Here is a 57,671-nt window from a genome sequence, read left to right on the forward strand (position 1 = left end):
GGCCGAGGCGGTGGAGCCCGGCTCGCCGGCCGTGGCTGCCGCCGCCGGCTTCGCCGCCGCCCCCTGCCGCGCCAACGCGGCGTCGAGCGTGCGCGCCGCGCGCCAGCGCAACCACCACTGCTGCAACAGCGGCAGCGCGAGCGCCGCCACGCCGAGCGCGGCGATCAGCAGGCTGAGGGCGATCAAGCTGTCACGATTCATCACGCCGCCCCTATACCGAACGCGCCAGCCGATACAGCAGCAGCGCGCCGACGATCTCCAGCCCGAACGCCGCCATCAGCAGCAGGCGGCCCGACGGATCGTTCCACATCATCAGCAGGTAGCCGGCGTTGAAGACGAACATCAAGCCGGCCACGACCACCGGCAGCAAACCCAGGATCCACGCCGACATCCGCGTTTCCGCCGACAGCGCCGACAGCTCGCGCTGCGCCTGCTCGCGGTCGCGCATATACGCGGCGGTACGCTCCATCACGATGTCGGCCCGGCCGCCGTAGCGCGTGGCGAGCCTGAGCACCGAAGCGAGCAGGATCAGTTCGTCGAAGCGATAGCTGCGCGCGACCTGCATCACCGCCTGGTCCAGCTCCTTGCCGGCGCGCTGCAGATGGACGGCCTGCACCAGGCATTGGCGCAGCGGCAGTTCGGTATTGCCGATCGCATGCTGGAACGCCGCCGGCACCGCGCTGCCGATCGTCATCAGCCGCACCACGCCGTCGAGAAATCCAGGCAGCTGCTCGCACAGGCGTTGATGAAAACGCGTGGTCCGGCGCCACAACAGGCCGGCGCAGATCGCCAGGCAGACCACCGCCATCGCGGCAGCGGCCACCAGGCCGCCGCCGATCAGGGCCGCGGCGCACAGCAGCAACGGCGGCCCGCCCCACAGCAGATAGGTGCGGCGCGTCGGCTCGAGGTCCGCCCGCCGAAGCAGATCGGCCCAGCGCCGCTTCAGGTCGCGTGCGCCGGTGACGGGCGGCAACTCGGCTGCAGATGCATAGCGCGAGCGCACCTGCTCGGTCTGCGCCTGCACGAAGGCCCGCGCCGCCTCGCGCTCGGCGCGTGTGCCGGCCTGCGCCAGCAGCAACAGGCCGGCGCCGAGCAGCAGCAAGGCGATCGCGGCGATGGCCAGTCCGACGCTAGACATCGAAGCGGCCCAACGGATCTTCCATGCCGAAACTGGCCTGGCGCAGGCGCGCCAGCTTGGGCGAATGCGGCAGGATGCCGAGCGACTGCCAGCGGTCGACCTCGACGCCGTCCGGCCCGATATACGGATCGTGGCGATACAGCTCCTGCGTGGTGACGATGTTGTCGCCCATGCCGGTCACTTCGGTGATCGACAGGATGCGGCGCTTGCCGTTCGACAGCCGGCCGATCTGCACGATGAAGTCGATTGCATTGGCAATCTGCCGGCGCAGGCTGACCTCGCTGCCCTGAAAGCCGGCAAAACCGGCCAGCATCTCGAGCCGGTACAGGCATTCGCGCGGGCTGCTCGCGTGGATCGTCCCCATCGAGCCGTCGTGACCGGTGCTCATCGCCTGCAGCATCTCCAGCACTTCGCCGCCGCGCACTTCGCCGACGATGATCCGGTCCGGCCGCATGCGCAGGCTGTTGCGCAGCAGGTCGCGGATCGACACCACGCCGGTTCCTTCGAATCCGCCGGGCCGGCTTTCGAGGCGGACCACGTGCGGGTGATTCAGCGCGAGCTCGGCGGTGTCCTCGATCGTGATCACGCGCTCGCTGTCCGGCACGAAGATCGCCAGCGCGTTCAGCAGCGAGGTCTTGCCCGAGCTGGTGCCGCCGCTGACCAGGATATTGCAGCGCGCCTTGACCGCGGCCTCCAGCAGGTCGGCGATCTCCTGGTTCATGGTGCCGAGCCCCAGCAGCGCGTCGGGCGTCAGCGGATCCTTGCGGAACTTGCGGATCGACACCACCGGACCTTGCAGCGCCAACGGCGGAATCACGACGTTGATGCGGCCGCCGTCGGGCAGCCGGGCATCGACCATCGGGTTCGATTCATCGAGCCGCCGGCCGATCGGCGCCAGGATCCGGCGCACGATGCGCAGCAGATGGCCGGCATCGGCAAAGCGTACCGGGATGCGTTCGAGCATGCCGTGGCGCGACACATACACGTCGAGATGGCCGTTGACCAGGATGTCCTCGACGGCGGGATCGTTCAGCAAGTCCTCGATGGGACCAAAGCCGGCCAGTTCCTTGGTCAGCGCCTCGGCGATCTGATGCAGCTCGGCCTCGTTGATCGGAATCCGGCGCAGCCGGGTGAAGCTCTCCAGCTCGAGATCGACAAAGCGCTGGATGGCCGTGCGCGACCAGCGGCCGAACTCCGCGCCCAGTTCTTCGATGCGCGTCAGCAGATGCTCGTGCGCCGCTTCCTTGATCGTGTGGAATTCCTGCGAGGTCGGAAACGGCGCGGCGGCGTTGTCCGAGAATTCGATGGGTTGCGTCATCTCGTCATCTCAATGGTCTGCCTTGTTCTTGCCTGCTGCATGGCTCGTGCGCAGCCGCTGCACGGCCTGCGCGATCGGTTCCAGCCACCCGGGACCCGACGCGCGCGCTTCGCAGCGATAGCCGACGCGCTCGAGCATCGGCGCCAGCGCGCGCACATAGGGCGCGGTGGGCTGCCGGTCGGCCAGCACCGCGCCGCTGTTCATCGCCGCCAGCATCGTCTCGCGGCAATCGGGCAGCGTGCCGGCCAGCGGCAGCTCCAGCCGCTGCGCGATCTGCTCGGCTTCGAGACCGAGACGCGCCTGATAGCGCGACACCACCAGCCGCATCGACTCGCGGCCGGCCTCGCGGCGGCCCAGCTCTTCCAGCAGCTCGGCCGCCGACACGATTGCCGCGACGCTCTGCTCGGCCACGACCAGCACCTCGTCGGCGACCTTGACCAGCTGCGCCATGAAATCGAGATTGCTGAATCCGCCCAGGTCGATCACTTGCAGATCGAAGTGGCTGCGCAGCGTGCCGAGCAGCGCCAGTGCTTCCGAGAACGAGATGTCGCGCAGCTCCGCCAGCGTCTGCGGCAACGGCAGCACCGCCACGCCGCCGGCATGCCGGGTCAGCGCGGTCTGCACGAAGACCTGATCGAAGCGGCGCAGATTGCGCACGGCCTCGACGAAGTGGAAGCCCGGCGCGACGTTGGTGTACAGCGCGCCATCGCGCGCAGGCAGGCCGAGGTCCAGCAGCAGCACCTCGCCGTTCTGCCGCCGCCGCGCCGCCACCGCCAGATTGGTGGCCAGCGTGGTCGCGCCGACGCCGGGGCGCGCGCCGAGCACCGCCAGCACCTTGCCGCGGCGCGCCGGCTGCAAGACCTCCCGCGTGGCCAGCAGCCGCTGCACCGTCGCGATCGCGTTGGCGGCGGGCGAACGCATGTCGACGAAGTCCTTCACGCCGGCACGCAGCGCCGCCAGCATCAGCTCGGGCTCCTGCGCCTCGCCCAGGGCGACCAGCGGCAGGTTCGGAAACAGCCGGGCCAGCTGCTGGCCGAGCCGGGTCGATGCCTGCGCATGTTCCGCGCTGAAATGCAGGAACACGATGCCAGGATTGGCGGTGCCGATCCGCTCGACGATGCCGTCGCGCGCAGGGTCGGCGCCATCGACCGCATGCACCTGGCCGAGCGGCGCCAGCGCGCGCTCGAGCCAGCGCCGCGGCGCCTCGCCGGTGGTGTTCAACAGGAAGGTCGCATTGCTGGCCACGGGGGCCGCATCGATGGGGGGCAGCGTCATGTCCATGCCTTCCTCTACCTCGAAAAGCCCGGCAAGGCCGGATCGACCAGATCGCCGCCGAGGAACTTGCCCCAGACCGGTGGATTGGCGGAGGTGCGGCCGTCGGCCCCGACCCGCGCCGCCGCGCTCGACCCCTTGGCCAGCGGACGCACCAGATGCGGCGTGACGATGATCACCAGCTCGCGGTCTTCCTGGTGGAAATTCAGGTTCTTGAAGAAGGCGCCGATCAGCGGCAGGTCGCCGAGCACCGGCACCTTGTCGACATTGCTGACCGTATTGCGGCTGACCAGGCCGCCGATCACGAAGCTCTCGCCATCGCCCAGTTCCACCGTCGTGTCGGCCCGGCGCGTGACGATGGCCGGGATCGTCGCGCCGTTCATCACGATGCCGCGCGAGGGATCCAGATCGCTGGCCTCGGGCGCGACCTTCAGCGCGATGCGCTCCGGCGACAGCACGGTCGGCGTGACGGTCAGGCCGATACCGAACTGCTTGTAGTGGATGGTCGTGGTGCCCAGCGCCTGGGGCACCGGGATCGGGATCTCGCCGCCGGCGAGGAAGCTGGCGCTCTGACCGGACAGCGCCACGAGGCTCGGCTCGGCCAGGATGCGGGCCATGCCATTGCCTTCGAGCAGGCTCAGGTTGGCGAAGATGCCATGGCTCATCGAGGCCGCGACCAGGTTGAACGCGCTGCTGATCGGCGCGGTCGATTCCGTGGCGAGGCCCCCGCCGGTATTGCTGCCGCCGGGCCGCGGCGTGAACGTGGCCCGGGTCAGCGTGGACGGCGAGAAGCTGCCGAACGCGAAACCCGAGCGGTTGCGATAGAAGTTGAAGCCGGCCTGCTTCAGCACGTTCTTGCTGATCTCGACCACACGCACATCGACCTGCACGGTGCCAGTGACGGGCACGGTGGAGCGGTCGATCACCGGACCGTTGCCCACCGTCGCGCGCGCCGCCTGTTGCGCGCCCGCGGCGGCCGCGGCATCGGCGGACTGGCCGCGGATGATCGCGCCCTGCCCCGCCACGTCGATCTGCGCGCTCTGGCCATCGGAGGCCATCGCGTCGACCTGCACCGTGTACCGGATCGGGGCCTCGCCGGACGGCCACACCATCAGATCGGTATTGCCGGGCTTGCGCGCGACCAGCAGCACGGCGGTGCTGGCGCCGCGCGATTTGAGCAGCAACGCATCGGCGACCTCTGGGTTGCCGATCGCGATGCGTTCGAGCTGCCGGCCGATGCGGATCTCGCGCTGCGCGCCGACGGCAAGCGTGACGCGCTGCGATGGCCGTTGCGCCGACGGCTCGGCCTGATCGCGGATCGGGTCGCGGATCGGATCGCGGGCGGGCGCAGGCTGCGCGCCCAGCGGCGCGGTGCCGAGCAGGCTCGCCGTCAACAACATTGCGGTCAGCGCGCGCAGCCGACGCGGCCGGTGGAATGACGTCATGGATAAAGCCAAGGCAGGAAGGGCTGGAAAGCGGGATCGGGGCGCCATCGGCAGCGGGAGAGTCATCGTCGTGTCCCTATTCGATGGCGCGCTTGCCGGCGCGGATCACTTCGACGCCGGCCGGCGACGGCGCGGCAGCGGGCCTGGCCTGCGCGATCTGCGACGGCTCCGTTCGCACGGCGGGCGCGCGCGGCTTGTTCGAAGCGCCGGCCAGGCCGGCCAGCGCGACGCCTGCCGCGGCACGGTCGGCCGGCTCCAGTGCATCCGCGCTGGCCAGTCCGCCGCCGCGTGTAGCGACAGCGGGTGCAGGCTCGGCGAACAGCGTCTCGCTCGGCATGCCGTCGTCGTGCGGATTGCGCAGTGCCAGCACCAGACGGCCCGCCTGCTGCGCCATCGTCAGCTTGCTGACCTGCGCCAGCGGCACCGTCAGCACCGCGGTCTTGGCGCCTTCGCGCCGGTTCATCATCTGTTCCGGCGCGCCTTCGCGCGAGTCGTTGACCGCATTGACGCCATAGGCCAGCACGCGCAGCCGGGACAGCAGCAAGCGGGCCTGGCTGCCATCGATCTCCTGGTTGTCGCGCCGCAGGACCAGGAACACATCGACCAGATCGCCGGGCTGCACCCGATGCCCGACCCCGATGACCTCGTCGACGGCAATGGCCACAGCCCGCTCGCCTTCGGGCACTTGCGAGGCCAACCCTCCGGCGAGCTGGCTCTCCAGCACCGGCACATTGGCGCCGAGCGCCACCAGCGGAATCTGCCCGACCACCGCATCCAGCGACCGGTAGCCTCCGGCCGGATCGATCGGCAGCATCTCGACCTTCAATGCATCGGCGCTCAGCGGCTTGCCGGCCTCGACGGCCTTGGTGGTGATCACGACGGGATGCAGCGCGGTGGGCGACGATGATGGATGCGCGGCCGGACTGGCGGGGCCGCGCCCCACCTGCCAGGCGAGCAGCGCTAGCAAGGCTGCCAGGGCCAGCAGCACGATGGCAACGATTCGGATTTGTTTGCTGGTCATGAGAGATGCCCGCGCATGGCCGGAACGACAACCACTGCGTACCAGGGATGGAAAAGGGACTTGGACATGAGGGAACTCAGATATCCGGGGCCAACTGGGCGACCGCACTGCCCACCAGCATTTCGGGGACCGGTACGAACGGTACGCGCGGCAGGATATTGGCGGCAGGCAGGCGCAGCGTCACGCTGACGCAAATGGCGTCGGCCGGCGCGCTGCAGGGTGCGGCGGTTGCGAGCTTGTCGGCGGAAGCCAGATTCGATTTGATGCTCGACGGCAGCGCGGCAAGCGCCGTGTCGGCGGCCGCTGCCACGCGCAAGTCCTTGGAGGCAGCAATACTGCCGTCGACTGCTCCGCTGGGATAGCGCACTGCCGCACGCGCCCCTTCGGCCGCGGCCAGCGTCAATACCTGTTCGAGAGCCAGGATCAGCCCGTAATAGACGATGGCCAGCACCAATGCGAGCAGCACTGGCAGGACGACGGCGAATTCCAGCGCAGCGATGCCTTGTGCGCGGTGTCGCGGTCCAATCGATCCCCTTCTCCCCAATTTCATGCTTCGATCCGGTTCATTTCTTGTTGGCGCCAACCGGTGGCGCATTTCGCCCTTCAGGAACTGCCTTGCCCAACCGATAGCCATAGCAGCACCCCGACGGCAAGGTACGCAGCATAAGGAATGCCACGGGTCTGATCGGCTGCATCCGACGCCGGTATGGTCGACATGCCAAAGCGGCGCTGCCACTGGTCAACTGCAATCGAGAGCCAACCGCCGACTGCCGAATGACGAAGCGCAAGAACGCCACAGGCATGAACGAACGCGAGCAATGTGCCGATCAGCCAGACCGGCAGCAGACCAGACGGCCCGATGAACAAACCCACTACCGCGAAGAACTTCACGTCGCCGGCCCCCATGCGGCCGAGCAAGTAAGCCGGCAGCATGACGGCAAAGCCAAGCGCGAATCCGAGCGCGCGCGTTCCCAACGGCAACGACGAGCCGTAGCCGAGAGACAGCACGAGACCAGCCGCAATCAGCGCAAACGCCAATGCGAGGTTCGGTACTTTGCGGTAGTGAAGGTCAGTCCAAAGGGTCGTCACGCAGAGCAGCGTGACAAGAAGCGCCATGTAACCAGCGCGGCGTCCTTAAGTTGGCGCCTTGACGTTATTCGTGACCCAAGTAGCCAGGTTGGTAAAGGCACTGCTGAGATTGGTGCCGAGAGACCGCGCGCCGGCGGCAACGGCCAATGCGATAAGACCTGCGATCAAGCCATATTCAATGGCCGTCGCCCCCCGTTCGTCCCGAATGAAACGCAGAAATGCGTGCTTCATGATGACCGCTCCTTCTTGTATTGCTCGTTATCCCTAAACTCCGGATGCGTGCGACCGCGCGTGTCCCCTACTCTTTGGAGGGTTGACCCGAGCAAGCACCCGTGTTCTTTTTATAAAGGATTTTTTAATTTTCAGCTACATCCGGATGCAATGTTCACGAATTTTTTCGATTGCACGGATTGACAAGCTGCGCTCAGCGGTTGACCAAACCACCGAGTGAAATAGATCGATCCTTTCCTCCGATTCCCCCCGAAGATAAAAAAAGATGCGCAGCCGCGGGGATCGTCCGGCTGCGCACCATCAAGCTGCCTGGCATGGCCCCCGGACTGGTGCCATGGCAGCAGTCAGCGTCGCGTTAGCGCCCAAGCGCTCCCAGCGAGCCGACCAGGCCGGTCACAGGTGCCAATAGCCCGCCGACCGGTGCCAACACACCACCGGTCTTGCCGCTGCCGGCACCCTTGTCAGAACCACCACCACTGCCCGCCTGCCCACCCGTTTGGGTGAGAGGCAGACCGCCAAGCAGGCCACCGAGCGGATTGCCGCTGCCGCCTGCCGAATTGCCTTCGCCATGGACCAGCCCGCCTGCCGCGGCGACCGTCCTGCCCACTTCCGTCACGACGCCACCAACCGGACCGACTACCGGCGCCTTGGTGGCGCTCAGATGCGTGCCGGTGTGCGCGACCACGCCGCCGACCTTGGTCAGCAGGTTGTCGACCGGCGCACCGAGGCGCGTGGTCGCACCCAGCGCCTGCGTGGTGTCCGTCAGCTTGCTGGTCAGCGGCACGATTACCTTGCTGGTCTGGCCCGTCAGCTGCGCGACCGGGCCCGTCGACAGCTTGTCGCCCAGCTTCTCGCCCAGCTGCTGCACGCCGCCGGCCACGTGATTGACCACTGCGCCCACCGGCGTGGTCACCGGCGACAGCACCTTCAGTTGATCCTTGCCCAGCGAGGTCACCAGATCGCCCGTGCTCGACAAGGTATGGCCGGTCTGCGTGACGACATTGCCGGTGCTGGCCACGGTCACGCCGACCGGGTTGTCCACCGCGCCCATCTTGCCCAGGCCATCGCGCACGCCGGCACCCAGTGCGGCCACCGTGTTGCCGGCATCGATCACCACCTGGCCGGTGGCGTTGCGCGTCGCTTCGGTGACGATCGGCAGATTGGCGCCCTGCACCTGCTTGCCGATTTCCGTAATGGCATTGCCGGTCGCCGTCACCGTATTGCCAGCGCCTTCGGCCACCTGTCCTGTCGGCGTGGTCGGCTTCGACGTAGTCGGCGGGGGCGTACCGCCACCACCGTCATCGCCGCCGCCACCGTTGCTCGGCGGGGGCGTCGTAGCGGGCGGCCGCGTGCCGCTGCCCGAACCGCTCGACGAGCAGCCCGCCATCATCCCCAGTACGCATGCGCACGCCAGCGCCATCATCGCCGGCGCGCGTCGCGTCGAATTCGTCCGCTTCATTGTGTTTCTCCTTGTGGATCGGACCGGCGCGGAACTCTGACCTGTCCCGTGGTGCCGGCGGTCCCCGTGCAGCGGGGACTCGGCCCCTTCGTCCGCAAGGCCCATGCCATCGGCGGAAACGATGGCGATCGCACCGCTTGCGCAACCATGCGTATCGTCCGCAAAGCCTTGCGCCACGCGGATTTGCGGACGATGCCCCGGCACGGGAACGAGGCGGTGCGAGCTCGCGTTGCGCGGCTTTGCGACGTTACGTGCTACGTAACGTGTTACGGCGCCCATCGCCACACGCCGGCGTTCGCGAATACCGCGCCGGCCGCATCGCACGCGATCTCCGGCGCCCCTCCGATGTTCCGTTCGCGCCGTAGCGCGTTACGTAACGCGTAACGCCGCCACACGCTGCGCGCATGGCATTGAAGGGCCTTCCCGCAGTGCATCCCGTTCCCCGCAAACCGTTGCCACACAAGGCTTTGCGGCGAGCGACAGCGCTTTGCCATGCGCGTGGCGCACAACCCCTGCATCAGTGGCACACCGCTTGCGCTTGTGACGTCAGCACGATGGCGCAATGCGTCCAGTGCCTTTCAACTCGGGAACGTCCAAACACGAGAACACTTGTTGACCAGGGGATCAATGATGAAAAAGACCAAGACAACCTTGACCGCCACGGCGCTGCTCAGCGCATTGCTGCTGCTTGGCGGTTGCGCGAGCGGCAGCGGCTCGACCTCGATGGGTACGGGCGGCAAGGGAGGCGGCACGGTCGGTGACACCAATGGCGGCACCGGCAGCCCGAACGGAGGTGGAACCGGTGGTGGAAGCGGTGGTGGTGGTACTGACGGTGGCGGCAGCGGCGGTGGTGGCACCGACGGCGGCGGTACCGGTGGCGGCGGTAGCGGTGGTGATGGCGGCGGCGGCGGTGGTACCGGCGGTGGCGGCGATGGTGGCGGCGGTGGTGGTGGCGGCGGTGGTGGTGGCGGCGGCGGCGATGGCGGCGGCGGTGGCGGCACGCCGGTACGCAGCCCGACCGGCGAGGTCATCAACAAGACCGGAGACCTGGTCAGCAAGACCGGCGACCTCATCGGCGGCATCGGCGAGCAGCTTCAAAGCGGCGTCAACCTGCCGGTGGTCTCGAACCAGACGCAAAGCGGTGTCGGCGGCGCGATCGTGTCGGTCGGCAACGCGGTCGACTCGCTGGGCACCGGACTGAAGGACGGCCTGGGCAATATTCCGAACAGCGTCAACCCGATCGGCACCACCGTGGCCAGCACCGGCAACGTGGTAACCCATGTCGGTACCGCGGTCAGCCAGGTCGGCAGCGCGGTCAGCGGCCTGGGCACCGGTCCGCTGTCGCCGCTCGGCGCGGTGACCTCGCCGGTCGGCGCGCTGGTCGACAAGGTCGGCACTGGCGTGCAGACGCTCGGCGGCACGGTCGGCACGGTGCTGTCGACGGGCCCCGTCGAACAACTGACCAGCGGTGTCAGCCGCGCGATCGTGCCGCTGACCACGCAACTGACCAGCACCACGCAATCGCTGGGCGCGGCCACCGGCCTCGGCCAGCCCGTGAACAACCTGCTGACCGTCGTCGGCGGCACCGTGGCGCAACTGGGCGGCAAGCTGCAGCAGACCAATACGCCGGTCGTCAGCGGCGTCGGCGGCGTGGTCACCGGTGCAGGCAACACCGTTGCCGCGCTGGGCGGCGCGGTGCATGCGCCGGGCACGACCCCGAGCGGCCCGCTGGCGCCGGTCGGCAACCTGGTCAGCGGCATCACCGGCGGACTGGCCGGTGGCGGCAACGGCGGCACGGGTCCGCTGGCGCCGGTGACCAACCTGGTCGGCGGCCTGACCGGCGGTTTGACGGGCGGCAACAACGGTGGCAGCGGCCCCCTGGCACCGGTCACCAATCTGGTCGGCGGCGTGGTCGGGGGCCTGACTGGCGGCAACAACGGCGGCACCGGCAGCGGTCCGCTCGCTCCCGTCACCAACCTCGTCGGCGGCCTGACCGGCGGTCTCACCGGCGGCAGCAACGGCGGTACCGGCAGCGGTCCGCTGGCTCCCGTCACCAACCTCGTCGGCGGCGTGGTCGGGGGTCTCACCGGCGGCAGCAACGGCGGTACCGGCAGCGGTCCGCTGGCTCCGGTGACCAATCTGGTCAGCGGCGTGGTCGGCGGTGTCACCGGCGGCGGCACGGCGCCGGCTCCGGCCCCCGCTCCTGCTCCCGCTCCGGGCGGCACCGGCGGCGCGACCACCGGCCCGGTGACCGGCGCGGTCGGCGGCATCGTCGGCGGTGTGCTCGGCACCGTCGGTGGGCTGCTGGGGGGCCGTCGCTGATGCCCACCTGATGCGCGTATGACCTGCCGCAGATCGGCCGCCTCGGCCGATCTCGGCGGACCACACGCATCGCCTCACTTCAGTCCTGCAGTACAGCCGGTCTCCACTTCGACAAGCGCGCAGGCAGCGGCAGCCTGCGCGCCGGTGGCGATCGGCTTCCACAGCCGCGTTAGTTTTATTGTGAAAGGGGATTGACCATGTCGCGCACGCACACTCGCGTCGCCATGCTGCTGCTCGGCCTCGGGGCCTGGCAAGGCGGCATGCATTCAGTTCTGGCCGCCGATCCGCGCAGCCCGGTCCAGGGGGACCCGACTCAAACGCTGCCGAAAATCGCGCCGCCCAAGCCCACCGGGGAAGTCAAGGTACAGGTCGAACGTCCCGACCCGGCGATGCAGAACCTGCTGTCGGCCAGGCTGACGCCGGCGCGCTTCCAGATCGAGGGCGTCAAGACGTTGCCCTTCGACCAGATCGCCGACAAGTTCAAGCCGCTCGCCGGCAAGGAAATCACGGTCGCCGAACTGCTGCAGGCCGCCAATGCGGTCACCGAGATGTACCAGCAGCAGGGCTATCCGCTGTCGTTCGCTTTCGTTCCCGCGCAGTCCTTCGAAAACGGCAATGTGCTGATCACCGTCGTCGAAGGCTATGTCGCACGCGTGACCATCCGCGGCAATGCCGGGCCGCTGGAGAATCGGCTGCGCGCCATCGCGGAACGGCTGAAGGAAGAACGGCCGCTGACGCGCGCCAGCTTCGATCGCTATTCGAGCGTGCTGGGGCTGCAGCCGGGCGTGCAGGTCGGCGCGACGGTGCAGCCGCCGACCACCACCGATGGCGCGAGCGAAATGGTGCTCGAGGTCAAGCGCAAGCCGATCGCGTTCGGCACCGGCGTCGACTACATGTCGCCCGGCGTGCGGGCGATTGCAACGGCAACCGCCAGCGGCCTGACGCCGCTCGGCGAGCAGCTGACGGTATCGGCGCTGTTTCCGAAGGGACGCGACGACGAGGAATACTACGCGCTCGGCTATGCGCAACCGATCGGCACCGAAGGGCTGGTCGCACGCGTCAACGCCTCGCACTATCGCGGCGTGCCGCAGAACGCCACCCTGGAGCAGATCGGCTTCAACCGGCGCTACGTCAATGACAACAAGCGGCTCGGCGCGAGCCTGAGCTATCCGCTGCTGTTGAGCGCGCGGCATTCGCTGACGCTGAGCGGCGGCCTCTACGGGACCGACCAGTTCGAGCGCTATACGCAGGCCGGCACCGACCGATCCGTGGCGATCGGCACCAATGTGCGGGTCGTCAATGCGGAGCTGGCCTATGTCCAGCGCAAGGAAGGCGTGTCGCGCAGCGCCACGCTGGGCCTGTACAAGGGCGTCGATGCGCTGGGCGCGCGCCGCGAGAACAACGCCAACGATCTGAGCTTCCTGCGCACGCGGCTGCTGCTGTCGCAGGCGACCGATCTGCCCTTCGGCTTCGGCATGGCGGTGTCCGCCGCCGGCCAGTACAGCGGCGACCGCCTGGCGTCGAGCGAGCAGATCAGCTTCGGCGGACGCTTCTTCGGGCTCGGCTATCCCGCCGGCGAAGTGGCGGGCGACAAGGGCTGGGGCGCGTCGGCCGAGATCAGCCGGCTGTTCGGCATGGACATGACCTATCTGAAGACGCTGCAGCCGTATGTGATGGCGGACGTCGCCCGGGTCTACTCGAACAGCTATTCGCTGACGCACCGCTCGCTGTCGTCGGTGGCGCTGGGCGTGCGCTTCTCGGATCGGCGCTACTACACGCTGGACCTGTCGCTGGCGCAGCCGGTCGGCGACAAGCCGATCAATGCGGATCGCCGCTCGCCGCGGATCAACGCGAGCTGGTCGTATCAGTTCGATTGAAGACGGGCATGCTCGTCGTCCCCGCATTCGCGGGGGCGACGGCGTGGCCTACTCGGTGTCGCGCCGCGGCGGGCGTTCCTCGCGCCGGTCGGTCTGGTCTGCGCGATCGGCCGGTGTGTCCGGGGCAATGCCCTCGGCCGCATCCTCGATGCGCTCGCCGATCTGCTCCTCGGGCAACAAGGCCTCGGTCCGGTTGTCGTGCGGATAGTCCTGTTCCTGTTCGGGCAGGCCTTCGAGGTTCATATCCGAATCGATCGGCTCGATGTCCGTATCGGGATCGAGCGAGCTGGGAATCGCGCGCGCTTCCTCCCTGACTTCCTGTTCGCGCTGCGCTTCGGCGCTGGACGTCGTATTGTCGGTAGCGCCATCGTCGCGCGCGCGAAGCTTGTCGCGGACATCGTCCTGATCGCCGCGCTGGTCGCGGGTACTTCGGCCGGTATTTCGGTCGGTATTTTGGTCGGTCTTCCGGTTCATCGTCCTCTCCCCATCAGGTAGCGTGCTTGCCCGGCGTCGTGGTGCCGCCGTATGGATCGGTGCCCTTGGGCACTTCGCCCGCGCCGACTTCCATGCCGCCGACATAGCTGCTGGCCGAGCTGCCGGTGGCGCTGCCGGATGTGCTGATTCCGCTCACGCGCTGGCCTTCCGGCGCGGAGCCTGCCGAACCTTGTCCGACCTGCCCGCCTTCACGCTGCACGCGAATCCGGTTGTGGACCTCGCGCACGCCGAAGATGTCGTCGGCGATGTCTTCCACGCAGTATTTCTGGCGGCGGTCCCGCACGGCACCGGTCAGCGTGACCACACCCCCGCTGACCTGGACCTCGACGTCCTGCACCTCGAGCCGGTCGTCATGTGCCAGCCGTTCGCACAGATCCTCGCGAATCCGTTCGTCGCTGCGCTGGTAGCCCTTGGGCGAAACGCGGCGGCCAGGACCGCTGCCGCTGCCCGAACCCTGGCCCCAGTTCACGCGCTGCGGCGCCCCGCTGAAGCGCTCGTAGGCCTCGTCGCGGCCGTGCGATCGCCATTGGCCGCCGGCGCTCCAGTCGTCGCCCGGCCAGCCCGAGGGGCGGCCGCCGCGGCCCGGGCGTTCGCTTTCGGGAAAGCGTCCGCCTTCGTCCATCCAGCGGGCGCCGGCCTGGCGCCGGCCGGCATCGCCGCTGCCACGCGCGTCCGGCCAGGACGGCGCATCGAGCCGGTCCGAATCCGAGATGCCATAGGCCTGGGCGAGATTGGCACGCGTCCGCGGATCGTCCGGCTCGTAGCGATCGCGCCAAGGCGTACGCGATTGGTCGGGCCACGGACCGCCGGGCTGTCCGCGCGACAGCCGCTCGTCCGTCAGATCGCCGCCGGGCCGTCCACGCCCTTCGCCCTGTTCGCTCGGTCTGGACAGCCCGCGGTTGCCGCGCATCACCTCGCCGGTCGACGGGTAGGTGCCGTACGGGTTGTCGCCGACCGGCTCCTCGTAGCTGCGGCCGTAGCGGCCCTCGCCGAAGTGGCCAGCGCCATAGCCATGCTCGGCATGACGGGGTTCTGCGAACGGATCGTCACGGCCGCCGCCGTAGCGCGGCATGCCGGGCTGCCCGACGCCTCGTCCGCGCCGGATCTCTTCCTCGGCGTACTCCGCATAACGGCCGCCCGTGCGCGAGCCGCGCTGATCGAGCCGGTCTTCGGCGCTATACGGCTGGCGGTAGTCCCATACGCGGCGGCTGGTGCTGCGTTCGTTCATCTCTGCCTCCGTTGGTAAGAGTTGCAAATGCGGTGGCGTGGGCCCAGCGGGAATCACGCGTCCGATCCACCACGTTTCGCTGGTGATCGCTTTGGCGACGCAATTTCCATTCCGTCATCGAGGGCTGTGTGCGCTAGGCGACTTTCGCGCCGTGTGACGGCGGATAGCCTGTGGCAACGCGGGATAGACTGACCGCTCGCCCGCGCTTGGCGCCTCTCCCGTCCCCGGTGGAGAGGCGCCCTTTCTCGTTCGCATTTTTTCGATGGAGCCGGCGCTGGCCGTATTGGCCATCATGGGCCATCACGGGCCCATCACGTGCCCGTTACAAGGCCATCACGCAATTAGCGTTCCCACACGGACATGGCGCGGCGCGCCGCGATCGGCGAAGCGCGCGATCGGCGAATCCGGCCATCGGCGGATCGAGGGTCAGCGAAAGAGAAGGAGGAAAAGCGGGAACGATGCCACGCCGCCGCCGAAATCGGCGGCGGCGCGAGGCGACCGGAGAGATCGCCGAAGGACGGCTACAGCGTGCGCCGGCGCGCGACGACGAACAGGCTCAGCGCGGCTTCGGCCGACCTCGGATCGATGCCGGACAGCCGCTGCGCCAGACGGATCTTCAGCGGCGGGCGGCCCATCGCGCCGTCCAGCACTTCCTTGCCGACATAGTGGCTGTGCGGATAGATCGCGATATCGAAGCCCAGCGGCCGCAGCGTCGTGTGCACCAGCTCCCGCGTCAGCCCATCGCCGGGCCGGTGGTGCAATTCCGTGGCAAGCGCCCAGATCTGTTCGTCGTCGGCCGCGGTATGGCCACCGCGCCGAAGCCAGCGATAGATCGGCAAACGCAGCCGCCACAGCAGCAAGGCGATGCCGCGGAAATCCCATGCCGAGCGCTTCGGGTCGTGATCGAGAATCAGCAAGCCGCCGGGCCGGACCAGGCGCGAGGCCTCCACCAGCGCACGCCGCATATCGTCCAGATGATGCAGCGACCCATTGATGGCGACGACGTCGGCGATGCCCGAGCGCAACGGCATGTCGTGCGCGTCGGCGCGCAACGGCAGGTAGCCGACACCGGCCGCTCTCTCCAGGCTGCCCGGTGCGATATCGACGCCAATCGCAATCTTCGGGTTGCCCCCCAATGCGGCCAGCAGATTGCCGGGACCGCAGCCGACATCGACCAGCACCTTGTCGTCGAGCGAGCCGACGACCGATAGCCACCGCTCTCGCAATTCCGGGTAGCGATGCACGCTGACCAGCCAGTCGTCCATCCACTTGGGATGGCTGAAGTAGTGCGCGTTGGCGCGCATGCCGGTGGTGAACGCATCGATGCGTGCCTCGGGGAAGGCCCCGCCGCGTACCACGGCACCCGGCTTCAGGAAGGGCTGCAATCGCTCCAGATAGCTGTCCTCTGGGCCGGCCTGCGCGGGCATGGCGACAGTGGAGTCGGATCGTTCGTGATCGCGGCGCAAGATCGGTGAATCGAGTGGCTCGGCACGCGTAGGAACGCAGGGGTCGGAGAGCAGGGCGTCGTTCATGTTGGATCCCGGGGTAGAAGCGCCGGCGCGGCCGTGACCACGGCCGGCACCAGACGAAAGACGCGAAGGGCCGGCCGGCCGCACGCCGTCGCCGGCGCGATGCCGTTCCTTTCCAATGCGCTGCGTATTGGCGGGCCGGACCCGGCCGGTGCGTGCCGGTCGGTGTGCCTGGCCTCCTGGGTATGACATCGACGTGGCCGGCCGCCCATCATGCTCAGGCGAGCCAGCCCCAGACCCCGTGGACTGGCGCTGCCTCGCGTCCGCCCTCCCCCACGGCTCGAACGCGATTGCCTTGGCATGCCGGTGTACCGCCACGGTGGGTTGCCACGGCCGCGACATGCACAGACCGCCCGCATGTCAGCGTTGACAAACCCACGAAGGCAATCTAGTTAGCGTTTGCTGCGCTCGCAAATAAAAAATTGTTTGCCTATGTGCGCGAGCCAACGTTTCCCTCCATGCGGCCAATTGCGCTCGCACAAAAAAACGCGGCGCCCGCATCGGGCGCCGCGCTCAGGCAAGGAATCGGAAGGTAGATCGGAGCGCCTGACGCCGGCGGCAACGCTAGCGTGCCTGCGCCGGCGACGCCGGATAGCCGTAGCTCTCGGCCGCCGACGCGCTGCGACGGTCGCTGCGATTGGACCGGTTTGCCTCGCCGCGCTTGCTGGTGCCGGTACCCTTGGTCGCGTCGTGCTGGCGGGACCCGCCATGCGCGCCATGGTCCGACGCAGAGCCGCCGCCGGGCGCCTGGACCGGGCGAGTCGGCATGACGTCAGACGCGCCCGTGCCGGGCGCCTTCTCGCTACCCGGAGGGGTTCCGGTGGCGGGCGTGGCGGTCGGCTGCGACATCACGGCGCCTGACATCAGCGCCAGCATGGCAAAGGTGGCAAAACGTTTCATCTCTGTCTCCTGCGTGGTGGTGGGGGCGGCGGGCGCCGGCGGCGCATCGCGGTTCGCGCTGCCTAGCGTTTTGCCGACTTGGCCGGGGACTTTCCCACCTCGTTGGCCATCTTGTTTGCCATCTCGAGATGATGCTGCAGCGTCGGCAACGTCTTGCCGGCGAAGGCCTTGACGTCCGGATCGCGGGACTTCGTCGAGGCCTCGCGGAACAGGGACACGGCCTTGTTGTGCGCCTTGACGCCGACCTCCTTCGCATACTCGCGATCGAAGGTCGCGCCCTCGAGCGCCCCCAGCGCCTCCAGCCGCTTCTTGTCCGCCGATGGCAGCTCGGTCGGCAATTCGACGCCCTTGCTGGACGCCAACGACTTCAGTTCGCTGTCCGCGGCCTTGTGGTCCTTCAGCATCTGCGAGGCAAAGGACTTCACCGTATCGCTCGATGCCTTGCTTTCGGCCAGCGTGCTGGCCTCGATTTCCAGCATGCCGCTCTCGGCCGCCTTCTTCATAAAGTTCGTGTCCGTCTTGCCGACCTCGGCGAACGCCAGGTTCATCGAAGCCGCGGCGGCGACCAGCAGCGCGGGACGAATCCATTGGATCGTGTTCAAGATGGCCTCCATCAGCCGGATCAGTGACAACGGCCGCGGCGCAACTTCCGTGCCGAGGCCGGCGCGGCAAGCGCGGTGTATGGCGCGCGGCATGCCAGTCGCTCGATTGCCTGGATGCCTCGGGTATCGCCCCGGAATTTCTACATCGGCTCGTAAGGATTGCAGTAGCGCGCTCGCAGCCGTCGTCCAATTCCTACAGGCGATTCAGGCATCGCCTTCCTGAGCGGGCATAACGCGGCACGTATCGTTAGGTAACGGGCATCGTGTGCCACCAGCCGGTGTCTGTCCGGACGGGCCCGCCCGTTCTCACGTTCAATGGATGGAGCCAACGATGAAGCGAATCGTCACCACTACCGCGCTTGCGCTGTGCGCGGCGCTGAGCCTGCCTGCGGTCGCCCAGCAGGCGCCCCCCAGCAACAACGCGCCGAATCCGAGCGCGCCGCCGACCGAAGGCAACCCGCCCGCCAGCCGCAGCACGACGCCGTCGGCGACCGGCGGCAGCATGAGCGGCAGCGACTCCACGATGCAAAGTGGGTCGACCAGCTCGACCGGTTCGACCATGACCGGCAGCGAGACCCGCGACAAGAAGAAGAGCGGCACCACGCATCGCAGCAAGAAGCCGCGCCAGCAGGGCATGCCCGACGCGGTAACGCCGGACTCGCCGTCCGCGCCGAAGGGCGACTCCCCCAGCCCGGCGACGAAGCAGTAAGCCCGGCGCTGACCGGGCGCACGCTGGCCCGGCAAGCCGGCACGCAACCGCATTGCGTGCCGGCTTTTTTTCGTCCCGGGCCCACGCCAGCTTACGGCTCCAGCTTGACCTTCATCCAGCCCGGCTGGCGCAGGTCGAACGCCTCGTAGGCCTGCAGCGCGCCGGTCAGCGGCTCGGTCTGCGTCAACACCTCCGCGGGATCGATCACGCCGGCACGTACCAGGTCGACCAGCTCCGGCAGGATCGCGCGGTGATTGCAGTTACCCATCTTCAGCGTCAGGTTCTTGTTCATCGCCTTGCCGATCGGAAAGGTCTCGTGCGCCTCGGGATAGACCCCGATGATCGACAGCGTGCCGGCCTTGGCGAGCGCCTCGACCGACCACTTCAGCACCTCCGACGGACCGTCGCCGGGCTGCCATAACGACGGCTGCGCGGTGGAACCGTCTCCATCGGCATGCCGGCGCTGCGCGTCGATGCCGACCGCATCGATGGCGCGGTCGGCGCCGATGCCGCCGGTCAGCCGCAGGATCGCCTGCACCGGGTCCTCGCGATTGAAGTCGATGGCCTCCGCGCCCTGCGCCTGGGCCGCCTCGAGCCGCGACGGAATATGGTCGACGGCGAGAATGCGCGATGCGCCGAGCAGATGCGCCGATACGATCGCGAACTGCCCGACCGGTCCGCAGCCGAACACGACGACCGTGTCGCCGCGCCGGATCTCGGCCAGTTGCGCGCCGAAATAACCGGTGGGAAAGATGTCCGACATCAGGATGGCCTGGTCATCGCTGATTTCGTCGGGGAGCTTGATCGCGCCGATATTGGCAAAGGGAATCCGCGCATATTCGGCCTGCAGGCCGTGGAAGGGGCCGGTGGTCTGCGGTCCGCCGAAGAAGGCCGTACCCGCGCGCATGCCGTTGGGGTTCGCGTTGTCGCACTGCGCGTGATAGCCGCTGCGGCAGTAGCTGCAGTAGCCGCAGGCGATCGTCGAGGGGATCACGACCCGATCGCCGGGCCGCAGGTTGTTGACGTCCTGTCCGACCTCGGTGACCACGCCGACGCCCTCATGGCCAAGGATGGTGCCCGGCCGCATGCCGGGCATGGTGCCGCGAATCATATGCAGGTCGGTGCCGCATATGGCGCTCGCGGTCAATTCGATCAATGCGTCGGTCGGCGCCTGCAGCACCGGATCGGACACATCGTCCAGGCGTATATCGCCGACTCCGTGAAATACGACAGCTTTCATCGCGCAACTCCGCAAATTGGGTTGACGCGGTCCGACCCACCGGACCGCAACGTCACGGCAGGACGCAAATTGCATTCCGGGGAAGCGGGACGATGGAGGGCTAAAGGCCTGCGCTAGCAGCGAGGTTGCAAGCGAGGTTGCGGGCGAGGTTGCAAAACGGGGGCGCGAGCTGGGGGGCTAGCGGAATGGCCCCGCGCGATGGTCGCGCTTACGCGGCACCGAACAGCGCGTCGCGGCAATGGGTCATCGCATCGCGGATCATGAAATTGACCAGGGTCGGAGATACGCCGAGGATGGCTGCGATTTCCTTCTGCGTCATCCCGCGAATCCGATACATCTCAAAGGCTTTCTGGGTACGCTCGGGAAGTTCGGCCAGCGCGCCAGCGACCGTGCCAAGCGCTTCGCGGCCCAGCGTGATCGACTCCGGCGACAACGCATCGCTGGCCACCAGCAGTCCGTCTTCCTCGCAGGCCGCGTGCCGTTGCTCGAGCGCCGCGCGCCGATGCCGGTCGATGGCGAGATTGCGCACGGTCTGGAACAGGTAGCCGACCGGTTGGCGGACCACGATGGCGTTCTGCTGGTCCATCAGCTTCAGGAAGGTGTCCTGTACCACGTCCTCGGCCCCCGCACGACAGCCGAGGATGCGTGCCGCGGCGTCGATCAGGGCTCGGCGATAGCTGAGGAAGGTGCCGAACAGTTCCTGACTCATTTGGCGCGGCTGGTGCGCCTCGACAGGCGTCCGGACCTCGTTGATCGGTTGCTCGGTCATTTCGTGCCCCCTCCCAGAAGAAACCGACGGACATGCTAACGCAAATGCGACTCATTCGCAATTATAGCGACATGCCCGTGCGATTCGAAGAGGCAATGTGTAAAGGTTGGTGGCCGAATACGACCGACGTATGACAGAAGGTCAACCGTCGCGCGTGGGGCGCTGTCCCGCCGTGGGCGGCATGCGGGCCTCGAGGGCGGCCTGGACCGAAGGGGTCACCGCACCGGTCGCCTGCCACACGGCGCAGGCCTGGCGGAACGACTCGATATGATCGGGCGACTGGTCGAGCCATTCGAGCAGGCGTTGTTCGGCGCTGGCGTCGAGCATGCCGTCCCGCATCAGCATCACCCAATCGAGCGCTTGTTGCCAGGCGATGTCGTTGCCCGGCGATCGGTTCTGGACCACGTACAGCTCCCCTTGATGCGTTCTTGTGCGCCGATGTCATGCACCGGCGTCGTGTGACGCGATTGTAGCGGAGTCGCTGCCTGGGCACCGGCGCAACGGGCCGGTTTCATGCCGCGCGCTGCCGCTCGGTGGCAATCGCCATGCCTGCCGGCTCTGCGGCCGGTTGGTATTCGCGCTGATATTCGCGCTGATCTTCGCTGCCCTGTTCACGTATGCGTCCCTGCTCGAGCCGCACGATGCGATCCCCGGCATCGAAGTAGCGATCGTCGTGCGAGATCACCAGCACCGCCTTGCCCTGCGCGCGCAGCGCCGGCACGATCTCGCGATAGAACACCGCCTTGAAGGCCGGGTCCTGATCGGCGGCCCATTCGTCGAGCACGATCACAGGCCGGTCTTCGAGGCAGGCGGCGACCAGCGCCAGGCGCTTGCGCTGGCCCTGCGACAGCGCGCGCGTCGAAAACGCGCCGTCGCGTACGGTGACCTTGTGCTGCAATTGCAGGCGTGCCAGCAGTTCGTTGGCGCGTGCATCGAGCGCCGTGCAGCCGGCCGCGTTTTTACCGTCGCCACCCTCGCCAGCCGCGGCGCCCAACAGGCTGTCGAACAGATGAAAGTCGGAGAAGACCGCGGTGCACTGCTGGCGATGGCGCTCATGGTCCGCGGCATCGGCGATCGGCTCGCCGTTGAGCAGCACGCTGCCGCGCTCTGGCGCATACAGGCCGACCAGCAGCTTGGCCAGCGTGGTCTTGCCGCTGCCATTGCCGCCGACCAGGAACACCACCTCGCCGGCGCGCAGCGACAGATCGATCGGTCCCAGCGTAAAGGCGCCATCCTCGCCGTCGCGGAAATAGCGATGCGTGACACCGCGCAATTCGAGCTCGACGAACGGCTGGCGCTCGCCGGCGGCATCGGGCAGGCTCGGCTCCACCGCCAATGGGCCGGTGGTATCGGCGATGCGTTGATAGGCGATGCGCGCCAGATTGAGCTGCGGCAGGCTGTTCAGCAGACCTTCCAGCGGCGCCATCATGTACAGGAACACCAGCGTATAGCCGCTCGCGACGGCGGCATCCGCGCCGAGCGGCCGCTGCACGACAAACAGGATGATGCCGATCACCGCGAAAAACAGCGTGCTGCCGATCGTCAAGGACAGATACAGCAGGGACAGCCCCTGCGTGCGATTGGTCCTGACCGCATCGATCGCTTCGGCCAGCGGCCCGCTGGCGAACGCCTCGCGGCGCTGGCGATGCAGCTTCAGCTCCTTGGCGCCCGCGAAAATCGCGCCGAAGCGTTCGATCAGCACGTCGTGCCATTTGCCGGCGTCGCGCAGATAGCGCTGCGAACGCTTGCGACTGAGCCGGTAGCAGATCGACCCGGTCAGCACGGCGACCAGCGCGAACAGGAAGACCTGCCACGACAGATAGGCCAGGTAGGCCAGGCAGCCCAGGACGATGGTGCCGTTCATCACCACGAACGGCAGCGCGACCAGCAGCGTGGCGACCTGATTGGTGTCCTCGCCCAGCAGTGCGAGCCCGCGCCCGGGGCCGACCCGTTCGAGTTCGGCATAGGGCGAGGCCAGCAGCCGGCCGGCGATATGTCCGCGCAGGCTCGCCAGCACCGTCTGGTTCAGCCGCACGAACAGTATCAGCGCGGCGGTGCGGCACAGCAGCACGGCCGCGGCGAGCGCCGCGAAGCGCAGCCCCAACGCGGCCAACTGGTCGGCCGGCGTCGACAACGCACGATTGATGGTGGCGATCAGCCCCACCGAGGCCGCGCCACCGGCCAGGCTTGCCACAATGGCGAACGCCAGCAGATGGCCCGAGGCCCGGAACAACACATTGCGCAGCGAGGGGAAGGCGGACACGGTCGGCGGCTCCACGAGGAAGAGGTCTTCTTCCTGTGACGAACGACGGTGCCCGCGAATTAGGCGGAAGAGGACGCCGCCCCGGCTGGCGGCGTCCGAAGGGCCGGGATTATCGGAGCCCTTCCGGCACCTTACCGAGCCTTACCAACGATAAGTCGCGGTAGCCAGGATGTTGCGGCGATAGCCGTAATAGCAGGTCGTCGCGCTGCCGCACTGCCCGACGTACTCCTTGTCCAGCAGATTCGTCGCGGTCAGCGCAAAACGCCAATGCTGGTCCAGCGTGTAGTGGATCGCCGCATCGGCCAACCACACCGACGACACCTTGAAGGTATTGGCCGCATCGCCCCAGGTCGAGCCGATGTAGCGCGCGCCAGCCCCCATGCCAAGCCCGCGCAGCAAGCCGCCGCGCATCGTGTAGTCGACCCACAGCGCGGCCGTATGGCGCGGCCGGTTGGTCGGCGTCTTGCCCAGGTCGGGCCCGTTGCTCCTGGTGGTTTCCATATTCATCAAGGTGTACGAGCCGATCGCCTTGAAGCCGTTCTGGAAGTCCATCGTGCCTTCCAGTTCGAAGCCGCGCGAGCGCACCTCGCCGGTCTGGATCTGGAAGTTGGTGCCGGCCGGGCGTCCCGGATCCGGCGTCAGCACGTCCTGCTGCCGCAGATCGTAGACGGCCGCGGTAATGAAGCTGTTGCTGCCCGGCGGCTGGAACTTGACGCCAAGTTCGGTCTGCTTGCCGGTGGTCGGCTTGAACGGCGAACCCTGGCGGTCGGTGCCCGCCTGCGGCTGGAACGAAGTCGAGTAGCTGACGTACGGCGTGATGCCGTACGGCGCCTGATACAGCAGGCCGAGGCGGTAGGTGAAGTCGTCCTGGTCGATCGGCGTCGTCGTGACGGTGCGCGCGTTGGTCGCCGTGACGATGCGGGTCGAGGTCGTATCCGAGCTTGCCCAGTCCTTGCGGCCGCCGGCGACGAAGGTCAGCCGCTCGGTCAGCTTCATCTGGTCCTGGAAGTAGACGCCGAGCTGGCGCTGCGTCTGCTCGGCATTGGTGTACGAGGCGATCGGATTGATCCTCGCGCCGTAGACCGGATTCCACGGATCGATCAGGCCCAGCGGCGGCGTGCCTACCGTGCCGAAGCCCTGCTTGTCGTCGAACTTGCCATGCTGGTAATCCACGCCGACCAGCACTTTGTGCCGGACCGGCCCGGTACTGAAGTCCGCCTGCAGCTGGGTATCGACGCCGATCGTATCGAGCTTGCCGCCGGCATCGAGCGAACCGCGCCGCAATTGCTGCTGCGCCGCCGAGTTCCAGCCCACGGCATACACCCCGGTATAGGTCAGGTCGCTATGCATGTAGCGCACGTTCTGCCGGACGCGGAAGGTATCGTTGAAGCGATGTTCGAACGCGTAGCCGATCGCGTACTCCTCGCGGTCGAACGTATTGAAGCCCGGCTCGCCGGTAAAGAACCCGACCGGGATCCTGCGGCCGTTCACCGTCGGAATGACGGTGCCCTCGCGCGGCAGGAAGTTGATCGCCGTGCCCTGCTTGTCGCGTTGGTAATGGGTCAGCAGCGTGAACGTGGTATCGGCGGACGGGCGGAACGTCAGTGCGGGCGCGATGAAGATGCGGTCGTCCTTGGCATGCTCGGTCTGCGTATCGCTCTTGCGGAACAGCCCGGTCAGCCGGTAGAGCACGGTCTGGTTGCTGTCCACCGCGCCGGACAGGTCGAAGCTGGCCTGCTTGCGGTTGTGCGAACCGTATTGCAGGTTGACCTCGCGCAACGTCTCGGCGGTCGGCCGCTTGCTGACGAGGTTGACGAGCCCGCCCGGGGCATTGGCGCCGTACAGCACCGAACTCGGCCCGCGCAGCAGTTCGACGCGCTCGAGTCCATAGGTATCGACGCGCGGCATCAGGTAGCCGCTGGTGTAGTAGTTGATGTACAGGCCGTCGAGATATTGCCGCGCGGGGAAGCCGCGGATCACCGGCTTGTCGTAGCGCGACTCGACCACGTTGTCGCCGACCACGCCGGCCGAATAGGCGAAGGCCTCCGACACGTTCTGCACGCCGCGATCTTCCATCTGCTCGCGGGTGATCACCGAAATCGACTGCGGCGTCTCCGACAACGGCGTATCGGTCTTGGTGGCGGTGACGCTGCGGCGGGCGACATAGCCGCCCACCGGCCCGGTTCCCGTTTCCGACCCGGTGGCCCGCACGGTGACCTCCGGCAATTGGCCGGCCACCGGCTGGCCCGCCGGCGCCGCCTGCTCCTGCGCATGTGCGCTGCCCGCCAGCGCAAACAACATCACTACCGCCCGCCGGACTTCCGTCCGCCGGCAATCGAACACCCGTTGCATGAGACTCCCCTTCTTATTGGATCGCGCCGGCCCGGCACGCAAAACGCTTACCGTAATGCTGTTGCGAATGATAATGATTCGTAATTATTACGTGAGTGTCGTGAAAACGGCAATAGGGCGCGTGAAAAGGGGAATTGGCGGCTGATCGGGACAGAAACGGGGCGCCGGCTAATTTCTCGCGGCGGCGGTCCGTCTCTCGTGGAAGGCGGCGCCCCATCGCGAAGCCCCAATACGACCTGCCCGGCCTGGAGATTCCCCGTTGATTGCCGAACTCACGCCCTTCTTTCCCGGCCCGCTGCGGCGCTTCGGCGAAGGAGTCACCACGGCGCCGGCCGGCGTCGATGCGGTGCCGGGCAGCGCGTTTGCCGAGCCCGCCGCCTTGCGGCAACGGCTGGCGGAATACCGCGACACGATCGCCGCCGAACACGAGCGCGCCCCTCCCGCCCTGGCGTCGTGGTGGGCCCGGCACTACTGCGTGGTGCTGGTGCCGCCCGTGCTGGTTGCGGCGGCTGCGCTCGGGCGGACCGTGCCGGTATCGCTGGACGAGGTCGATATCGCGTTCGACCCGGACGGGCTGGTGTCACGCATCCACCTGCGTTCGCCGACGCTCGGCCATGGCGCGGCAACGCTGGACGAAACGCTGGCCGCCATGACGCACCACCATCTGGCGCCGGTGTTCGCGACGCTGTCGGAGCTGACCCGTGCCTCGCCGCGCGTGCTGTGGAGCCACGCGGCCGAGTTCGTCCAATACGTCGGCATCAACCTGCTCGCCCACCCGGCGCTCGATCCCCGGCGTCGCGACACGCTGGCGCAATGGCTGCGCCAGGACAAGGGCGCGGATGGCCGGCCGCACCCTTATCGCGCGGCCTACCTCGAGCGCCCGCAAGCGGACGGCGGCGAACGGCGGGTACGCCGCGTCTGCTGCCTGAAGTACCGGCTCGACGGCGACGATTACTGCGGTACCTGCCCGCTGCGCGCCGAGTGCGCGGCATTGTGCTGATCGAAGCCACGCCACGCTAAATTCCCCGCTCCTCCCTTCGTCTTCCTTCTGTCGGACGTGCTGGTGCAGCACCGGTCCATCGATTCGCAAAAGGACAGCAATGCAAGGCGAGACGCTGCTCGACTATTTGATCCATCACGCGACAGGCCGCGCCGATGCGATGGCGCTGACGGTGCTGGACGAGGACCATCCCGAAGGCACGCCCTACTGCTATCGCGACCTGCTCGCGCGCGCGGCGGCCTATGCCACGCGACTGAGCGAAGTGGCCCGGCCCGGGGAGCGCGCGATGATCGTGCTCGATACCGGTATCGATTACGTCAGCGCGTTTCTGGGCTGCCTGCTGGCGCGCGTCATCGCGGTGCCGGCCTTCCCGCCGGAGTCGATGCGGCCGCAGCATCTGGCACGGCTCAACGCCATCGCCGCCGACGCGCAGCCTGCTGTGGTGGTGGTCGACGACGGACTTGCCGGCGACTGGGCCAGCGGCCGGTCCGCCAGCCTGCAAGCCCACGTCGTCACCGTATCGTCAGTCCGGCCAGCGTCGCCTGGACCCACCGTCGCGGACGCGAGGGCCTGGGCCGCGGCCATCCGTCCCGACGCCATTGCCTTCCTGCAGTACACCTCCGGCTCGACCGCGACCCCGAAGGGCGTGATGGTGACGCACGCCAATATCGTCGCCAACGAAGCGGCCATCGCCAGCCAGTTCGGCACCACGGCCGACGACGTGATGGTCAGCTGGCTGCCGCTCTATCACGACATGGGCCTGATCGGCGGACTGCTGCATCCGCTTTATGGCGGCATGCCGCTGGTGCTGATGTCGCCAACCTATTTCCTGCAACGGCCGCGCCGCTGGCTGGAGGCGATGGACCGGTTCCGCGGCACCGTCAGCGGCGGCCCCGACTTCGCCTATCGGCTGTGCGTGGAGCGCGTACGCGCGGCACAAGTGCCGACCCTGTCGCTGCGCAGCTGGCGCGTCGCCTTCTGCGGCGCCGAGCCGATTCGCGCCGAAACACTGGAACGATTTGCCAGCCACTTCGCCGCCGCCGGCCTCGACGTTCGTGCACTCTATCCCTGCTATGGCTTGGCCGAGGCAACGCTGCTTGCTACCGGGGGGCGTCCCGGGGAAGGCGCCACGCTGATCGGATTCGACGAGGCCGCGCTGGCATCCGGACACGCGGTTGCATCGATCGATGGCGACGGTACGCGACTGGTCGCCTGCGGCGATGCCGCCCCGGGTCATCGCGTCGACATACGCTGCGTCGAGCATGGCCAGCCGCTTCCAGACGGGCAGATCGGGGAGATCTGCATCAGCGGGCCAAGCGTGACGGCGGGCTACTGGCAGCAGCCCGAGGCCACCGCCAGGACGTTCCCTGATCACGGCGACGCCGCATCGCGCTATCTGCGCACCGGCGACCTCGGCTTCCTGCACGACGGCAGGCTCTATGTCGCCGGACGCTTGAAGGACCTGATCATTGTTCGCGGACACAACTTGTATCCGCAGGACATCGAGATCGCGGTCGAAGCGGCGGTCGAGGTCGTGCGCAAGGGGCGCGTCGCGGCCTTCCCGTTCCAATCCGCCGACGGTCGGATCGAAACGATCGGCATCGCCGCCGAGATTGCGCGCAGCATCCAGAAGTTCGGCTCGCCCGAAGCGGTGGAAACCGCCATCCGCGAGGCGGTGGCGCACTGCTGCGGCGAGCCGCCGGGTCTGGTGCTGCTGCTGCAGCCCGGCGAGTTGCCGAAGACCACCAGCGGCAAGCTGCAGCGCTCGCGCTGCCTGCCGGCCTGGCGCAGTGGCGAACTGGCACTGTGGGCCGCATTCGAATCGGGGCGGCAGCTCGCATCGGTCCCTTCGCTCGACGGCGCGGCGGCGCCGGTCGTGAGCGCCAATGCCAACGCCGATGCCGTGGCGCTGCAGGGCACCGAGGCGACTCTGGCGGAGCTATGGCAGGAAGTCCTGGGCGTCCACCCCGCCTCGGCCGATGACAACTTCTTTGCCCTGGGCGGCAACTCGGTGCGCGCGACCCAGCTGGTGTCGAGAATCCGGGAGCGGCTGCATCGTGGCTACGCGCTGGCGCATCTGTTTGCCGATGGGTCGCTGCGGGCCAACGCGGCGGTCATCGACCGGTTGCTGGCGCGCGACGAGGGAGAAACGCCGTCCGAGGACATGGCCATCTCGCGCCGGCCCGACAGCGAGCTCGCCCCACTGTCTCCGGTGCAGCGCGGCCTGTGGGTGCTGTGGTCGATGCAGCCTGACAGCGGCGCCTACAACGTCTCGGGCGTGCTGAAGCTGCGCGGCCGTTTCGACCGGATCGCGCTGCAACGCGCAGTGGACGCGCTGGTCGCCCGGCACGAGGCCCTGCGCACCCGCTTCGAACTGGACCAGCATGAGGAACCGCGGCAGCGCGCGCTGCCGGCCCGTCCCTGCCCGATCGCGGTAGTGGACTTGCGCGAGCCTGGTCCCGACGCCGCCGCCAAGGCGCAGGCAAAGGCGCGAGAGCTCAGCGCCGAGCCGTTCGACCTGCTAGCCGCGGCGCCCGTGCGCATCGCGCAATTGCTTGTTGCCAACGACCAGGAATGGCTGTCGATCACGGTCCACCATATCGTGTCGGATGGATGGTCGATGAATGTGGCGATCGACGAGTTTTGCCGGCTCTATGACGGCTTCGCGGCCGATCGCCCGGTCGAGTTGCCGCCACTGGCGATCCGCTACGCGGACTATGCCGCCTGGCATGCGGACCGTCTCGGTGCCGGCGAGCGCGACCGCCAACTCGGCTACTGGAAGGGCCGCCTTGGCGACCAGCCTGCTGTACTGGAACTCCCCTGGGATCGCCCGCGGCCCGTGGTGCAGAGTCATCGCGGCGGCGCGGTGCCCTTCATGCTGGACGGGCCGTTGGCGACAAGCTTGCGTGGCATCGCGCTCGCTGCACAGACGACGATGTTCGCGGTGCTGTTGGCCGCCTTCCAGACGCTGCTGTACCGCTACACGGGGCAGCGCGATGTCCGGGTCGGCGTGCCGGTCGCCAATCGTGGCAGCGTCGAGACGGAAGGCCTGATCGGATGCTTCGTCAATACGATCGTCGTGCGCACGGACATCGATGGCAGCATGCCGTGGGATGCCCTGCTGCGCCGGCTGCATCAGACGGTGCGCGAGTCGCAGCAATACCAGGACCTGCCCTTCGAACAGTTGGTCGAGGCGCTGCAGCCGGAACGCAGCCTCGCCCATAACCCGCTGTTCCAGGTCAAATTCAACCTGGCGCTGCCGATTGCGGTCCCCAAGCAATTGGCTGGCTACGTCGTCACGGCCGAACAGATCGAGGGCGATGTCACGCGCTTCGATATCGCGCTGGATCTGGTGGAAAGCGAGGACGGCATTGCGGGCCGGCTTAGCTACGCCACCGATCTGTTCGATCACGACACGATCGAGCGGATGCGCGACCACTACGTCCGCGTCCTCGAACAGATCGCGTCGACACCGACGCTTCGCGTTGGTGAGTTGAAGTTGGGCAATGAGGACGGGCGGCTCATTGGCGAGTCCGTGACGTCGGCGCCGACCGATGTGCTGGCGGCATGGCGGCGCAACCTTGACGCGGATTCTTCTGCCATTGCGTTGCGATACGAGGAACAGACGCTGACTCGCGGCGAGACAGATCGGTTGGCCAATGGGATTGCAGCGGCGCTGGTCGAGCGCGGTGTTGGGCGCGAGACGCGGGTTGGACTCTGCGTCGAGCGTTCGCCGGCGTTCGTGACCGGCCTGCTTGGCATCCTGAAGGCCGGCGCGGTTTGCGTACCGCTCGATCCGGCACAGCCGGCCGAACGCTTGCGGCAGTTGCTGGACGATGCCGCGGCTCGCGTGGTGGTTGGCTCCGTGCCGGGCTTCGATTGCCTCGATCCGGCCTCCGTGGCACCAGTGGACGCGGCCCCTTTCGTCTCGTTGCTTCCAGGTCAGGCCGCTTACCTGATCTACACCTCGGGCTCCACTGGCACCCCGAAGGGCGTGCTGGTCAGCCACGATGCGCTCGCGCATTACGTCTCCGGCGCGCTGCACCGGCTCGAGCTACCGGCCGATGCCTCGATGGCGATGGTCTCGACCACCGCCGCCGACCTCGGCCATACCGTGCTGTTCGGCGCCCTCTGCAGCGGCCGCACCTTGCATCTGATCTCGCGCGAGCGCGGCTTCGATCCCGATCGCTTTGCGGAGTACATGGCGCGGCACCGCGTTGGCGTACTGAAGATCGTTCCCAGCCATCTACGCGGATTGCTCCAAGCTCGCCAACCCGCCGATGTCTTGCCCGAGCAGGCGCTGATCCTCGGCGGTGAGGCCACCTCTGCCGAACTGGCTCGCACAGTCCGCGACCTGAAGCCGCACTGCCGGTTGTTCAACCACTACGGGCCCACGGAGACGACGGTCGGCGTACTGACGCACGAGGCCGTAACCTTGCCCGAACGGCAACTGCCCACCGGCACGCCGCTGCCCGGCTCCCGCGTCTATGTGCTCGACGCTGACCTGAACCCAGTGCCGGCCGGCATCGTCGGCGAGCTCTATATCGCCGGACCGCAGCTGGCTCGCGGCTATCTGGGACGGCCAGGGCTGACCGCCGAGCGCTTCGTGCCCGATCCCTTCACCGACGGGGCACGGATGTACCGCACCGGCGACCGCGTCAAGCAGGATGCGGACGGCCGGATTGAATACCTTGGTCGCCAGGACGAACAGGTCAAGATCCGCGGCTACCGCGTCGAACTCGGCGAGATTGCCCATCTGCTGCGGTCCCAGCCGGGCGTCAAGGATGCCGCCGTGATCGTTCATGAGGAGCGGTTTGTGGCCTACTGCGTGCTGGACGCCATCGACGCCACAACGATCAAGGACCGGCTCAAGGCACAGCTGCCCGATCACATGGTCCCGGCCCAGCTGATCGCGCTCGACCGGCTGCCGGTCACGCCGAATGGCAAGCTCGATCGCCGCGCGCTGCCCGCGCCGGTCTGGGAAACGCAAGGCTACGTCGCCCCGCGCAACGAGATCGAGGCGCTGCTGGCGCAGGTCTGGCAGGAGGTGCTTGGCGTCGAACAGGTCGGCATCCACGACAACTTCTTCGAGCTCGGTGGCGACTCGATCCTGTCGCTCCAGTCGGTCAGCCGCGCCCGCCGACTGGGCCTGCGTTTCACGCCCAAGGACCTGTTCCTGCATCAGACCGTGCAGGCGCTCGCACAAGTGGCCAAGCGCGACGAAACCCATCGGCGCGTCGACGACAGGCCTGCCGGCGAGGTGCCGCTGCTGCCGATCCAGCGGGCGTTCTTCGAGACGCCGATGCCGAACCGCCATCACTGGAATCAATCGGTACTGCTGCGACCAGCGGAGCCTCTGGACCCGAACGCGCTGCGCAGCGCGCTGAAGGCGCTGGTCGCCCATCACGACGCATTGCGGCTGCGCTACCGCCAGCAGGACGGGCAATGGCAGCAACACTACGCCGAGCCCCCCGATGGCGACTTGCTGTGGCAGCAGCAAATTGACGACGCCGGTTCCATCGCAGCGCACTGCGACCGTGCCCAGCGCAGCCTGGACCTTGCACAGGGGCCATTGCTGCGCGCTCTGCATCTGCAATTGCCGGATGGCAGCGAGCGCCTGCTGCTCGTCGTTCACCACCTTGTCGTGGACGGCGTCTCGTGGCGCATCTTGCTGGAAGACCTGCAGCAGGCATACCGGACCGCGCAGCAACGCCAACCGATCGCTCTCGCGCCCAAGACGGCGCCGTACAAGGCCTGGGCACAGGCGCTGGTTCAATATGCGAACTCCGACGAACTCACCCGGCAAGTGGACTACTGGCGCGGCCAGCACGGCCCAGAGGTCCCTTGCGACCACGCCGTGTCGGACGACCGCATCGCGGAGGCTGCCACGCTGACCCTGCGGCTGTCGCCGGCGCAGACGCAGCGGCTGCTGAAACAAGCGCCCGCGGCGTATCGCACGCAGATCAACGACCTGCTGCTGAGCGCGCTGGCGCAGGCAGTGGGCCAGTGGGCGGGTATCGATCGCGCTGCCGTGCTGCTCGAAGGGCATGGCCGGGAAGCCTTGCGCGCGACGCCGGATATCGCCCGCACCGTCGGCTGGTTCACGACGATGTTTCCGGTGGTACTGCCGGCGGTCGATGACACCGCGGCCAGCATCAAGTCGGTCAAGGAAACGCTGCGTGCCGTTCCCGACCAAGGCATCGGCTACGGCTTGCTGCGCCATCTGGGGCCACAAGCTCTCCGTGACCAACTCGCACCCCGCGCACTGCCCCGCATCACGTTCAACTATCTGGGTCAGTTCGACCAGAACGTCGGTGGTGACGCGCTATTCGACTTCGCCGACGAGTCCAGCGGAGCCAGCCGCGATCCTGAGGCCCCGCTTGGCAACTGGATCACGATCAATGGACAGGTGACCGGCGGCGCGCTGTCGCTGGGCATCACGTTCAGCACCGCCCGCTACCGCCAGGAGACCATCGCTTCGCTGTTGCGAGCCTATCGGCAGGCGTTGGAGAGCACTATCGACCATTGCCTTAGCGTGCCGTCCGGTGCGCTGACGCCGTCCGACGTACCGCTCGCCGGTCTGACCCAGGATCAACTCGATCGCCTCGTCGGCCGCCAGATCGAGGACCTGTATCCGCTGACGCCGATGCAGCACGGCATGCTGTTCCACTCGCTCTATGCGCCGGAAGCCGGGCTTTACGTCAACCAGCTCGCCATCACGCTCGACGGCCTCGACGCCGATCGCTTCGGCGCGGCCTGGGACGACACGGTCGCACGGCACGAGATCCTGCGTACCGGCTTTGTCTGGATCGAGGGGCAGGCCATGCAGGCGGTCTATCGGCAGGTCCCTTCGCCGGTTCGCATCGATGCACAGCGGCAGTGGTCGGACGCCGACTTCGATGAGGTCGCGCTCAGCGAACGGAAACAAGCCTTCGCGCTCGATACCCCTCCGCTGATGCGCGTGCGCCTGCTTCGACTCGGCGCAAACCGCTACCGCATGATCTGGACCAGCCACCATCTGCTGCTCGATGGCTGGAGCACGGCCCGATTGATCGGCGAAGTCCTGCAGCGCTACCATGGCCAGCCGGTCGAGGCGCCTGCCTCGCGCTATCGCGACCACATCGCCTGGCTGCAGACGCACGATGTTGCCGCCAGCGAATCGTTCTGGCGCGAGCGGCTGCAAGCGCTCGACGAGCCGACGCGGCTGGCGTCTGCCCTTCCTGCGCCTGACGCCGGCCCCGGTCATGCGACCTGCCGCACCACGCTCGATGCAGACGCCCTCGCCCGTATCCAACGCAGTGCCGCCAGTCAGCATCTGACGCTGAACACGCTGCTGCAAGCGGCCTGGGTCATCGTGCTGCAGCGCTATACCGGACGGCGTGCCGTCGCCTTCGGCGCCACCGTCGCCGGACGGCCGGCAGCCTTGTCCGGTGCTGAAGCGATGCTCGGCCTGTTCATCAATACGCTGCCGGTGATCCAGGCGCCTGCGCCCGACCAGTCCGTCGCCGACTGGCTGCAGGCGCTGCAAGCGGAGAACCTGGCCCTGCGCGAGCACGAACACGTGCCGCTGTACGAAATCCAGCGCTGGGCCGGTCAAGGCGGCCAGGCGCTGTTCGACTCGATCCTGGTGTTCGAGAACTACCCGGTCGATGCGGCGCTGCGCCAGCGCGAGCAGAACGGCTTGAAGCTCGGCGAGGTCAGCCATGCCGCGACCACCAACTATCCGCTGACGCTGGTGGTCTCAGCTGGCGCGACGCTCGATATCGTCTGCAGCTATCAGCGCGAAGCGTTCTCGCACGCTGCGGTCGAGCAATTGCAGCGGCAATACGTTGGCGTGCTGGATCAACTGGCCGCCGCTTCGGCGACGCCTCCGGCCACGCGTATCGGCGACCTGAATTTGATCGATACGGACTGTCACGAGTCGTCGCCTGGCCGGGACCCGGCGGACCGGCGCTTCTCGGCTGCCGACCCGGTTCACGTGGCCATCGCGCGCCAGGCCACCCGGCGCCCGGATGCCATTGCGATTCGCTGCGGCGGACACGCCGTCAGCTATGGCGAGCTCGATGCCGCCGCCACGCGCCTGGCCTACGCATTGCACGCAGCCGGCGCGCGCCCGGAGGCCGTCGTCGGCGTCGTGCTCGACCGCAGTCCCGACCTGATCGTGCGGCTGCTCGCCACGCTGAAGGCCGGCGCCGCCTATCTGCCGCTGGATCCGGAACTGCCGCACGCCCGCATCGCGCAATTGCTGCAGGACGCTGGCGTCAAGCTGGTTCTGACCTCCCAAGCTCTTGTCGGGCGCATCGATACCACCCTGCCGCTCGTCGTCATGGAGGACATTGGCGATCCGGCACCGATCCAACTGCCCGCCGTCGATCCGCGCCAGCTCGCCTACCTGATCTACACCTCGGGCTCCACCGGCACCCCGAAGGGCGTCGCCGTCGAGCACGGCCCCTTGGCGATGCACTGCCACGCTACCGCCGAACAGTACGGCATGGGACCGGACGATCGCGAGCTGCACTTCCTGTCGTTCAACTTCGACGGCGCGCACGAGCGCTGGCTGGTACCGCTGATCGCCGGCGCCCAACTGGTGCTGCGCGACGACACCTTGTGGAGCGCCGAGCAGACCTTGGAGGTCATCGCCCGCGAAGGCGTGACCAACGCCGGCTTCCCGCCCGCCTACTTGCTTCGGTTGGCCGAAGCCGCCACCGAACCGGTGCCGCTGCGCCTGCTGTCCTTTGGCGGCGAAGCGATGTCGCGCGAGGCCTTCGCCCGGATCAAGCAGAAATTCCAGGCCGGTACGCTGATCAATGGTTATGGGCCGACCGAGGCCGTGGTCACCCCGCTGGCGTGGGTCAGTCAACACGACACCGACTGCCCGAGCGCCTATGTGCCGATCGGCGGGCCGGTGGGCGACCGCACGGCTTATGTGCTCGACGCCGACCTGAACCCCGTGCCGGTCGGTGTTGCCGGCGAGCTGTATATCGGCGGGCTGGGCCTTGCGCGCGGCTATGTCGGCAATCCGGGCCTGACCGCGGAGCGCTTTGTCCCCGACCCTTTCACCACCAGCGCTCGCATGTACCGCACCGGCGATCTGGTCCGCCGTTGTCGCGACGGCACCATCGAATACGTCGGCCGACTCGACCATCAGGTCAAGATCCGCGGCTATCGCATCGAACTGGGCGAGATCGAGGCGCGGCTGCGTGCGCACGCAACCGTGCGGGAAGCGGTGGTCGTCGCCCACGATGGCCCGAGCGGCAAGCAGTTGATCGCCTATGTCGTGCCGGACCAAGGCGAGGGAGAGGTCGCGGCGCCGCTGAAGGCATATCTGGAAAGCGTCCTGCCGCCCTATATGGTGCCCGCGCAGATCGTGCCGCTGAACCAGTTGCCGGTCACGTCCAACGGCAAGCTCGACCGCCGCGCGCTACCCGAGCCGGTATGGGAAACACAAGCCTACGTGGCGCCGCGCAACGACGTCGAGGCAATGCTGGCGACGATCTGGCAGGAAGTGCTCGGCGTCGAGCAAGTCGGCGTACACGACGACTTCTTCGCGCTCGGCGGCCACTCCCTGCTGCTGACGCAACTCGTATCCCGGCTGCATCGCGAGTTCGACAACACGCTGACGCTGCGCCAGGCGATGTCGCTGCCCACCGTGGCCGACCTGGCCGACTACATCGCCCAGCAACAGGCGACCGGCGCTACGGTCAACGTCGCCAGCCAATTGCAGACCATCGACGACCTGATGGCCGACCTCGAGACTTCCTAATCCAATGAACGATCAGCAAGCGAGCCGGGAACTGATCCGGCGTTTCGTCGGCCTTCCGCCGGAGAAGCGGAAGATTTTGCTGGAGCGGCTGGGCCAGCAGGGCATTTCGCTGTCGGTACTGCCGATTACCTCCGACTGGCGACCGGCCACCAGCGATCTGCCGCTGTCCGCTGCACAACAGCGGATGTGGTTCCTGTGGAAGCTGGACCCTGCCGGCAGCGCCTATCACCTCGCCGGCATGCTGCGTCTGCGTGGCCAGGTGGACGATGGCGCCCTGCAGCGGACCTTCGATGCACTGGTGGAGCGGCATGAGAGCCTGCGCACCACCTTCCATCAGGATGGGGAGCAGGCGGTACAGCGCATCCATCCGCCCGCTTCCCCGCCGATCGCCGTCAGCGATCTGCGCGACATCGATCCGACGCAGCGTGACGCCGCTGTGCAGTCGCTGGTCGACGCCGAGGCCCAGGGCCCGTTCGACCTCGAACAAGGGCCGCTGCTGCGCGTGCGCCTGCTGCGCCTGGCCGACGACGACCACATCCTGCTGGTCACCATGCACCATATCGTCTCCGACGGCTGGTCGATGAACGTGGTGATCGACGAGTTCGCTCGGCTCTATGCCGGTTTCGTCAGCGGCCAGCCGCCGCAATTGGCGCCATTGCCAATCCAGTACGCCGACTATGCGGCCTGGCAGAAGCAGTGGCTCGAGGCCGGGGAGCTGGAGCGGCAGCTGCGCTACTGGAAGTCGCATCTGGCGGACGACGGCACCGTGGTACTGGAACTGCCGACCGACCGGCCCCGCCCGGCGGTGCCAAGCCATCGCGGCGGGGCCGTTGCGTTCTCGCTCGACCCCGACCTGTCGGCCGAACTCAGGGCATTGGCGCGTCGTGCCGACACCACGCTGTTTACCGTGCTGCTGGCCGCTTTCCAGGTCCTGCTCTACCGCTACACCGGTCAGCGCGACCTGCGCGTCGGCGTGCCGGTCGCCAACCGCAACCGCGTCGAAACGGAGGGCGTGGTCGGCTTCTTCGTCAATACGCAGGTGCTGCGCACCGAGATCGAAGGCAGCATGACCTTCGACTCCGTGCTTGAGCGCGCCCGCGAGTCGGTGCTGCAAGCCCAGGCCCATCAGGAGCTACCATTCGAGCAACTGGTCGAGGCGCTGCAGCCCGAGCGCAATCTGTCGCACAACCCGCTGTTCCAGGTCATGCTGAACCATCAGCGGCGCGACCTGCGCGCGCTCGATCGCCTGCCCGGTCTGGTGCTGGAGAAGGTCGAGCGCACCGCCAACGCCGCCAAGGTCGATCTGGCGCTCGATACGCAGGAGGGCGAGCAGGGCCTCCTTCATGGCGTATTCGGCTATGCGGCCGATCTGTTCGAGCACGATACGGTCGAGCGTTTGCAGCGGCATTTCGTCGGCGTGTTGAAGCAGGTCGTCACGCGGCCTCAGGGTCGTATCGGAGAGTTGGACCTTCTCGACATCGACGAGCAAGGTCAATGGCGTGACTGGAACACGCCCAACAGGCGGTTCTCTTCTGCAGAGCCGGTACATGTGGCCATCGCGCGCCAGGCGACCCAGCGCCCTGACGCCATTGCGATTCGCTGCGGCGGGGACGCCCTCAGCTATGGCGAGCTCGATGCCGCCGCCACGCGTCTGGCCTACGCATTGCACGCAGCCGGCGCGCGCCCGGAAACCGTCGTCGGCGTCGTGCTCGACCGCAGTCCGGAGCTGATCGTGCGGCTGCTCGCCACGCTGAAGGCCGGCGCCGCCTATCTGCCGCTGGACCCGGAATTGCCTGCTGCTCGACTTGCCCAGCTGCTGCAGGACGCCGGTGTCACGCTCGTGCTGACTTCTCGCGCGCTGATCGGGCGGTTCGATACCGACCTGCCGCTCGTCGTCATGGACGACATCGGCGATCCGGCACCGATCCAACTGCCCGCCGTCGATCCGCGCCAGCTCGCCTACCTGATCTACACCTCGGGCTCCACTGGCACGCCCAAGGGCGTCGCCGTCGAGCACGGCCCCTTGGCCATGCACTGCCACGCCACGGTCGAACAGTACGGCATGGGACCGGACGATCGCGAGCTGCACTTCCTGTCGTTCAACTTCGACGGCGCCCACGAACGCTGGCTCGTGCCGCTGATCGCCGGTGCCCAGCTGGTGCTGCGCGACGACACCTTGTGGAGCGCCGAGCAGACCTTGGAGGTCATCGCTCGCGAAGGCGTGACCAATGCAGGCTTCCCGCCCGCCTATCTGCTACGCCTTGCGGAGGCGGCGACAGAGCCCGTACCACTGCGCCTGCTGTCCTTTGGCGGCGAAGCGATGTCGCGCGAGGCCTTTACCCGCATCAAGCAGAAGTTCCAGGCCGGCACGCTGATCAATGGTTATGGGCCGACCGAGGCCGTGGTCACCCCGCTGGCGTGGGCTAGTCAACACGACACCGATTGCGCCAGCGCCTATGTGCCGATCGGCAGACCGGTGGGCGACCGCACGGCTTATGTGCTCGACGCCGACCTCAACCCGGTGCCGGTTGGCGTGGCCGGTGAGCTGTATATCGGCGGCCTCGGCCTCGCGCGCGGCTATGTCGGCAAACCGGGCCTGACCGCGGAGCGCTTTGTCCCCGACCCTTTCACCACCGGCGCCCGCATGTACCGGACCGGCGATCTGGTCCGCCGTTGTCGCGACGGCAGCATCGAATACGTCGGCCGGCTCGACCATCAGGTCAAGATCCGCGGCTATCGCATCGAACTCGGCGAGATCGAGGCGCGGCTGCGCGCGCACGCAACCGTGCGCGAGGCCGTTGTGCTCGCGCACGACGGTCCGATCGGAAAGCAGCTGGTTGCCTACGTGGTTGCCAGACAGGACGCAACCGATCTCTGCGCCGAACTGCGCGCCTATCTGGAAGGCTGCCTGCCCACCTATATGGTCCCGGCGCACCTCATCGTGCTGGATCGGTTGCCGATCACGGCGAATGGCAAGCTGGACCGCCGTGCGCTGCCCGAGCCGGTGTGGGAGGCCAAGGGTTACGTCGCGCCGCGCAACGATATCGAAACGCTGCTCGCCGAGGTCTGGCAGGAGGTTCTCGGTGTCGAGCGCGTCGGCATTGCGGACAACTTCTTCGAGCTCGGCGGGGATTCGATCCTGTCGATCCAGGCCGTCAGCCGGGCGCGTCGCGTTGGCCTGCGCTTTACGCCCAAGGACCTGTTCCTGCATCAGACCGTACAGGCCCTGGCCCAGGTCGCCGCTCGCGACGAGGCCCGCCAGGCCATCGACGACACGCCGACCGGCGAGGTGCCGCTGTTGCCGATCCAACAGGCGTTCTTCGAGACGTCAATGCCGCAGCGCCACCATTGGAACCAATCCGTACTGCTGCACCCCCGGACGCCACTCGACCACGAAGCACTACAGCACGCGCTGCGTGAGGTGACTCGCCATCACGACGCGTTGCGGCTACGGTACCGGCAGACCGAGGGCGAATGGTCGCAGCACTACGCCGAGCCGGTAGAAAGCGAACTGCTGTGGCGCGAAGATGTCGCTGGTGTGGACGCCATCGACGAACACTGCACCCGCGCGCAACAAAGCCTCGACCTGCAACACGGCCCGCTGCTTCGCGCGCTGCAGCTTCGGCTGCCGGACGGCAGTGAGCGATTGCTGCTCGCTGTTCACCACCTCGTGATCGATGGCGTCTCGTGGCGCGTCCTGCTTGAAGACCTCCAGCATGCGTACCGCCTTGCTCGCGATGGCGTGTCGATCGCCCTTCCGCCCAAGACGGCATCGTACAAGGCCTGGGCGCAAGCATTGGCCCAGCACGCGAACTCGGACGATCTGATCCGGCAGGCCGACTACTGGCGCACCCAGCAAGGGCCGGAACTGCCTTGCGATCGCGCGGCGGAAAACGATCGCATCGCCGACGCCGCCAGGCTGACCCTGCAACTGTCGCCGGCGCAGACGCAGCGGCTGCTGAAACAAGCGCCCGCGGCGTATCGCACGCAGATCAACGACCTGCTGCTGAGCGCGCTCGCACGAGCCGTAGGCCATTGGGCCGGCGTAGACCGGGCAGCCATCTTCCTGGAAGGCCACGGCCGCGATGCGTTGTTCGAGAACGTGGACATCAGCCGCACCGTCGGCTGGTTCACCAGCCTGTTCCCCGTCGTTCTGCCGGTGCTTGACGACACCGGCGGCAGCATCAAGGCGGTCAAGGAGACCTTGCGCGGCATTCCCGATCACGGTATCAGCTATGGCCTGCTGCGGCATCTCGGACCGCAGGCGATCCGCGATCAGCTTGCTGCGCTCCGCCCGCCTCGCATTACGTTCAACTATCTGGGCCAGCTCGATGCTGGCGCCGGCGATGCGGCCCTGTTCGATCGCGCTGCCGAGTCTCCGGGCCAACCCATCTCGCCCGAAGCCCCGCTCGGCAACTGGATCACGATCAATGGACAGGTGACCGGCGGCGTGCTCTCGCTGGCGGTCAGCTTCAGCACCGCTCGCTACCGGCATGACACCATCGCCTCGCTGGTAGAGGCCTATCGCGAGGCGCTGGAGACGACCATCGACCATTGCGTCAGCGTGCCGCCCGGCGCGCTGACGCCGTCCGACGTACCGCTCGCCGGTCTGACCCAGGATCAACTCGATCGCCTCGACGGCCGCCAGATCGAGGACCTGTATCCGCTGACGCCGATGCAGCACGGCATGCTGTTCCACTCGCTCTATGCGCCGGAGGCCGGGCTTTACGTCAACCAGCTCGCCATCACGCTCGACGGCCTCGACGCCGATCGCTTCGGCGCGGCCTGGGACGACACGGTCGCACGGCACGAGATCCTGCGTACCGGCTTTGTCTGGATCGAGGGGCAGGCCATGCAGGCGGTCTATCGGCAGGTCCCTTCGCCGGTGCGCATCGATGCGCAGCAGCATTGGAACGAATCCGAGTGCGAGGACGTCGCGCTCGCGGAACGGAAACAGGCCTTCTCGCTCGATACGCCTCCGCTGATGCGCGTGCGCCTGCTTCGACTCGGCGCAAACCGCTACCGCATGATCTGGACCAGCCACCATCTGCTGCTCGATGGCTGGAGCACGGCCCGATTGATCGGCGAAGTCCTGCAGCGCTACCACGGCCAGCCGGTCGAGGCGCCCGCCTCGCGCTATCGCGACCACATCGCCTGGCTGCAGACGCACGACGTCGCCGCCAGCGAATCGTTCTGGCGCCAGCGGCTGCAAACGCTCGACGAGCCGACCCGTCTGGCGTCTGCCCTTCCCGCGCCGGATGCCGGCATCGGCCACGCCGCCTGCCGAACCAGCCTCGATGCCGACGCCCTCGCCCGCCTCCAGCGCAGCGCCGCCAGCCAGCACCTGACGCTGAACACGCTGCTGCAGGCGGCCTGGGTCATCGTGCTGCAGCGCTATATCGGACGGCGTGCCGTCGCCTTCGGCGCCACGGTGGCCGGACGGCCGGCGGCACTGCCCGGTGCTGAAGCGATGCTCGGCCTGTTCATCAATACGCTGCCGGTGATCCAGGCGCCTGCGCCCGACCAGTCCGTCGCCGACTGGCTGCAGGCGCTGCAAGCGGAGAACCTGGCGCTGCGCGAGCACGAACACGTGCCGCTGTACGAAATCCAGCGCTGGGCCGGTCAAGGCGGGCAGGCGCTGTTCGATTCGATCCTGGTGTTCGAGAACTACCCGGTCGATGCGGCGCTGCGCCAGCGCGAGCAGAACGGCCTGAAGCTCGGCGAAGTCAGCCATGCCGCGACCACCAACTATCCACTGACGCTGGTGGTCTCAGCTGGCGCGACGCTCGATATCGGTTGCAGCTATCAATGCGATCTCTTCACGCATGCGGCGGTCCAGCAATTGCAGCGGCACTATCTGGCTGTGCTGGAGCAGATTGCCTCGGCGCCGCACGCTCGCGTCGGCGAACTGCGGTTTGCCAGCGGAGACGACGGAATGCTGGTGGGCGAGTCGCCGGGCACTGAAGCAACCGATGTGCAGACTGCCGCAGCCGATGTGCTGACCGCCTGGCGGCGCAGTGTCGTGGCGGATCCTTCTGCCATTGCGTTGCGATACGAGGAACAGACGCTGACGCGCGGCGAGACAGATCGGTTGGCCAATGGGATTGCGGCGGGGCTGGTCGAGCGGAGTGTCGGGCGGGAGATGCGGGTTGGACTCTGCGTCGAGCGTTCGCCGGCATTCGTCACCGGCCTGCTTGGCATCCTGAAGGCGGGCGCCGTCTGCGTACCGCTCGACCCAGCACAGCCGGCCGAACGCTTGCGGCAGTTGCTGGACGATGCTGCCGCAAGCGTTGTCGTCGGTTCCGTGCCGGGGTTCGATTGCCTCGATCCCGCCTTGGTGGCACCGTTGGACGAGGCGCCCGCTGTCTCGCTGCTTCGAGGTCAGGCCGCTTACCTGATCTACACCTCGGGCTCCACCGGCACCCCGAAGGGCGTGCTGGTCAGCCACGATGCGCTCGCGCACTACGTCTCCGGCGTGCTGCACCGGCTCGAGCTGCCGGCCGATGCCTCGATGGCGATGGTCTCGACCACCGCCGCCGACCTCGGCCATACCGTGCTGTTCGGCGCTCTCTGCAGCGGCCGCACCTTGCATCTGATCTCGCGCGAGCGCGGCTTCGATCCCGATCGTTTCGCGGAATACATGGCGCGGCACCGCGTTGGCGTACTGAAGATCGTTCCCAGCCATCTACGCGGTCTGTTGCAGGGCCGGCAGCCTGCCGATGGCTTGCCCGAGCGGGCGCTGATCCTCGGCGGTGAGGCCACCTCCGCCGAACTGGCTCGCACAGTCCGCGACCTGAAACCGCACTGCCGGTTGTTCAATCACTACGGGCCCACGGAGACGACCGTCGGCGTACTGACACATGAAGCGGTGACCTTGCCCGAACGGCAGCTGCCCACCGGCACGCCGCTGCCCGGCTCCCGCGTCTATGTGCTCGACGCCGACCTGAACCCGGTGCCGGCCGGCATCGTCGGCGAGCTCTATATCGCCGGACCGCAGTTGGCTCGCGGCTACCTCGATCGCCCCGGGTTGACCGCCGAGCGCTTCGTGCCCGATCCCTTCACCGACGGCGCGCGGATGTACCGCACCGGCGACCGCGTCAGGCAGGACGCGCAAGGCCGCATCGAATACCTCGGCCGCCAGGACGAACAGGTCAAGATCCGCGGCTACCGCGTCGAACTCGGCGAGATTGCCCATCTGCTGCGCTCGCAGCCGGGCGTCAAGGATGCCGCCGTGATCGTTCATGAGGAGCGGTTGGTGGCCTACTGCGTGCCGCAGGGCACAGACACCACGACGCTGAAAGCCGAGCTCAAGGCGCAACTGCCCGATCACATGGTCCCGGCCCAGCTGATCGCGCTCGACCGGCTCCCGGTCACGCCCAACGGCAAGCTCGATCGCCGCGCGCTGCCCGCGCCGGTCTGGGAAACGCAAGGCCACGTCGCCCCGCGCAACGAGATCGAGGCGCTGCTGGCGCAGGTCTGGCAGGAGGTGCTTGGCGTCGAACAGGTCGGCATCCACGACAACTTTTTCGATCTCGGCGGCCATTCACTGCTGGTCACGCGCCTGGCGGCGTTGGTCAACGCACGTCTGTCGGCGGCAGTCCCGCTACGCGTCTACTTCGAATCGTCGACGCTCGCCGAAATGGCAGCCAGCATAGAAGCGACGAATGGCAATCCGAACATGCGAGAGAAGGCCGCCGAAGCAGAAGGCTGGGCCGACATGGACGCGTGGCTGGACACGCTGGAGACAGAAGCATGAGCATTGACAAACTCCGTCTCGCACAACGGTTCGCCAGCCTGTCGCCCGAGGGACAGCAGCGATTCATCGATGAGCTGAAGGCCCGCGGCATGGACTTCGGACGACTGCCGATCGCGGCGCGCGGGCGTAGTGAGGCCGCGCTGTCCTATGCGCAGCAACGGCTTTGGTTCCTGTGGCAATTGGAGCGCAGCAGCGGCCTGTACAACATTCCGCGCGCCGTGCGGCTGCGCGGCACGCTCGATCGGTTGGCACTGCATCGGACCTTCGACGCACTGGTGGAACGGCACGATAGCTTGCGCACGACCTTCCATCAGCAAGACGAGCAAGCGGTGCAGCGCATTCACCCGCCTTCACCGCTGCCGATCGCCATCAGCGATCTGCGCGACATCGATCCGGCGCAGCGTGACGCTGCTGTGCAATCGATGGTCGACGCCGAGGCCCAGGCCCCGTTCGACCTCGAACAAGGGCCGCTGTTGCGCGTGCGCCTGCTGCGCCTGGCCGACGACGACCACATCCTGCTGGTCACCATGCACCATATCGTCTCCGACGGCTGGTCGATGAACGTGGTGATCGACGAGTTCGCTCGGCTCTATGCCGGTTTCGTCAGCGGCCAGCCGCCGCAATTGGCGCCATTGCCGATCCAGTATGCCGACTATGCGGCCTGGCAGAAGCAGTGGCTCGAGGCCGGGGAGCTGGAGCGGCAACTGCGCTACTGGAAGTCGCATCTGGCCGACGATGGCACCGTGGTACTGGAGCTGCCGACCGACCGGTCTCGCCCGGCGGGGCCGAGCCATCGTGGCGGTGCGGTGTCGTTCTCGCTCGACCCCGACCTCTCGGCCGAACTCAGGGCATTGGCGCGTCGTGCCGACACCACGCTGTTTACCGTGCTGCTGGCCGCCTTCCAGGTCCTGCTCTACCGCCACACCGGTCAGCGCGACCTGCGCGTCGGTGTGCCGGTGGCCAACCGCAACCGCGTCGAAACGGAGGGCGTGGTCGGCTTCTTCGTCAATACGCAGGTGCTGCGCACCGAGATCGAAGGCAGCATGACCTTCGACTCCGTGCTTGAGCGCGCCCGCGAATCGGTACTGCAAGCCCAGGCCCATCAGGAGCTGCCATTCGAGCAACTGGTCGAGGCGCTGCAGCCCGAGCGCAATCTGTCGCACAACCCGCTGTTCCAGGTCATGCTGAACCATCAGCGGCGCGACCTGCGCGCGCTCGATCGCCTGCCCGGTCTGGTGCTGGACAAGGTCGAGCGCACCGCCAACGCCGCCAAGGTCGATCTGGCGCTCGATACGCAGGAGGACCAGCATGGCGTCCTCAGCGGCGTGTTCGGCTATGCCGCCGATCTGTTCGACCACGATACGGTCGAGCGTTTGCAGCGGCACTATGTCGGCGTGCTGCGTTCGGTGACGGACGATCCGGCCATCTCGATCGCCGCGATCCCGCTGCTGCTTGCGGACGAGCAACGGCAGTGGATCGGTTGGAGTACTGCCGATCGCCGCTTCTCGGCTGCCGACCCGGTTCACGTGGCCATCGCGCGTCAGGCGACCCAGCGCCCGGACGCCATTGCGATTCGCTGCGGCGGACACGTCCTCAGCTATGGCGAGCTCGATGCCGCTGCCACGCGCCTGGCCTACGCATTGCACGCAGCCGGCGCGCGCCCCGAGGCCGTCGTCGGCGTCGTGCTCGACCGCAGTCCCGACCTGATCGTGCGCTTGCTCGCCACGCTGAAGGCTGGCGCCGCCTATCTGCCGCTGGACCCGGAACTGCCGGCTGCACGACTTGCCCAGCTGCTGCAGGACGCCGGTGTCAAGCTCGTGCTGACTTCTCGCGCGCTGATCGGGCGGATCGATACCGACCTGCCGCTCGTCGTCATGGAGGACATTGGCGATCCGGCACCGATCCAACTCCCCGCCGTCGATCCGCGCCAGCTCGCCTACCTGATCTACACCTCCGGCTCCACCGGCACCCCGAAGGGCGTCGCCGTCGAACACGGCCCTTTGGCCATGCACTGCCACGCCACGGTCGAGCAGTACGGCATGGGACCGGACGATCGCGAGCTGCACTTCCTGTCTTTCAACTTCGACGGCGCGCACGAACGCTGGCTGGTACCGCTGATCGCCGGTGCCCAGCTGGTGCTGCGCGACGACGCCTTGTGGAGCGCCGAGCAGACCTTGGAGGTCATCGCCCGCGAAGGCGTGACCAACGCCGGCTTCCCGCCCGCCTACTTGCTTCGGTTGGCCGAAGCCGCCACCGAACCGGTGCCGCTGCGCCTGCTGTCCTTTGGCGGCGAAGCGATGTCGCGCGAGGCCTTTGCCCGGATCAAGCAGAAGTTCCAGGCCGGCACGCTGATCAATGGTTATGGGCCGACCGAGGCCGTGGTCACCCCGCTGGCGTGGGTCAGTCAACACGACACCGACTGCCCGAGCGCCTATGTGCCGATCGGCAGACGGGTGGGCGACCGCACGGCTTATGTGCTCGACGCCGACCTGAACCCGGTGCCGGTCGGTGTTGCCGGCGAGCTGTATATCGGCGGGCTGGGCCTGGCGCGCGGGTATGTCGGCCGGCCGGGACTGACCGCCGAGCGCTTCGTGCCGGATCCGTTCGCCTCTGGCGCACGGATGTACCGCACCGGCGATCTGGTCCGGCGTTGTCGCGACGGCAGCATCGAATACGTCGGCCGGCTCGACCATCAGGTCAAGATCCGCGGCTATCGCATCGAACTCGGCGAGATCGAGGCGCGGCTGCGCGCACACGCAACCGTGCGGGAAGCGGTGGTCGTCGCCCACGATGGGCCGAGCGGCAAGCAGTTGATCGCCTATGTCGTGCCGGACCAAGGCGAGGGAGAGGTCGCGGCGCCGCTGAAGGCATATCTGGAAAGCGTCCTGCCGCCCTATATGGTGCCCCCGCAGATCGTGCCGCTGAACCAGTTGCCGGTCACGTCCACCGGCAAGCTCGATCGCCGCGCCCTCCCCGAGCCCGTATGGGAAGTCCAGGGCTACGTCGCTGCGACCAACGACGTCGAAGCGAGGCTGATCCAGGTCTGGCAGGAGGTGCTGGGTATCGAGCGAGTCGGCGTCACCGACAACTTCTTCGAGCTCGGGGGCGACTCGATCCTGTCGATCCAGGCGGTCAGCAAGGCGCGCCGCGTTGGCCTGCGCTTCACGCCCAAGGATCTGTTCCTGCATCAGACCGTGCAGGCTCTGGCCCGCACGGCGACGCGCGAGGATACGGAACGGCCCGTCGAAGACAAGCCCACCGGTCAGGTGCCGCTGCTGCCGATCCAGCGATGGTTCTTCGAAACGCCGATGCCTAATCGCCATCATTGGAACCAGTCGGTATTGCTCAAGCCCGTTGGTCCGATCGACCCGCCGGCGCTACGCCAGGCGCTTCAAGCCCTCGTCGCCCATCACGACGCCTTGCGCCTGCGCTATCGGCAGTTCGATGGCCAATGGCGGCAGCATTACGCCGTGCACGAGGATCACGAACTGCTGTGGCAGCAGGAGGTGCCCGACATCGCCGCCATGACGGATCGTTGCAGCGATGCCCAGCGAAGCCTGGACCTCGAACAGGGACCATTGCTGCGTGCGTTGCACGTTCGACTACCCGACGGCAGCGAGCGGCTGCTGCTCGCGGTCCATCATCTGGTCGTCGATGGGGTGTCATGGCGGATCCTGATGGAGGACCTGCAGCAAGCGTATCGCCTCGCACGGCAAGGGGAATCGATCGCGCTTCCGCCGAAGACGGCGTCGTACAAGACGTGGGCCGAGACCCTGGCGGAACACGCCCACAGTGACGCGATGCGGCGGCAAGCGGACTACTGGCTGTCGCAACCGGATGTGCCCGCGTTGATGCCCGATCACGACACGCCAGCGCTGGCTGTCGATGGCCGGCAGCACACGGTCCGCCTGGACGCGGCGCGCACCACGCAACTGCTGCAACAGGCCCACGGCGCCTATCGCACCCGCATCAACGACCTGCTGCTGGCCGCGGTTGCGCGTGCCGTTGGCGCATGGACGCAGCGGCCGCGCGTCGCGATCCAGCTGGAAGGGCATGGACGGGAAACGTTCGCCGAATCGGTCGACATCAGCCGCACGGTGGGCTGGTTCACCACGGTGTTCCCCGTCGTGCTGCCGGTCGCTCCCGATATCGGCGACACCATCAAGCAGGTCAAGGAAACCTTGCGTGCGATTCCCGACAACGGCATCGGCTATGGGTTGTTGCGCCATCTGGGGCCCGCCGAGATCCAGTCCGAGCTGGCGCGCCGGCCGGAGCCCCGCATCACCTTCAACTATCTGGGGCAATTCGACCAGACCGCCGGCGAGGACGCCGACTTTGCGCTGACCGACGAACCGAGCGGCGGGAGCCGCGATGCGCACGCCCCGCTCGGCAACGCGCTGACCATCAATGGCCAGGTATTCGGCGCCGAGCTGGTCCTGAAACTCGGCTACAGCTGCAAACAGTTCGAGTCCGCCACCATCGAGCGCCTGGGCGATGCGCTCCGCCGCGAACTGGAAGCCGTCATCGAGCACTGCCTCTGTCAGGACAACCACGGCATGACGCCATCCGATCTGGTCAATGTCCAGATCGACCAGGGCGCGCTCGACGCGCTGCTCGATAACGTGCTCTGAACCGAGCTCCAGAACGAGCTCTATACCGCTTGCTGCCTTTGAACCCAACCATGACGACTGCCACCGAACGACGCAAACAGGATATCGAGAGCATTGCAGCCCTGACCGCCTTGCAGCAGGGCGTCCTGTTCCACGCACTGGAGCGCGGCGACGGCGACCCCTATCACTATCAGCGCGTATTCGACATTCGTGGCGAGCTGGCGATCGATGACTTCATCCGCGCCTGGCAATGGACCGCCGATCGGCATCAGGCTCTGCGCAGCGACTTTATCTGGGGCGAGACCGACGTACCGCTGCAGATTGCGTACAAGCGTCGGCCCGTTCAACTGGAGCAGCTCGATTGGCGCAGCGTGCCGGCGGACGAGCAGCGCCGGCAATTGGAAGCCAGGCTCAAAGTGCAGCGGCAGGAGGGGTTCCCCTTCCGCCGAGCGGCGGATCTTCGGCTCTGTCTGGTCCAGGTGGAGGTGAGGCGCTGGTGGCTGGCCTGGTCCTTCCATCATGTCGCGATGGACGGATGGAGCGTGGGCATGGTGCTAAGTGACGTGCTGCAGTCGTATCTGGCGCTGCGCCGTGGCCAGCCGCTGCCCGCGACGGCGCCGCGTCCCTTCAGTGCCTATCTGCAGTGGCTGGGCCAGCGCGACAAGGCGGTGTCGGCCGCCTATTGGCAGCAGACGCTGGCCGACGTCGAAGTGCCAACGCCGCTGCCGGCCAGTGCGCCAGAAGTCGGCCGATCCGGCTATGCGGAACAAAAGCTGTCGCTGTCGCCGACCCTCAGCGAAACCGCACGCGCACTGGCGCGGCAAGCAGGCGTCACCGTCAATACGCTGGTGCAGGGGCTGTGGGCCTGGACGCTGGCACGGCATGGTGCCAATCGCGACGTGGTGTTCGGCACCACGGTGTCGGGTCGCTCCGGCGACTTCCCCGGGATCGAATCGATGGTCGGCCTGTTCATCAACACGATCCCGCTGCGTGTGCGCATGCCGAGCGACCTGCCGATCCGGCAATGGTGGCGCGCCATACAGCATCAGGCCGTGGAGAATCAGCAGCACGAAAATATGCCGCTGCCGGACATCCAGCGGCTCGCCCGACCGGGCGAAGGCAGCGCGTTGTTCGACAGCATTGTGGTGTTCGAGAACTATCCGGTCGACGCGGCGCTGAAACAGCGGCAAGGCGAGATCGATATCCGCTTGCTCGGCGCCGCCGCCGAGGAGGATGGTGCCGAATTTGTCATCAGTGGCCGCAATAACTATCCGCTGAGTCTGATCGCGGCGATGGACGAGTGCCTGCACCTCACCCTCGCCTATCAGCGCGATTGCTTCGCCGACCGGGACATCACGGCATTGCTGGGGCGGATGGAACAGGCGCTGCAACGCATGCTGGCCGATCCCGACCAATGCCTTGGACGGATCGGCCTCGCCGGCAAACAAGGCCTGCTGTTCGCTGAATCGGTCGAGGGAGCGTTGCCGGATGTCGTGGTTGCGTGGCGGCGCAGTGTCGAGGCCGATCCTTCTGCCATTGCGTTGCGATACGAGGAACAGACGCTGACGCGCGGCGAGACAGATCGGTTGGCCAATGGGATTGCGGCGGCGCTGCTCGAGCGCGGTGTTGGGCGCGAGACGCGGGTTGGACTCTGCGTCGAGCGTTCGCCGGCGTTCGTGACCGGCCTGCTTGGCATCCTGAAGGCCGGCGCCGTCTGCGTACCGCTCGATCCGGCACAGCCGGCCGAACGCTTGCGCCAGCTGCTGGACGATGCCGGGGCTCGCGTGGTGGTTGGCTCCGTGCCGGGCTTCGATTGCCTCGATCCGGCCTCCGTGGCACCGGTGGACGAGGCGCCCGCTGTCTCGCTGCTTCCGGGTCAGGCCGCTTACCTGATCTACACCTCGGGCTCCACCGGCACCCCGAAGGGCGTGGTCGTCAGCCACGATGCGCTCGCGCACTACGTCTCCGGCGTGCTGCACCGGCTCGAGCTGCCGCCCGATGCCTCGATGGCGATGGTCTCGACCACCGCCGCCGACCTCGGCCATACCGTGCTGTTCGGCGCCCTCTGCAGCGGCCGCACCTTGCATCTGATCTCGCGCGAGCGCGGCTTCGATCCCGATCGCTTTGCGGAGTACATGGCGCGGCACCACGTTGGCGTGCTGAAGATCGTTCCCAGCCATCTGCGCGGTTTGTTGCAGGCCCGGCAGCCCGCCGATGTCTTGCCCGAGCAGGCGCTGATCCTCGGCGGTGAGGCCACCTCTGCCGAACTGGCTCGAACGATCCGCGACCTGAAGCCGCACTGCCGGCTGTTCAACCACTACGGGCCCACGGAGACCACCGTCGGCGTGCTGACACATGAAGCGGTGACCTTGCCCGAACGGCAGCTGCCGACCGGCACGCCGCTGCCCGGCTCCCGCGTCTATGTGCTCGACGCCGACCTGAACCCGGTGCCGGCCGGCATCGTCGGCGAGCTCTATATCGCCGGACCGCAGTTGGCTCGCGGCTACCTCGATCGCCCCGGGTTGACCGCCGAGCGCTTCGTGCCCGATCCCTTCACCGACGGCGCGCGGATGTACCGCACCGGCGACCGCGTCAGGCAGGACGCGCAAGGCCGCATCGAATACCTCGGCCGCCAGGACGAACAGGTCAAGATCCGCGGCTACCGCGTCGAACTCGGCGAGATTGCCCATCTGCTGCGCTCGCAGCCGGGCGTCAAGGATGCCGCCGTGATCGTTCATGAGGAGCGGTTGGTGGCCTACTGCGTGCCGCAGGGCACAGACACCACGACGCTGAAAGCCGAACTCAAGGCGCAACTGCCCGATCACATGGTCCCGGCCCAGCTGATCGCGCTCGACCGGCTGCCGGTCACGCCGAATGGCAAGCTCGATCGCCGCGCGCTGCCCGCGCCGGTCTGGGAAACGCAAGGCCACGTCGCCCCGCGCAACGAGATCGAAGCGCTGCTGGCGCAGGTCTGGCAAGACGTGCTCGGTGTCGAACGCGTCGGCGCCACCGACAATTTCTTCGAGCTCGGTGGCGACTCGATCCTGTCGTTGAAGCTGATCGCGCGTCTGAAGAAGGCCGGCCACAAGTTGTTGCCCAAGCAGGTGTTTGCCAACCCGGTACTGGGCGACCTTGCGCACGCGATCGCGACGGATCAGGCTGCCACTTCGCCCTCCACAGTGACCGTGGATCGCTCGCCGGCGCGGGTCGATCGCAGCGGTCCTATCCCGTTGTCCTGGGCCCAGCAACGGCTTTTGTTCCTCTGGCAATGGAACCGCAACAGCGCCGCGTATCACATTCCGCGGGCCGTGCGGCTGCGCGGCTCGCTCGACCACTCGGCCTTGCAGCAGACCTTCGACGCACTGGTGGAACGGCACGAAAGCCTGCGCACGACCTTCCATCAGCAAGGCGAGCAGGCGGTGCAGCGTATTCACCCGCCTCAACCCCTGCCGATTGCCATCAGCGATCTGCGCGACATCGAGCCGGCGCAGCGCGACGCCGCTGTGCAGTCGCTGGTCGACGCCGAGGCCCAGGCTCCATTCAATCTCGAACAAGGGCCGCTGTTGCGCGTGCGCCTGCTGCGCCTGGCCGACGACGACCACATCCTGCTGGTCACCATGCACCATATCGTCTCCGACGGCTGGTCGATGAACGTGGTGATCGACGAGTTCGCCCGGCTCTATGCCGGTTTCGTCAGCGGCCAGCCGCCGCAATTGGCGCCATTGCCAATCCAGTACGCCGACTACGCGGCCTGGCAGAAGCAGTGGCTCGAGGCCGGCGAACTGGAGCGGCAACTGCGCTACTGGAAGTCGCATCTGGCGGACGATGGCACCGTGGTACTGGAACTGCCGACCGACCGGTCTCGCCCGGCGGTGCCGAGCCATCGCGGCGGGGCCGTTGCGTTCTCGCTCGATGCCGAACTGTCGTCCAGGCTGCGCACTCTCGCGCGCAACGCGGATACCACCCTCTTTACCGTGCTGCTGGCCGCCTTCCAGGTCCTTCTCTACCGCTACACCGGTCAGCGTGACCTGCGCGTCGGTGTGCCGGTGGCCAACCGCAACCGCGTCGAAACGGAGGGCGTGGTCGGCTTCTTCGTCAATACGCAGGTGCTGCGCACCGAGATCGAAGGCAGCATGACCTTCGACTCCGTGCTTGAGCGCGCCCGCGAGTCGGTGCTGCAAGCCCAGGCCCATCAGGAGCTGCCATTCGAGCAACTGGTCGAGGCGCTGCAACCGGAGCGTGACTCATCGCGCAATCCGCTGTTCCAGGTCATGCTGAACCATCAGCGACGCGACCGCAGCATCGCGCAACAACTTCCAGGATTGCAGCTGGAACCGGTGGAGCGATCGGTCCGATCGACCAAGATGGACCTCTCCCTCGATACGCAGGAGGACCAGACTGGCGCGGTGTTCGGTGCCATGGGATATGCGTGCGATCTGTTCGACCACCGTACGGTGGAACGGATGCTGGCGCACTACCTTGGCATCCTCGAGCAGATGGCGGCCGGGCCTGGCGTTCGCGTTGGCGGATTCGTGCTGAACGGCCAGGATGAAGGAAGGCTGATCGGCGAGTCCGTGACGTCGGCGCCGACCGATGTGCTGGCGGCATGGCGGCGCAACGTCGACGCGGATTCTTCGGCCATTGCGCTGCGATACGAGGAACAGACGCTGACGCGCGGCGAGACCGATCGGTTGGCCAATGGGATTGCGGCGGCGCTGCTCGAGCTCGGTGTCGGGCGCGAGACGCGGGTTGGGCTTTGTGTCGAGCGTTCGCCGGCGTTCGTCACCGGGCTGCTTGGCATCCTGAAGGCGGGCGCCGTCTGCGTACCGCTCGATCCGGCACAGCCGGTGGAACGCTTACGCCAGTTGCTGGATGACGCCGGGGCTCGCGTGGTGGTTGGCTCCGTGTCGGGCTCCGATTGCCTCGATCCCGCCTCGGTGGCACCAGTGAACGAGGCGCCCGCTGTCTCGCTGCTCCCGGATCAGGCCGCTTACCTGATCTACACCTCGGGCTCCACCGGCACCCCGAAGGGCGTGCTGGTCAGCCACGATGCGCTCGCGCACTACGTCTCCGGCGTGCTGCACCGGCTCGAGCTGCCAGCCGATGCCTCGATGGCGATGGTCTCGACCACCGCCGCCGACCTCGGCCATACCGTGCTGTTCGGCGCCCTCTGCAGCGGCCGCACCTTGCACCTGATCTCGCGCGAGCGCGGCTTCGATCCCGATCGCTTTGCGGAGTATATGGCGCGGCACCGCGTTGGCGTACTGAAGATCGTTCCCAGCCATCTGCGCGGATTGCTCCAAGCTCGCCAACCCGCCGATGTCTTGCCCGAGCAGGCGCTGATCCTCGGCGGCGAAGCGACCTCTGCCGAACTGGCTCGCACAGTCCGCGACCTGAAGCCGCACTGCCGGCTGTTCAACCACTACGGGCCCACGGAGACGACCGTCGGCGTGCTGACACATGAAGCGGTGACCTTGCCCGAACGGCAACTGCCCACCGGCACCCCGCTGCCCGGCTCCCGCGTCTATGTGCTCGACGCCGACCTGAACCCGGTGCCAGCCGGCATCGTCGGCGAGCTCTATATCGCCGGACCGCAGCTGGCTCGCGGTTATCTGGGACGGCCAGGGCTGACCGCCGAGCGCTTCGTGCCCGATCCCTTCACCGACGGCGCGCGGATGTACCGCACCGGCGACCGCGTCAGGCAGGACTCGGAAGGCCGAATCGAATACCTCGGCCGCCAGGACGAACAGGTCAAGATCCGCGGCTACCGCGTCGAACTCGGCGAGATTGCCCATCTGCTGCGCTCGCAGCCGGGCGTCAAGGACGCCGCCGTGATCGTCCACGAGGACCGGCTGGTCGCCTACTGCGTGCTGCAGGGCACGGACACCACGACGCTGAAAGCCGCGCTCAAGGCGCAACTGCCCGATCACATGGTCCCGGCCCAGCTGATCGCGCTCGACCGGCTGCCGGTCACGCCCAACGGCAAGCTCGATCGCCGCGCGCTGCCCGCTCCCGTCTGGGAAACGCAAGGCTACGTCGCCCCGCGCAATGACACCGAAGCCCTGCTCGCACAAGTCTGGCAGCAAGTGCTTGGCGTCGAACAGGTCGGCATCCACGACAACTTCTTCGAGCTCGGCGGCCATTCGTTGCTCTGCCTGCAAGTGCTGACGCGGTTGCGCGCCGCGACCGGCGCGGGCCTGGCGATCGAGTTGCGCCATCTGATGGAACACCAGACCATCGCGTCGCTGTGCCAGGTGCTCGGCGGCGCCGACCCTGCGCGGCATCGGCCCGTGCCATTGAATCGCCCTTCCGGCGATGCACCGCCGCTGTTCTGCCTGCACGCGTCATTCGGCAATGTGTTCGACTACACGCCGCTGGCCCGATCGCTGGAGGGCGTCGGCACGGTCTACGGGCTGGCCTGCCCGCCGCTGGACGCGTTCGGCTCCCTTGAACATCTTGCCCACCTGCACGTGATGGCGATCCGGGCGGTACAGCCGACGGGACCCTATCGGTTGCTGGGATGGTCGCTCGGCGGCGCGCTGGGCGCGCGAATGGCGGCGATCCTGGAAGACGCCGGCGAAACGGTGGCGTTCCTTGGGCTGGTGGACACCTTGGTGCCGCGCCAGGGCATAGCCACGGTCCGTCAACGCGGCTCGATCGACGAGCTTCACCAGTATCTGCAGCAACTGTTCCCGCAGTTGGCGGACAGCGGCTTCGCGGACGAACTGGCCCAGGCGCGAGCCGAGCTGCAAGGGGCAGCGCTGGTCGAGCATCTGATCCGGCGGGCCTTTGCGCTGGCCGGCGGCGTCGGGCATGCGGGTCCGGACGAGTTGTCACGGATGTTTGCCACCGCCGAACGGTTGCGTGAACTCAGCCACGACATGTCGCTGCAGCCGCTGCGGGTAGCACCAACCTGCTGGTGGGCCAGCGACCGCGGTGACGACGACATCGAACGGCTGGTGACCATGCTGGAACGACAGCCGGCGTATTCGCAGCGAGTCGCCGCGACCCATCTTGGAATCGTGCGGGCGCCCGCCTTTATCGACGCGCTGCGCGATCGGCTGGAGGCCGTGCCGGCGAACGGCTGACGCGGCGCTCGGCGGGCGAGGCGGCCGGGATCAAGGCGTACCAGAGTCCGGCCGCCGTCATCGCACCCAGCGCCAGCCACGAGACCCAGTCCCAAACCCCATCCGCGAACAGTGCGGCGGCCAGACCGACGCAACCGGCGATGGCCAGCACGATCGGCATGCCGTAGATCCAGAGAAACGTCCCGGGGGTTTTCATCGGCTGGCTCCGGTCTCGGTCACGGCGGCGACGGCGGGAGCGGCGCGATCGGCGGTGCGCTGTTCGTCTTCCATCTTCCGCAGGCGCGCATTGGTGGTACGCGTGCGGCCGACCCACAGGTAGATGCCGCTGCCGAGCAACACGATCGTGATGACATCGAGCACGGCCCACAGGATCTTCAGCGGCATCGCGCCGTAGTCGCCGAAATGCAGCGGGCCGGAGATCCGCAGCGCCGCGACGTACCAGGGCATGTCCCGCTTGGCCGCGAAGGCGCCGGTCTGCGCGTCGATCAGCACCGGCTTGATCAGCCGCGAGGTGATATGCGCGTCGCCGCGCATGAACACCGCGTAGTGATGGTTGCCGGCCAGCGGCGTCCCGGGAAAGGCGACGAAGGCGGTCGTCATGTCCGGTTCCTCGGCCTTGGCCAGCGCGATCGCGGCATCGAGCGAGGCCAGTTTCTCCGGCGGCGCCGCCACGGCGGTCGACGAGCCGGCCTTGGCCGCGAACGGCGCGACCATCGCCTTCAGTTCGGTGGCCTGCCAGAAGCTGTACGTCGGCTTGGCCAGCGTCAGCAGCACGCCGGTCAGCCCGACCACGAAGGCCCACGACAGCGTGGCCATGCCCAGCACGTTATGCAAGTCCAGCCATTTGAGCCGCGTCGACCGTTCGCGGCGCACGGTGCCGAACGGCAGCTTCTTCATCAGCGGGCCATAGACGACGATGCCCGAGACGATCGAAATCACGAACAGCAAGCCCATGAAGCCAAGGAGCAGCGTGCCGGCCAGACCTGCGAACAGGTCGGTATGCAGCTTCACCATGATCAGCATGAAACCGGACCGCAGCGGCGTGTCGCGCAGCAGGTCGCCGGTGCGGGCGTCGTAGGTCAGCAGTGCGCCGCCCTGGCGCGGCGCCTCGCGGGAGGACAGCGAGACGAACCAGACCGGCTCCTCGTCGTCGGCCGTGACGAAACGGACCGCCGTGCCCGGGCGCCGCTCCAGTGCGTCGGCAACGATGCGATCGACCGGGACCCGCCCCGCATCGGGCGGCAATTCCGGCGCCTCTACCCCATTGCCAAGCCAGTGGTCGATCTCATGCCCGAAGATCAGCGGCAGGCCGGTCAGGCACAGCAGCAGCAGGAAGACGGTGCAGATCAGGCTGGTCCATTTGTGGACCAGGTACCAGATGCGGAACGTGCGGATGTGCATGGTGGCTGGCGCCCGGCGGCGGTCTTTCCCTATTTGCGAATGATTCGCATTCTATATGGGTCCGCTGCAAGGAGATAGCCCGGCCACCTTGTCGTCCCTGCGCATACGGCGACCCGGCGACTTCGGCGCGCTTGCAAAGGCGCTGGGCCCCTACCTTCGCGGGGGCGACAACTCGCGCCACCGTAAATTTCCGGCCTCCCCCACCGTCTCTCCAGCACCGGTCGAACGCCTTTGCCGGCCATCACCATGGAGAACATCATGCCGATCGAACAGACGGGCAGCGAGACGGGCAGCGAGACGGGCAGCGCGGCCCCGTTCCACGGATTCCGCTCCTTCGAGGCGCGCGGCGGCGCGCTGGAATCGTCGTGGCAAGCCGGGCGTCTGGAGGTACGCGACGCCCGCCGCAATGAACCGCTTGCCGCTTTCGCCGTCACGCACGGCCCCCGCCCGGTGCTGCGCCTCGCGGAGTCGTATGTCGAGACGGAAGCGTGCGCCGATGCCGCCATCGCCGCGCTCGAAGCAATCACGACGCAGTGGGGCGCGACTGCGGTCGACATCCATATCGAACACCAGCCGACGCGGGCGTTGCTGCATCGGCGCGGCGTGGTGCGTCCGCACGCAGATGGCGATCGTTGCGAGGCCGCGATGCTGTGGCAATACGCGCCGCTATGGCTGGGCGGCCCCCTCGAGGCGCCCTATCCGCTGCGCCATGCGATGACCGGCGAGAAACGCCATCCGGTGCGTCCGCCCAAGCCGGCGGGCACGGTCTATGCCCGCTATATCCCGTGGCTGCG

At 67.5% G+C, this 57,671-nt stretch carries 30 protein-coding genes and 1 pseudogene (1 of these 31 running past the window's edge); 9 read left to right on the plus strand and 22 right to left on the minus strand.

The genetic code is table 11. The annotated features are described in order from the left end of the window. From F7Q96_RS12920 to F7Q96_RS12965, 10 genes and pseudogenes are all read right to left on the minus strand, one after another. Positions 1-201 (minus strand): annotated as a pseudogene (locus F7Q96_RS12920) (type II secretion system F family protein); the annotation flags it as partial. Between the two features lie 10 nt (positions 202-211). Beyond that, positions 212-1,138 carry a type II secretion system F family protein gene (locus F7Q96_RS12925; RefSeq protein WP_053823563.1) on the minus strand — a complete coding sequence of 309 codons (927 nt, stop codon included), beginning with the start codon at positions 1,136-1,138 and terminating at the stop codon, positions 212-214. Continuing rightward, positions 1,131-2,456: a CpaF family protein gene (locus tag F7Q96_RS12930; RefSeq protein WP_053823562.1), complete on the minus strand. Its 1,326-nt coding sequence runs from the start codon at positions 2,454-2,456 to the stop codon at positions 1,131-1,133. The genes F7Q96_RS12925 and F7Q96_RS12930 overlap by 8 nt, the downstream gene beginning before the upstream one ends. 9 nt (positions 2,457-2,465) lie before the next feature. Further along, on the minus strand, positions 2,466-3,731 hold the full coding sequence (locus F7Q96_RS12935) for an AAA family ATPase (protein ID WP_053824558.1): 1,266 nt from the start codon (positions 3,729-3,731) through the stop codon (positions 2,466-2,468). 14 nt (positions 3,732-3,745) lie between these two features. Beyond that, positions 3,746-5,173, minus strand: a complete 1,428-nt coding sequence (locus F7Q96_RS12940) for a type II and III secretion system protein family protein (RefSeq protein ID WP_151022792.1) — start codon at positions 5,171-5,173, stop codon at positions 3,746-3,748. A gap of 76 nt (positions 5,174-5,249) precedes the next feature. Further along, the gene (gene cpaB / locus F7Q96_RS12945) at positions 5,250-6,194 is read right to left on the minus strand and encodes a Flp pilus assembly protein CpaB (RefSeq protein WP_053823561.1); all 945 of its coding nucleotides are present in this window, start codon (positions 6,192-6,194) and stop codon (positions 5,250-5,252) included. A gap of 76 nt (positions 6,195-6,270) precedes the next feature. After that, positions 6,271-6,744, minus strand: coding sequence for a TadE/TadG family type IV pilus assembly protein (locus F7Q96_RS12950; protein ID WP_053823560.1), 474 nt, complete (start codon positions 6,742-6,744; stop codon positions 6,271-6,273). A gap of 53 nt (positions 6,745-6,797) precedes the next feature. Beyond that, entirely contained in the window at positions 6,798-7,310 is a 513-nt protein-coding gene (locus F7Q96_RS12955) for an A24 family peptidase (RefSeq protein WP_082371691.1), read from the minus strand. An 18-nt stretch (positions 7,311-7,328) separates the two neighbouring features. Next, positions 7,329-7,514 (minus strand): Flp family type IVb pilin, encoded by a 186-nt coding sequence (locus F7Q96_RS12960; protein ID WP_082371690.1) that lies wholly within the window; start codon positions 7,512-7,514, stop codon positions 7,329-7,331. 355 nt (positions 7,515-7,869) lie between these two features. Continuing rightward, the gene (locus F7Q96_RS12965) at positions 7,870-8,973 is read right to left on the minus strand and encodes a collagen-like triple helix repeat-containing protein (RefSeq protein WP_151022794.1); all 1,104 of its coding nucleotides are present in this window, start codon (positions 8,971-8,973) and stop codon (positions 7,870-7,872) included. Positions 8,974-9,600: 627 nt separating this feature from the next. On the opposite strand from F7Q96_RS12965, the gene F7Q96_RS12970 reads away from it, so the two are divergent. Both F7Q96_RS12970 and F7Q96_RS12975 read left to right on the plus strand, forming a co-directional pair. Then, entirely contained in the window at positions 9,601-11,295 is a 1,695-nt protein-coding gene (locus tag F7Q96_RS12970; protein WP_390891164.1) for a collagen-like triple helix repeat-containing protein, read from the plus strand. Positions 11,296-11,492: 197 nt separating this feature from the next. Further along, positions 11,493-13,172, plus strand: coding sequence for a ShlB/FhaC/HecB family hemolysin secretion/activation protein (locus F7Q96_RS12975; RefSeq protein ID WP_053823558.1), 1,680 nt, complete (start codon positions 11,493-11,495; stop codon positions 13,170-13,172). Between the two features lie 48 nt (positions 13,173-13,220). Here the strand turns inward: F7Q96_RS12975 and F7Q96_RS12980 are convergent, their stop codons facing one another. From F7Q96_RS12980 to F7Q96_RS13000, 5 genes are all read right to left on the minus strand, one after another. Then, positions 13,221-13,646 carry a hypothetical protein gene (locus F7Q96_RS12980; RefSeq protein ID WP_053823557.1) on the minus strand — a complete coding sequence of 142 codons (426 nt, stop codon included), beginning with the start codon at positions 13,644-13,646 and terminating at the stop codon, positions 13,221-13,223. Positions 13,647-13,659: 13 nt separating this feature from the next. Next, positions 13,660-14,895 (minus strand): BON domain-containing protein, encoded by a 1,236-nt coding sequence (locus tag F7Q96_RS12985; protein WP_053823556.1) that lies wholly within the window; start codon positions 14,893-14,895, stop codon positions 13,660-13,662. Positions 14,896-15,416: 521 nt separating this feature from the next. Then, positions 15,417-16,427 (minus strand): class I SAM-dependent methyltransferase, encoded by a 1,011-nt coding sequence (locus F7Q96_RS12990; RefSeq protein WP_249041675.1) that lies wholly within the window; start codon positions 16,425-16,427, stop codon positions 15,417-15,419. Positions 16,428-16,988: 561 nt separating this feature from the next. Beyond that, positions 16,989-17,324: a hypothetical protein gene (locus tag F7Q96_RS12995; protein WP_144425927.1), complete on the minus strand. Its 336-nt coding sequence runs from the start codon at positions 17,322-17,324 to the stop codon at positions 16,989-16,991. A gap of 62 nt (positions 17,325-17,386) precedes the next feature. Beyond that, positions 17,387-17,926, minus strand: coding sequence for a DUF4142 domain-containing protein (locus tag F7Q96_RS13000; protein ID WP_249041676.1), 540 nt, complete (start codon positions 17,924-17,926; stop codon positions 17,387-17,389). 331 nt (positions 17,927-18,257) lie between these two features. Here F7Q96_RS13000 and F7Q96_RS13005 point away from each other — a divergent pair, with 331 nt between their 5' ends. Continuing rightward, the gene (locus tag F7Q96_RS13005; protein ID WP_006575923.1) at positions 18,258-18,635 is read left to right on the plus strand and encodes a hypothetical protein; all 378 of its coding nucleotides are present in this window, start codon (positions 18,258-18,260) and stop codon (positions 18,633-18,635) included. 91 nt (positions 18,636-18,726) lie between these two features. Here the strand turns inward: F7Q96_RS13005 and F7Q96_RS13010 are convergent, their stop codons facing one another. From F7Q96_RS13010 to F7Q96_RS13030, 5 genes are all read right to left on the minus strand, one after another. Next, positions 18,727-19,875, minus strand: coding sequence for a zinc-dependent alcohol dehydrogenase (locus F7Q96_RS13010; protein ID WP_053823552.1), 1,149 nt, complete (start codon positions 19,873-19,875; stop codon positions 18,727-18,729). A gap of 208 nt (positions 19,876-20,083) precedes the next feature. Continuing rightward, the gene (locus F7Q96_RS13015; RefSeq protein ID WP_053823551.1) at positions 20,084-20,644 is read right to left on the minus strand and encodes an RNA polymerase factor sigma-70; all 561 of its coding nucleotides are present in this window, start codon (positions 20,642-20,644) and stop codon (positions 20,084-20,086) included. Positions 20,645-20,785: 141 nt separating this feature from the next. Then, the gene (locus F7Q96_RS13020; RefSeq protein ID WP_151022798.1) at positions 20,786-21,049 is read right to left on the minus strand and encodes a FecR/PupR family sigma factor regulator; all 264 of its coding nucleotides are present in this window, start codon (positions 21,047-21,049) and stop codon (positions 20,786-20,788) included. Positions 21,050-21,155: 106 nt separating this feature from the next. Next, on the minus strand, positions 21,156-22,907 hold the full coding sequence (locus F7Q96_RS13025; RefSeq protein ID WP_082371851.1) for a cyclic peptide export ABC transporter: 1,752 nt from the start codon (positions 22,905-22,907) through the stop codon (positions 21,156-21,158). Positions 22,908-23,048: 141 nt separating this feature from the next. Then, positions 23,049-25,259, minus strand: a complete 2,211-nt coding sequence (locus F7Q96_RS13030) for a TonB-dependent siderophore receptor (RefSeq protein ID WP_082371689.1) — start codon at positions 25,257-25,259, stop codon at positions 23,049-23,051. Between the two features lie 259 nt (positions 25,260-25,518). Here F7Q96_RS13030 and fhuF point away from each other — a divergent pair, with 259 nt between their 5' ends. The 5 genes from fhuF (at position 25,519) to F7Q96_RS13055 (ending at position 55,476) form a co-directional block, all read left to right on the plus strand. Further along, positions 25,519-26,259 carry a siderophore-iron reductase FhuF gene (gene fhuF / locus F7Q96_RS13035; RefSeq protein ID WP_053823548.1) on the plus strand — a complete coding sequence of 247 codons (741 nt, stop codon included), beginning with the start codon at positions 25,519-25,521 and terminating at the stop codon, positions 26,257-26,259. A gap of 100 nt (positions 26,260-26,359) precedes the next feature. Continuing rightward, positions 26,360-36,022, plus strand: coding sequence for a non-ribosomal peptide synthetase (locus F7Q96_RS13040; protein ID WP_053823547.1), 9,663 nt, complete (start codon positions 26,360-26,362; stop codon positions 36,020-36,022). A 4-nt stretch (positions 36,023-36,026) separates the two neighbouring features. Next, positions 36,027-43,778, plus strand: a complete 7,752-nt coding sequence (locus tag F7Q96_RS13045; protein WP_151022800.1) for a non-ribosomal peptide synthetase — start codon at positions 36,027-36,029, stop codon at positions 43,776-43,778. Continuing rightward, positions 43,775-48,409: a non-ribosomal peptide synthetase gene (locus F7Q96_RS13050; protein WP_053823545.1), complete on the plus strand. Its 4,635-nt coding sequence runs from the start codon at positions 43,775-43,777 to the stop codon at positions 48,407-48,409. The genes F7Q96_RS13045 and F7Q96_RS13050 overlap by 4 nt, the downstream gene beginning before the upstream one ends. A 50-nt stretch (positions 48,410-48,459) precedes the next feature. Continuing rightward, positions 48,460-55,476 carry a non-ribosomal peptide synthetase gene (locus F7Q96_RS13055; RefSeq protein ID WP_053823544.1) on the plus strand — a complete coding sequence of 2,339 codons (7,017 nt, stop codon included), beginning with the start codon at positions 48,460-48,462 and terminating at the stop codon, positions 55,474-55,476. On the opposite strand, the gene F7Q96_RS13060 is transcribed toward F7Q96_RS13055, so the two are convergent. Both F7Q96_RS13060 and F7Q96_RS13065 read right to left on the minus strand, forming a co-directional pair. Next, positions 55,427-55,672, minus strand: coding sequence for a DUF4175 domain-containing protein (locus tag F7Q96_RS13060; protein WP_151022802.1), 246 nt, complete (start codon positions 55,670-55,672; stop codon positions 55,427-55,429). The two genes, F7Q96_RS13055 and F7Q96_RS13060, sit on opposite strands and share 50 nt — an antisense overlap. Beyond that, complete coding sequence (locus F7Q96_RS13065; protein ID WP_053823543.1) at positions 55,669-56,877, minus strand: PepSY-associated TM helix domain-containing protein; 1,209 nt, start codon at positions 56,875-56,877, stop codon at positions 55,669-55,671. The genes F7Q96_RS13060 and F7Q96_RS13065 overlap by 4 nt, the downstream gene beginning before the upstream one ends. Positions 56,878-57,135: 258 nt before the next feature. Between F7Q96_RS13065 and F7Q96_RS13070 the strand changes: the two genes are divergently transcribed. Continuing rightward, positions 57,136-57,671 carry the start of a GNAT family N-acetyltransferase gene (locus tag F7Q96_RS13070; protein WP_151022804.1) on the plus strand. 565 nt of this gene lie beyond the right edge of the window, so only the first 536 of its 1,101 coding nucleotides appear in the window; its start codon is at positions 57,136-57,138; its stop codon lies beyond the right edge, outside the window.

The organism is Cupriavidus gilardii (assembly GCF_008801915.1).
Taxonomy (GTDB): domain Bacteria; phylum Pseudomonadota; class Gammaproteobacteria; order Burkholderiales; family Burkholderiaceae; genus Cupriavidus; species Cupriavidus gilardii.

Excerpts from the sequence above, each read along its gene's own strand:
- F7Q96_RS12925 (WP_053823563.1), bottom strand. The coding sequence starts at position 1,138 with ATGTCTAGCGTCGGACTGGCCATCGCCGCGATCGCCTTGCTGCTGCTC.
- F7Q96_RS12930 (WP_053823562.1), bottom strand. The coding sequence starts at position 2,456 with ATGACGCAACCCATCGAATTCTCGGACAACGCCGCCGCGCCGTTTCCG.
- F7Q96_RS12935 (WP_053824558.1), bottom strand. The coding sequence starts at position 3,731 with ATGACGCTGCCCCCCATCGATGCGGCCCCCGTGGCCAGCAATGCGACC.
- F7Q96_RS12940 (WP_151022792.1), bottom strand. The coding sequence starts at position 5,173 with ATGACGTCATTCCACCGGCCGCGTCGGCTGCGCGCGCTGACCGCAATG.
- cpaB (WP_053823561.1), bottom strand. The coding sequence starts at position 6,194 with ATGACCAGCAAACAAATCCGAATCGTTGCCATCGTGCTGCTGGCCCTG.
- F7Q96_RS12950 (WP_053823560.1), bottom strand. The coding sequence starts at position 6,744 with ATGAAATTGGGGAGAAGGGGATCGATTGGACCGCGACACCGCGCACAA.
- F7Q96_RS12955 (WP_082371691.1), bottom strand. The coding sequence starts at position 7,310 with ATGGCGCTTCTTGTCACGCTGCTCTGCGTGACGACCCTTTGGACTGAC.
- F7Q96_RS12960 (WP_082371690.1), bottom strand. The coding sequence starts at position 7,514 with ATGAAGCACGCATTTCTGCGTTTCATTCGGGACGAACGGGGGGCGACG.
- F7Q96_RS12965 (WP_151022794.1), bottom strand. The coding sequence starts at position 8,973 with ATGAAGCGGACGAATTCGACGCGACGCGCGCCGGCGATGATGGCGCTG.
- F7Q96_RS12970 (WP_390891164.1), top strand. The coding sequence starts at position 9,601 with ATGATGAAAAAGACCAAGACAACCTTGACCGCCACGGCGCTGCTCAGC.
- F7Q96_RS12975 (WP_053823558.1), top strand. The coding sequence starts at position 11,493 with ATGTCGCGCACGCACACTCGCGTCGCCATGCTGCTGCTCGGCCTCGGG.
- F7Q96_RS12980 (WP_053823557.1), bottom strand. The coding sequence starts at position 13,646 with ATGAACCGGAAGACCGACCAAAATACCGACCGAAATACCGGCCGAAGT.
- F7Q96_RS12985 (WP_053823556.1), bottom strand. The coding sequence starts at position 14,895 with ATGAACGAACGCAGCACCAGCCGCCGCGTATGGGACTACCGCCAGCCG.
- F7Q96_RS12990 (WP_249041675.1), bottom strand. The coding sequence starts at position 16,427 with ATGAACGACGCCCTGCTCTCCGACCCCTGCGTTCCTACGCGTGCCGAG.
- F7Q96_RS12995 (WP_144425927.1), bottom strand. The coding sequence starts at position 17,324 with ATGAAACGTTTTGCCACCTTTGCCATGCTGGCGCTGATGTCAGGCGCC.
- F7Q96_RS13005 (WP_006575923.1), top strand. The coding sequence starts at position 18,258 with ATGAAGCGAATCGTCACCACTACCGCGCTTGCGCTGTGCGCGGCGCTG.
- F7Q96_RS13010 (WP_053823552.1), bottom strand. The coding sequence starts at position 19,875 with ATGAAAGCTGTCGTATTTCACGGAGTCGGCGATATACGCCTGGACGAT.
- F7Q96_RS13015 (WP_053823551.1), bottom strand. The coding sequence starts at position 20,644 with ATGACCGAGCAACCGATCAACGAGGTCCGGACGCCTGTCGAGGCGCAC.
- F7Q96_RS13030 (WP_082371689.1), bottom strand. The coding sequence starts at position 25,259 with ATGCAACGGGTGTTCGATTGCCGGCGGACGGAAGTCCGGCGGGCGGTA.
- F7Q96_RS13040 (WP_053823547.1), top strand. The coding sequence starts at position 26,360 with ATGCAAGGCGAGACGCTGCTCGACTATTTGATCCATCACGCGACAGGC.
- F7Q96_RS13045 (WP_151022800.1), top strand. The coding sequence starts at position 36,027 with ATGAACGATCAGCAAGCGAGCCGGGAACTGATCCGGCGTTTCGTCGGC.
- F7Q96_RS13050 (WP_053823545.1), top strand. The coding sequence starts at position 43,775 with ATGAGCATTGACAAACTCCGTCTCGCACAACGGTTCGCCAGCCTGTCG.
- F7Q96_RS13055 (WP_053823544.1), top strand. The coding sequence starts at position 48,460 with ATGACGACTGCCACCGAACGACGCAAACAGGATATCGAGAGCATTGCA.
- F7Q96_RS13060 (WP_151022802.1), bottom strand. The coding sequence starts at position 55,672 with ATGAAAACCCCCGGGACGTTTCTCTGGATCTACGGCATGCCGATCGTG.
- F7Q96_RS13065 (WP_053823543.1), bottom strand. The coding sequence starts at position 56,877 with ATGCACATCCGCACGTTCCGCATCTGGTACCTGGTCCACAAATGGACC.